Source organism: Mucilaginibacter calamicampi (genome assembly GCF_042676765.1).
Lineage (GTDB): Bacteria > Bacteroidota > Bacteroidia > Sphingobacteriales > Sphingobacteriaceae > Mucilaginibacter > Mucilaginibacter calamicampi.
The window spans coordinates 1-57,671 of record NZ_JBHTHU010000010.1; the positions used below are offsets into that span (position 1 = coordinate 1).

Below are 57,671 nucleotides of genomic sequence, written 5' to 3' on the forward strand. Positions count from 1 at the left end.
CCTATCGATATGGTAACCCTAAACAACCAAAAATAAACCGCTATTCTGTCATCGAATTACTAAACCCTTACAGCAATGACAAAAAAACCTTTCGGATAAAAAAAATGCAGATGCTAATCAAAACATCTGCACATTTTCTCATCTGCATATTTGCACATTAAACCTATTTTTTCAATCCTATTTCCCTCAACCGCTCATCCAGGTATTCACCAGCTGTCATATCGCTATAGGCTTTAGGGTTTTCGGCATCAATGGTTGATGGCAGCGAGGTAAGGTCCATATCTGCTTTTGGGTGCAGGAAGAACGGCACCGAAAAGCGCGAAAACTTCATCAGCTCGCGCGGCGGGTTAACTACCCTGTGTGTGGTTGATTTTAGTTTGTTATTAGTTAACCGTTGCAGCATATCGCCCACGTTAACTACAAGGTCCTCGCCGTGTGCCTTTACAGGGTACCACGCGCCGGTGCGGGTTAATACTTCCAAACCGTCGGCACTGGCGCCTATCAGCAGGGTTATCAGGTTAATATCTTCGTGAGCACCTGCACGTACCGCGTCGGCAGGCACCGCGTCAGGGTTTTCTATCGGGAAGTAGTGCAATGTGCGTAAAATGGAATTGCCATTGTGCACTTTATCATCAAAATAATGCTCATCCAATCCTAAATAAACAGATATGGCGCGCAGCAGGTTGATGCCTATGCTTTCCAGTTTTTTGTAGATCTCTAATGTAACCTCGTTAAACTTCGGCAGCTCATTAACAACCAGGTTGTCCGGATAATCGTCTTTACTAACACCGCCATCCGTTACCGTTTGCCCTATCTGCCAAAACTCCTTCATATCCGGTGTTTTAAAGCCTTTGGCCGTCTCCTTATTTTTACCTGTATAACCACGCTGACCAGCCAGTTCAGGAATCTCGTAGCTTGATTTTACCGCGTCAGGCAAAGCAAACAAAGCTTTAACCTGCGTGTAAAGCTCATCAATCAGCTCCTTGCTCAATCCATGATTGGTAACAGTAACAAAGCCTGTATCGTTAAAGGCTTTTCCTATCTCGTCAGAAAATTGCTTGCGTTGGGCGGCGTCGCCATTAAGGTAGTTATTCAGATCCAGCAAAGGGATGTTTACGATTTCCATAGCAGTTAATGTTTTATTAGCAGTAAAATTATCATTTTAAATACAATTACATAGCGTGATTGTGTGATGGGCTTTTCCCTGGCAACGGATTTTAAAAAAGCGTTGGATTGTGCGATTCCCTCCCTTGGGAGGGTGCAGGGAGGGGTTAAACCGCGGATCAACCCCTTCCCGCCAACACACAATCAACCGCACCCTTCCCAAGGGAAGGAGTTCTAAATGCTTCGGACATCCATCACTAAGTAAAAAGCCCTATTTTCATTACCCTTATTTAACACTTTTTCCCTTCTAATTACCTATTTTTGCAACCTCTAAAAATTGAGGTAGCTATTTTGATGTACAAGGAATACAAGCAGTTAAATTTATCGCAGACCGGAAAAGACGTACTCAGCTTTTGGCAAAAGAATAACATCTTCCAAAAAAGTATTGACAGTCGCCCTGCCGGCAACCCATACACTTTTTACGAAGGTCCGCCATCGGCAAATGGCATGCCCGGCATTCACCACGTAATGGCGCGTGCTATTAAAGATATTTTCTGCCGGTACAAAACCTTAAAAGGCTACCGCGTTGAGCGTAAAGGCGGCTGGGATACCCATGGCTTGCCTATTGAGCTGGCGGTTGAAAAATCGTTAGGTATTACTAAAGAAGATATAGGCAAAAAGATAAGTGTACAGGAGTATAATGATGCCTGCCGCAAAGAGGTAATGCGTTATACCGATGTATGGAACGACCTTACCGAAAAAATGGGCTATTGGGTTGATCTTGCAGACCCTTACATCACCTACAAAAACGACTACATAGAAAGCCTTTGGTGGATACTAAAGCAATTATATAATAAGGACCTTTTATATAAAGGATACACCATTCAGCCCTATTCGCCAAAATCGGGTACCGGATTAAGCTCGCACGAGCTGAACCAGCCTGGTACTTACAAAATGGTGAAGGATACAACCATTACCGCGCAGTTTAAAGTGAAGCGGGATGGCGATTCAGAATTTTTGTTTGAGGGTGTTGATACCGATGTATTCATTTTAGCCTGGACCACCACCCCATGGACTTTGCCGTCAAACAGCGCTTTGGCCGTTGGTGAAAAAATAACTTACGCTAAAATAGCCACCTTTAACCCGTATACTTTTGAGCCGATAACGGTTGTTTTGGCGCAAGACCTGGTAGGTAAACATTTTAAAGCTGATGCGGAGAATGCTTCATTCGAGGATTACAAATCGGGCGATAAGCTGATTCCATGGGCAGTAAGGTCAACTCATAAAGGAGCAGAGCTTGTTGGCATCCATTATGAGCAATTGCTGCCTTATGTAACCAATGCCGATCTGGAGCAAAATGGTTTCCGCGTTATAGCAGGCGATTTTGTTACCACGGCTGATGGTACCGGTATAGTACACATTGCCCCAACCTTTGGCGCGGACGACTTTAGAGTTGCCCGCGAAGCAGGTGTGCCTGCCGTTATGGTAAAAGATGAATTGGGCAAAGATGTTCCGCTGGTTAACAAGCAAGGTAAGTTTGTTGACGAGGTGAGCGATTTCCCGGGCTTTTATGTAAAAGAAGAATACTACACTGCCGAAGAGCGCGCTGCCGAAGGTTTTAAACCTACGGATGTGCTGATCTCGATCAAACTAAAAACCGAGAACAAAGCCTTCGACGTAAAGAAATACGAACACAGCTACCCACACTCGTGGCGTACGGATGAGCCTATATTATACTACCCGCTGGATAGCTGGTTTATCCGCACTACTGTTTTAAAAGACAAAATGGTGGAGCTGAACAAAACCATCAACTGGAAACCGGAATCAACCGGTACGGGTCGCTTTGGCAACTGGCTGGAGAATCTGGTGGATTGGAATTTGTCGCGCTCCAGGTATTGGGGTACCCCATTGCCTATCTGGCGCGAAGAGGATGGCAAAGAAGAAAAATGCATTGGTTCTGTTGAAGATCTTAAGGCCGAAATAGCAAAATCAGTTGCCGCCGGTTTTATGCCTGCTGATTTTGATCTGAGCGACCTGCACCGTCCTTATGTTGATGACATTATATTAGTATCTGCAAACGGCAGCAAAATGTTCCGCGAGCCCGATCTGATAGACGTTTGGTTTGACAGCGGCGCCATGCCTTACGCGCAATGGCATTTCCCGTTTGAAAATAAGGATAAATTTAAAAATGCCTACCCGGCCGATTTTATTGCCGAAGGTGTTGACCAAACCCGTGGTTGGTTCTTTACCTTGCACGCCATAGCGGTTATGCTAAGCGAGGCCAGTGATGAAGTAAAAGCTATTAATGCCGAGATAGGCAATAAGGGCATCGCCTTTAAAAACGTAATCTCAAACGGCCTGGTGCTGGACAAGAACGGCAACAAAATGTCTAAACGTTTGGGTAACGCTGCCGATCCGTTTGATACCATTGAACAATATGGTGCCGATGCCGCCCGCTGGTACATGATCAGCAATGCATCGCCGTGGGATAACCTTAAGTTTAATACCGACGGTATTGACGAGGTGCGCCGCAAGTTTTTTGGCACCTTATATAATACGTATAACTTTTTCGCGCTGTATGCCAATATTGACGGCTTCAATTACAGCGAGGCCGAAGTTGATTTAGCGCAACGCCCGGAGATAGACCAATGGATCATCTCCTTATTAAATACTTTAACTAAAGAGGTTGACGGTTACTACGCCGACTTTGAACCGACCAAAGCCACCCGCGCCATACAGGATTTTGTTGACGCCCACCTGAGCAACTGGTACGTAAGGCTAAGTCGCCGCCGTTTCTGGAAATCAGAAGACTCTGCTGATAAGCTTTCGGCTTACCAAACGCTTTATACCTGTTTAATTACTATTAGCAAGCTAATGTCGCCGGTTGCTCCGTTTTTTGCAGAGCGGTTGTACAGCGATTTGAACACGGTAACTGGCAAAGAAGAATTTGAGTCAGTTCACCTGGCTTTCTTCCCGCAGTATAAAGCCGGGTTGGTTAACGCCGGTTTAGAAGAGCGTATGCAAATGGCGCAGGATATATCTTCGCTGGTATTATCACTACGCAAAAAGGTGAGCATTAACGTTCGTCAGCCGCTGAGCAAGATCTTGCTGCCGATATTGGATAAGAACTTTAAGCAGCAGGTGGAACAGGTAAAGGAGTTGATCCTGTCTGAAACGAATATTAAGGATATAGAATATATAACCGATACGGCCGGCATCATCACCAAAAAAATAAAACCCAACTTTAAAGCATTAGGCGCCAAAGTAGGTAAGGATATGAAGACGGTAGCAGCAGCTATAAATGAGTTGAGCCAAGCAGACATCGCTTTACTTGAAAGCAATGGAAGCCTTACACTTACAACCCACAACTCACAACTCGCCACTGACTACTCGTTACTCGCCACTGACGTAGAAATCATAGCCGAAGACGTTCCGGGCTGGCAAGTTGCAAGTTTAGGAAAACTAACTGTGGCCTTAGATGTTACCCTAACCAACGATTTGAAGGAGGAAGGTATATCGCGCGAATTTGTTAACCGCGTACAAAATTTACGTAAAGCCAAAGGGTTTGAAGTTACCGACAGGATAAACGTGCAGGTAAACGGCCCGCAAGATATTTGGGCTTCTGTGCAAAATAATTTAACCTATATTTGCGCCGAAATTTTAGCCGATACTATACTATCTGAGAATCAACTATCTGAGGGGGAAAAGACCGAGATAGACGGAAATGAAATAATTATCGCCATAAATAAAATCTAAATGAAACCAGAAAACGAAAAAACAAGATATAGCGACGCAGAACTGAAAGAGTTTAAAGACTTGCTGTTAGACAAATTATCAAGCGCCAAAGAAGAATTGAATGCGCTGGCAACTTCATTAAGCTCGCCAAATGCTAATGGTACTGATGATACCGCAGGCACTTATAAAACATTAGAGGATGGATCAGCCACGTTAGAGAAAGAGCAGATCAATCAACTGGCTGCCCGTCAGAAAAAATTTATTGACCAGTTAGAGGCCGCTTTGGTACGTATTGAAAATAAAACCTACGGCATTTGCCGCGAAACAGGCAAATTAATACCTAAAGAGCGTTTACGTGCAGTGCCGCACACCACTTTAACCATGGAAGCTAAATTAAAGCAATAAATGAAGGCTGCTTATACTAAACCCTTTATTGCCGCTACTTTAATTATAATTGCCGACCAGCTTATTAAGGTATGGGTAAAAGGCAACATGTACCAGGGCGAAGAGATAAAGTTTTTGGGAGAGCGGGGCATGCTTCACTTTACCGAGAACAATGGGATGGCCTTTGGCATGGAGCTGGGCTTTGAATGGGGTAAGCTTGCCCTTACACTGTTCCGCATAATTGCTGTTTGCGGTATTGGGTATGGTATGGTGTATTTGATAAAGCATAAATATCACCGCGGATTGATAATGAACGTAGCCCTGATTTTTGCCGGCGCTATGGGTAATATAATCGACTCTACTTTTTACGGCATTATTTATAAATATGCTCCGCTTTTTCACGGCAGGGTGGTTGATATGTTCTACTTCCCGCTGATATCCGGAAATTTTCCGAAATGGGTACCACTATGGGGCGGCGAAGAGTTTATTTTCTTCCGGCCGGTGTTTAATTTGGCCGATGCCTCTATCTCTGTAGGCGTTATTTTGATCCTTATTTTCCAAAAACACTATTTTAAGCAAGAAATACCAGAGGAGGAAGCTCCAAACAGCGAAATGGCAGAAGATTAGCCATAATATTATATCATAAACAGAAAAAGCCTCGAAATTCGAGGCTTTTTCTGTTTATATGAATTTTTTTAAGCCATATCGCCAATTATGTCTAATATAATCAACCAACGATTTTAACATTTTAGTGTTTTCTTATTTTCTATTAATAAATTAAGATAATTGAACTTAAATATTATCGATTTTAGCTTTTTTAACAATTATTTCAGAAAATATTTCATTTTTATTATACATTTAATAAAAAAATACTAATTTTAGACATGCAAATGAGAGTATACAAACAATTTTATATGATTTTTGTGTTAATGCGCGCATGTTTATGGACAGTGAGCGACTCATTTGCAAGTGAAGGCAATACAGGTGCGCAGGCAGATCATATAACAAGGGACGAAGACGCCGATGGAGACATAATTTCATTGGCAGACCGCAGGTTATTATATCTACCTAACCACAATGCCACACACCAGGAAGATTTTTCAGGAACACAGACAAGCCATGTTACCGCCTTGCCGGTGTTCCATCGGGACAAAGTTTATAACAGGAAAAATTTAAGCGGTGAGCGTGCCCGTTTTTTAAGGCTGCTGCTTTACCCCAACCATGCTTTTGGATGAAATTAAAACCCCTTAAAACTACTATTGAATAACACCGGGCGTAGCCCCAAAACTGAACTTATTGTATAACACCCTAACAACAAATTTAAAAATGAAAAAAATCGTACCTTTTGGCATTCTTGTAATTGTGGTTATCCTGGCACTAATGTACCCGGGTAACAGTGCAGCAACACCAGCCCCAACCACCTATGTAGGAGCAGATATAGCATGGCTATTGATCTCTACAGCGCTTGTATTATTAATGACCCCCGGTTTGGCATTCTTTTACGGCGGTATGGTTAGAAAGAAAAACGTTATCTCTACCATGCTACAAAGCTTTGTGTGTATGGGCCTTATTACCATTATCTGGGTAGTATTCGGCTTCAGCATGGCTTTTGGCGAGGACGTAGGTGGTTTAGGACTTATTGGTAATCCTAAATCATTCTTTATGATGCAAAACACGCTTGGCGTAGCATGGGGCACTATTCCGGTAGTTTTATTCGCTATGTTCCAGTTAAAATTCGCGGTTATTACACCTGCGTTAATCACCGGTGCATTTGCAGAGCGTATCCGCTTTAACTCTTACCTTATTTTCATCACCCTATTCATCGTTATTATTTACATCCCGCTTGCTCACGCAACATGGCACCCAGAAGGCATTTTCTTCAAATATGGTGTGTTAGACTTTGCAGGTGGTACCGTAGTACACATGTCTGCAGGCTGGGCAGCTTTGGCATCAGCGCTGTATCTTAAAAAACGTAACGAAGTTTCTGAATCGCATGTGCCTGCACGTATCAGCTACGTAATATTAGGCACAGGTTTACTTTGGTTCGGTTGGTTCGGTTTCAACGCGGGTTCTGCTTTAGGTGCAGGCGAATTAGCTGCTACCGCCTTAGCTACCACAACTACTGCATCTGCTGCCGCTGCCATGTCATGGATATTCTTTGATATGCTGCGTGGTAAAAAACCATCAGCTGTTGGCGCTTGTATTGGCGCTGTTGTAGGCTTGGTTGCTGTTACACCTGCTGCAGGTTTCATTACTGTATCAAGCTCATTAGTTGTAGGCATAGTTGCTGCTGTAGTTAGTAACCTGGTAGTTATCTGGAGAAGCAAAACTAACATTGATGATACCCTTGACGTATTCCCTTGCCATGGTGTAGGTGGTATGGTTGGTATGTTGATGACCGGTATATTTGCTACCAAAAGCGTTAACGGTTTAGGTGCAGAAGGTTTGGCATACGGCGAAACTGAATTATTTGTTAAACACGTTGTTGCCTTAGTTTCTGTTTCAGCCTTCGCGTTTGTTGGTTCATTTATTCTATTGAAAGTAACTGACCTGATAAGCCCGCTGCGTGTAACTGCAGAAGAAGAGTTAGCCGGTTTGGATGCCAGCCAGCACGACGAAGAGTTGTAATTCAACCTAACATTTAAACATAAAGCAAAAGCGCCGCTATATAGGGGCGCTTTTGTTTTAAAAGGATATCTGGTATTGCTATACCACGTAAAACTATTCTGCCGACACCAGCTTTAGAACCGTTGGTGCCGCAATACTAATGGCATTGTTCTGCGCCACTAAAGCTCCGTTGCCTTTATCTATTTTATAGATCTGAACCAGGTTGCCTTTTTGGGCAGCCAATATTAAAAACCTACCTCCCGGTTCTATAACAAAATTGCGGGGCTCAGTTGGAGTTGGATAACGTTGAAGATAAGTTAACTTACCACTCACTGGGTCAACAGCATAGGCCAAAAGCTCATTTGCTGTGCCCCGGTTGCTGGCATAAAGAAATCTCCCATCGGGTGTTAAATGAATATCTGCCCCTGCATTACCGGTAAATTCCGGAGCAGACATGTTTAAACTATCTACAAGGTTTAATTTGCCTTTGCTATAGCTATAAGCGTTTATAGTGCCCCCTAACTCATTAACCAGATATAAAAATTTTCCGTTGGGCGAAAACTCCATATGGCGCGGACCCGAACCTGGCTTTACTTTTTCAACAACTTCATCTTCTGGCGATATCGCAGGCACTTTATTGGCTTTATATTTGGCGATGGTTATCTTATCGGCCCCTAGATCAGCATAAAGCGCATATTTCTCATCGGGCGAAAAAGTTAGCGAATGGATATGCGGGCCGGTTTGGCGCTGAGGGTGCGCGCCCTTACCTTCACCTTTAATAGTTTGGCTGGCCGGCCCCAAAGAGCCGTCTTTATTTACCGGCAAAACCGACATTGTACCCCCATAATTTGATGCCACAACATTCTTCGCATCCTTATCTATTGTAACATGCACCGGATTTGCGCCTGCCGTAAGTTGCTTGTTTATAAACTTAAGACTCCCTGAAACATAGTCGAAGCTAAAAGCACTTACAGACCCTTCCCTGGTTTCGCTGCTTGCGTATACAAATTTACCATCAGGCGAAACGGTTAAATAGGTAGGATTCTGGGCCTCTATCTCGCCCAGGTACGCCGTTCGCCCCGTTTCGGCATAAAAGCGATAAACGGTTATACCTTTGCCCCCCTGGGCGTTGGTATAACCACCAATAATAAGGTTGTAAACTTTGGGTGCCGGTTTTTCTTTCTTTTGCCCAATGGCAAGCACAGGCAATAAAATTGCCAGCGCAAGGAATAATTTATTCATGGTAAAGGATTTAAAGTTGGTTATTGCAAATTACACAAAACCCTTCATCACAAAAAGCTGATTATTTAATTAGCCTTTAATAGATAATTTACTCTGCCGATACCAGCTTTAAAACTGTGGGGGTTGGAATGCTGATCATACTATTTATGGGTATTAAAATGCCCGTTAACTTGTCTATTTTATAGATCTGCACTGAGTCTGATAGCTGGGATGCCAGCATTAAAAAATTACCGCTGGGGTCGATAACAAAGTTACGCGGCTCTTTGCCTGTTGGGTAACGTATAACGTTAGTTAATTTACCTGTTGCCTGATCTACTGAGTAAACCACCAGCTCATTTGCCGTACCGCGGTTAGTTGCGTACAAAAACCTACCATCGGGCGTTAAATGTACATCAGCAGCGCTACTGCTACCGGTAAAGCCCGGCGATGCCAAACCCACGCTGTCAATAAATTTTATTTTACCTTTCTCATAGCTATAGCAGTTAACCGTAGCTCCCATTTCATTTATAAGGTATAAAAACCTTCCATCAGGCGAAAAATCAAAAATTCGTGGCCCGCTGCCCGGTTTAACCTTTTCAACGGCCACATCTTCGGGCGTTAATGCAGGCACTTTACCTGCTTTATATTTAGCAATGGATATTTTATCGGTGCCGAGATCGGCGTAAAGCACATGTTTTTCATCAGGCGAAAAAATTGCCGAATGGATATGTGGGCCCGCCTGGCGTTGCGGGTTTATACTGGTGCCTTCGCCAATAATGGTTTGCGTAGCCGGTGCCAGCGACCCATCTTTATTTATGGGCAAAACAGATAATGTGCCGTTGCCATAATTAGATACAATAACGTTTTTTGCTTCCTTGTCTATTGTAATATGTGCAGGATTACGACCAACTGACGGTTGCTTGTTGATGAACTTAAGTAACCCGGTATTATAGTCGAAAGAGAAAGCGCTAACACTACCATCCGGTATAGCGTTAACTGAATAAACAAATTTACGGTCAGGCGAAACACAAATAAAAGTTGGGCTTGCCGTCTTTACCTCGCTTAAAAAGGATGTGCGCCCAGTTTCAGCATAAAAACGATAAACGGATATACCTACATTCCCGTCGGGATTGGTATAACCACCTATCAAAAGGTCGTAAACTTTGGGTGTAGCCAATTTGTCTTTTTTTTGTGCCATAACAACTGCCGGTAGCAATAGTATAGACAGGGAGATGAATAATTTGTTCATAGTGAACCCAAATTAAGTTTGTATTGCAAATTACATAAAAACGCAAAACATAGATAACAAAAAACCCCGGCCATTGCCGGCCGGGGTTGTATACTAATAATTGAATTACTTTATCAGATGCTTTAACTGAATGATCTCTTTTTCATCCAGAAAACGCCAGCGGCCACGCGGCAGGTCTTTTTTGGTTAAATTGGCATATACCACCCTATCCAGTTTTACCACCTCGTAACCCAGGCTTTCAAAAATACGGCGCACAATACGGTTTTTACCACTGTGTATCTGTATCCCTATCTCGCGTTTTGAGCCACCTGCAACGTAGGATACAGAATCAGGCTTAATAACACCGTCTTCCAGTTCAACGCCAAAACCAATTTTATTCAGATCGCCCTGGCTAACACTTTTGCTTAGCTCAACATGATACAACTTGCTTATGTTGCTTCGCGGATGCGATAGCTTATCGGCAAGGTCGCCATCATTGGTCATTAACAATAAACCGGTAGTGTTGCGGTCCAGTCGCCCTATAGGATAGATGCGCTCGCGGCTGGCTTTTTCAACCAAGTGCATAACTGTGCGGCGTTCCTGCGGATCATCTGTTGTAGTTATATAATCTTTAGGTTTATTTAAAAGCACGTAAACCATCTTTTCGCGTTTCAGCATTTCGCCGTTATAGCGAATCTCGTCTTTAAACGGATCAACTTTAAAGCCCAGTTCAGATATCACTTCACCGTTAACAGATACAACGCCTGCTTCTATCAGCTCATCAGCTTTACGCCTTGAGCAGATGCCCGCGTTGGCAATGTAACGGTTAAGCCTTATCAGGCCACTTTCTTTAGGCTCGGAAGCTTTTTTGCTGCGCATGGTTCTAACCGGCGCATCAAAATCTTCGCCCTCAGGCCTTGGTTTGCGGAACGGCTTATCACCATCGCGCTTAAACCCTCCCGGTTTTGAACCATTATCAAACTTTTTACCACCGCGCGATTCAAAACCTGCCCTTTTGGGTTTGTCAGTGCTTCCGCCTGCGCGTTCCGGTTTTTTCTCGTATGATGTTTCAAAACGTTTTGGAGCGCGCTCATCGCTAAAATTTCTTTTAGGTCTGTCTTCAGAACCACCGGTTGAGCGGCTGCCGTAAGGTTTCCTGTCAGATTCTGCACCTCTTCCTTCACTCCTGTCGCCGCTAAAGTTTCTTTTAGGCCTGTCTTCTGAGCTACCGGTTGAGCGGCTGCCGTAAGGTTTCCTGTCAGAATTAAAGCTTTTGCCTTCGCCGCCAAAGTTTCTTTTAGGGCGATCATCGTTGCTATCCGCAGAGCGGCCCGAGTATGGTTTTTTGCGGGGTTCAAAACTTTTACCTTCACTTCTATCTCTTTTAGGCGCGTCACCATCGCCGGTTGGCCTGCCAGAGTAAGGTTTACGCGGCCCGTAGCTTTTCTTTTCGCCCGGCGAAGAGAAAGAACTGCGCTCAGCAGCGGGGCCGCTTGAATATCTTTTCTTAGAATCGTTGTTGCTTGATTTGTCCGTGCTTTTTGAGAAGCTACCACGGTTTGACGAAGATGGTCTTTTTGAATTGTCATCACCCTTAGTGTTGCGGTTTGATGACTTGCCGTTTCTGTCGTCGCGGCTGTTTGTTGGTCGTTTAAATACCATATGTTTTTTGATTGCGCTTTCGCAGCGTGAAGCGGCAAAGATAGCCTTTTTTGGCCCGAAAAGGCCGCGTTTTTCAATTTTTTTTCCCGGTTCAAAAACAGCGTTTAAACTACTTTAAACACCGTTTTTTAGCTTATTTTAAATTTCTCAAAACACTAAGCACAGGTTAAGTGTTTGACAATGTGCTTAATATACGATACCTTTGCAACAGCATTTACCAAATAGTTCATTAAAAAACGAAGAAAAAATGATGAAAAAACACTTAGTTACGTGCTCCGTAATAGTGGTGCTGCTAATCATTTTAAAGCTTAACACTGCAAGCTCAGTAATAACAAAACCCGCGCCAAAAATAGTAACGCCGGTAACGTACGTGGTACCCAATTTGGTTACTAACACCAACACTACTGAAGCTACAAATGATTACAGCTTTGCTAACGAAGCATTGCCTGTTAACGCATCTGTTTACAGAAAACTACAGACCTCACTTAAAAAACACAATTACAAAAACATACAGTCTAATATACTGCATGCTAAGGCTTTAAAATTGTTTCCTATTATTGAGCCTATTTTAAAAGCTTACGGCATACCAGAGGATTTTAAATATCTTCCGCTGGTAGAGTCGGGCCTGCATGAGGGCACATCGCCAAAAGGAGCCGCGGGGCTATGGCAATTTATGCCTGGTACAGCACGTAATTACGGCTTAAAGGTTAACCATAAGGTTGATGAGCGCAAGAACATTGAGAAATCAACCATTGCAGCTTGCAGGTATATTAATGATCTGTATGATGAGTTTAACAGCTGGACATTGGCAGCAGCCGCTTACAATAACGGTTCTGTTAAACTGGAAAGAGCAATAAACAGCCAAAGCGAGGACAATTACTTTATGATGAAGCTGAACCGCGAGACGGGCAACTACGTTTACAGTATCCTGGCCATGAAAGAAATTATTGTTAAACCAAGAAAATATGGCTATTCGGAATATTACACATATGTGAAGTTCCAGCCTAAAAATTTTATCGCGTATAATTAACCCGATTTACGGAGCACAAAAAGCCCGGCTGCCAATGGCAAGCCGGGCTTTTTATTGTATCAGGTTTGGTTACTTAAGCTTTACAAAGTAAATACGGTTACGATCAACACTGCCCGTAGCCGGTAATGTTTTAGCTGTAAAAGTATTTGATCCGTTATCTACTACGCCAAAGTCATCATCATTTGATATGGCTAATATGTTGCCGGGCAGCAGGGTAATACCTTCGGCTTTATCATGCGGGTAAACGCCTGGCAGATCTTTTAACAAGTCTAAAGCTAAAACTTTGGTAACCGGTGTTATGCCTGCGCCTGTTAAACCAGTCAGGTCATTCAGTTCTTCTACCGTTTTACCACCATATAGCTTTCCTGATGCCGCGTTGGTAGCGTCAGAAATATCGGTAGCGCCTGAGATATCAATTTTAAATATCTTTTTAAACGTAGCCGGATTGGTTGCCGCGCCACCAAATAAACCATCGCGCTCAATGGTTAAAAAGGTAGTGGCATTTATCGCTAATATCTCGCTGCAGCCTGTAAGCGTGGTATTATCCATTAAGTAAGCGTATTGCTTGGTTGTCCCGGTGGCAATATCAAAAGTAAGTATGCGCAGCACCAACGAGTTGGCAACTGCATTTTTGTTAGGATTGTACATAGGCGATTGCATTAAGCCTACCAGTGTTTTACCGTCAGGGGTAATAGTAAGGCCTTCCATACCGCGGTTGGCTCTTCTGCGTGCAAACACCAAAGGTATTTTACGGCCGCCTGTACCGCTGCCAAATGGGTTAATGCGCTCAATGGTTTTACCTGCCGCGTCAAAATGTACAATGTGCGGGCCGTATTCATCACTCACCCAAAAAGAACCGTCGCTGGCACGGACCAAACCTTCAGAGTCAATACCATCTTCGCTGGTTGTTAATACGTTTCCGTTTAGATCGTAAGGTATTTCGCCGGTGTTGCCCACGCCAACCGGGTTAGGCAGACCATTTAAATTAACGCCTGCCGCATTTTTTAAGTTGATAACCTGCTCTAATACCAGCTTACCATCTTTTAACCTGAATTTACCAATAGCAGGGGTAAAATCAGGCTTACCTAACAAAATGGAACCGGCAACAGTGGTACCGGCAACATTGGGGCCGCGGTCTGTCATCAGGTAAAAAGCGGTAGGATCATTCGGATCAGCCGCGATTGCCGAGCCGTAACCACCGTTATAGACTTTAACACCCGCAGCGGTTGTCATCAGCAAGGTTGGGTCGCTGGCCTCGGCCATAGCCGGGTAAGTAACTGTATCAGACTGTTCATTTTTATTCTTTTTGCATGCTGCAAGAGAAATAACGGCAATTGCCAATACGCCAAGTAAAGGTTTTCTCATTCTTTATTTATTTTAATTATCGGCGCAAATAAACGGTTGGCATATAACCGCATTGTTAACAGAAAAACAAATTGTATTCCGTTTGTTAAAAGTAAAGGGCAGGCCGGCAAGGCATCTATTTTTGATTATATTTGCTTAAAATTTTAGCATTTCTACCGGCAACGGTTTTACATATAATATGGACGAAAAACACATTGACCTGGGCGAGCAGAGTGAGGTAGAAGTATACGGGGCGCGGGTACATAATTTAAAAAATATAGACGTTTCTTTTCCGCGCAATAAGCTGGTTGTTATTACCGGCCTTAGCGGCAGCGGCAAGTCATCCCTGGCATTTGATACTATTTATGCCGAGGGCCAGCGCCGGTACATGGAAACATTTTCGGCTTACTCGCGCCAGTTTATGGGCGGCATGGAGCGGCCGGATGTGGATAAGGTTTCGGGCCTGAGCCCGGTTATTGCCATTGAGCAGAAAACCACCAGTAAAAACCCGCGTTCAACCGTTGGCACCATTACAGAGATCTATGATTTTATGCGATTGCTTTACGCCCGCACCGGAGTGGCTTACTCCTACATAAGCGGCGAGAAGATGGAGCGCATGAGCGAGGACCAGATCTTTAAAACCATTTTAGAACGCTTTGACGGGCAACCGGTAAATGTTATGGCACCTGTAGTAAAGGCCCGCAAAGGCCATTACCGCGAGTTGTTTGAGCAGATACGCAAGCAGGGTTACCTTAAGGTTTATATTGATGGGGCAATTGCCGATGTTGAACCGAAAATGCAGCTGGACCGCTATAAGATACACGACATTGATATTGTTGTAGACCGCCTGATGGTAAATGGGAACGACAGCAAGCGCCTTTATGATTCTATCCAATCAGCGTTGAAAACTGCCAAGGGTATTATCCGCATAGCGGATAAGGACAATAACGTTTACTACTTCAGCAAGTATTTGATGGACCCGGTATCGGGAATCTCTTATGACGAACCGCAGCCCAATACTTTCTCGTTCAACTCGCCTTATGGTGCCTGCGATAAATGTAATGGCCTTGGCTATATTTTTGAGGTGGATGAGGCTTCTGTTATTCCTAACCCCAAGCTGAGTATTACTAATGGCGGCCTTGCGCCCTTGGGCGAATACCGCGAAACATGGATCTTCCAGGTGTTGAAAGCACTGGCTAAGAAATATGAATTCTCGCTATCAGTTCCCATTGAAAAACTGGAGAGGGAAAAACTGGACCTTATTTTAAATGGCACCCAGGAGTTGTTGACCGTAGCCGTTGAGTACAACAAGTGGAACGTACAAAGCTACCAGATAACATTTGAAGGCATAATAAGGATGCTGGAAGAGCAGCAGGAGCGCCGCAATGATGAAGGCATGGACGATATGGAAAACTATCGTGTACTAAAAACCTGCCCTACCTGTGAGGGTGCGCGTTTGAAAAAAGAGTCGCTGCATTTTAAGGTGGATCATAAGAACATTTTTGAACTATCAAGCATGGATATTGTTACCCTGCGCGATTGGTTCAATGGTTTGGAAGACAGGTTGGATGACCGTCAGAACGTTATTGCCAAAGAGATATTGAAAGAGATCCGCGCACGAATAGGCTTTTTGCTGGATGTTGGCTTGAGTTACTTAACGCTTGACCGTACTGCCAAAACCCTGTCTGGCGGCGAGGCGCAGCGCATAAGGCTGGCTACGCAAATAGGTTCGCAGCTAATGAATGTAATGTACATTTTAGATGAGCCGAGTATTGGACTGCACCAGCGCGATAACGAGCGACTGATAAACGCCCTTAAAAACCTGCGCGACCTGGGTAATACCGTTTTAGTTGTTGAGCATGATAAGGATATGATACTGGAAGCAGACCATGTTATTGACATGGGCCCGGCGGCAGGTGTGCATGGCGGCGAAATAGTTGCGCAAGGCACTCCTGCACAACTAATGGCCGAGCACACGCTTACTACATCATACATTAATGGCGAGCGCGAAATAGCCACACCAGAAAAACGGCGTGAGGGCAATGGTAAAACTCTTTCGCTTAAAAAAGCAACCGGGCATAACTTAAAAAAGGTGAGTGTTGAAATACCTTTGGGTAAGCTGATAGGCATCACGGGCGTATCGGGCAGTGGCAAATCAAGTTTGATTACAGAAACTTTGTATCCCATCCTCAATCATCACTTCTTCAGAGCTAAAAAGCACCCACTGCCTTTCGGCACCATTGAGGGATTGGAGCATATTGATAAGGTAATTGAGATAGATCAAACTCCTATTGGCCGCACACCGCGCTCTAATCCGGCTACTTATACGGGTGTTTTCTCTGATATCCGTAATTTGTTTGTGGCGCTGCCGGAGTCGCGGATACGGGGCTATAAACCGGGGCGTTTTTCCTTCAACGTAAAAGGCGGGCGCTGCGAAACCTGCCAGGGCGCGGGGATGAAGGTTATTGAGATGAACTTTTTGCCCGATGTGCAGGTACCCTGCGAAGAGTGCAACGGCCGGCGCTACAACCGCGAAACATTGGAAGTGCGTTACAAAGGCAAATCAATTAGTGATGTGCTGGACATGAGCATTGAGGATGCCGTTCCGTTTTTTGAACATATTCCGTCTATATACCGCAAAGTAAAAACACTGCTGGATGTTGGTTTGGGTTATATCCGTTTGGGGCAGGCATCAACCACCCTATCAGGCGGCGAAGCGCAACGGGTAAAACTGGCAACTGAACTTTCTAAAAAAGACACCGGCAACACCTTTTATATTTTAGATGAACCAACCACCGGCCTGCATTTTGAAGATATAAATGTGCTGTTAGGTGTATTGCAGCAATTAGTTGATAAGGGAAATACCGTGTTGGTTATTGAGCATAACCTTGATGTTATTAAAGTGGTGGACCATGTTATAGACCTTGGACCGGAAGGAGGATCGGGAGGCGGTACCATATTATTTTCGGGTACTCCCGAGGGCTTGTGTAAGGTAAAAAACAGTTTTACAGGCAAGTTTTTGAAGAAAGAGATGGGGTTATAGCATTTTGTTGTACAAAATTTTGTACAACAAAATACATGCCTTATCTTTACTTTATTTTAAATGAAATACCAATGATTACCACTTATTCAGATTTTCGTCAACAATTAAAGTCATGGTTAGACAAAGTAAGAAATGATCATGCACCATTATTTGTTACCAATGCAAAAGGCGAGGATGTTGTGGTGCTTTCTAAATCTGATTATGAGAGCATGGAAGAAACTTTCTATCTTCTTAAAAACCCGAACAACGCTGCAAGATTACTTAAAGGAATTTCCGATTACAATCAGGGACTGGCGCATGAAAGAAAACTGATTGAAGAATGAAGATCGTTTTCTTAAATGAGGCGTGGGATGATTACTTATATTGGCAAAGCACTGATAAAACGGTTCTGAAAAAAATAAACGCCTTAATTAAAGAAATTGAACGCCAACCTTTTGAAGGAAGCGGTAAAGCTGAACTACTGCGTCATAATCTCTCTGGATGGTGGTCGCGCAGAATTAATCTGGAACACAGATTGGTTTATAAAATAGACAACAATGCGATTGTAATTCTACAATGCAGGTACCATTATTGAAAAGCTATAAGATTCGTTCTTCCCCGGCTTTAAAACAATTTACCCGTTTAAATTGTACCTTCCCCAAACATTTCTAAATTGACCGCTACTACCAAAAGGTTTATCTCTTATGCGTTAAAAGCCACCATACTTGGTTTGGCGTGTTATTTTATCATCCATCAATACACCAACAAAGGCGATAATTTAAAACAGTTTGAGTTGCTGGTTAGCCGGATTCCGCAGGGGCATGTTATTACAATAATGTCGGTGGTTGTATTATTAATGGTAGCTAACTGGAGTTTGGAATCCTTAAAATGGAAGTATCTTACCCGCAATCTGGCGCAAATAACCGTTTGGCAAGCTATAGAGGGGGTATTTTGCGGATTAACCTGGGCGGTAATTACCCCCAATCGTTTTGGCGAGTACGGGGGGCGTGTTATGTACCTGCCACCACGAAAGCGTATTCATGGGGTTTTTGCGATGGCAGTAGGCGCGTTTGGGCAAAATGTTGTTACCAACGTGCTTGGCTTTATTGCAATGGCCTGGTTTTCCTTTACCTTTCTAAACCTGAATACGCTTATGCAAACGGGCGCGTTTGTATTAACCTGCACTTCTATCGCGTTTTTCCTGATCCTTTATTTTAATATTAAGTGGGCGGTATGGATACTGGATCATATACCCTTTCTCAGCAAATTCCATCGCTTTTTCGAGATAATGGGCAGATACCAGTTTGCAGAGCTGCTTACCATTATGTACTTCTGTCTGGGGCGTTTTTTTATCTTCTCCTTTCAATACTATCTGGTTATCCACTTGCTGGTGCCGCAACTGCCCATGTACGAAGTGCTGCTCATGGTATTCATCGTTTTCTTTATACAATCGGCCTTACCTTCACTTGATATTTTTGACATTGCAGTACGCAGCGCGGTTGCTACCAAGGTTTTTAACTACGCAACCGATCAGAGCATGGCTATCATTGCAGCTTTTGCTTCAATCTGGTTAATAAACCTTATTTTTCCGGCCATTATCGGCATCATATTTACCTTAAAAATCAGATTCTTTGATCGCAGCAATTAGTACGGCATTTTTATTACTTACAGGCTTATATCTGCTGGTACTTTTATATCTGATAAATGGATGGGCCGCTTTGAAAACACCCACTATAAATTTATCCGGTTTTACTACACGGGTTACTGTATTAATAGCGGCGCGCAACGAAGAAGAAAGCATCCATTTAACTATTGAGGATATTTTAGCGCAGAACTATCCAAAACATCTTACAGAAATTATAATTGTTGACGACCACTCAACCGACAGCACCGCAAATATTATACGCAGCTATGCCGACCGTGGCGTAAAGCTGCTGCAGCTTAATGAAGACAAACCGCTTAACTCCTATAAAAAGAAAGCCATAAGCGAAGCCATTGCCCTATCAACCGGCGAATTGATGGTAGCTACTGATGCGGATTGCCGTATGGGTGACAAATGGCTGTCTACCATTGTTGGTTATTTTGAGGCAGAGCAACCTGTAATGATCTCGTCGCCGGTAGGTTATTTTGAAGAACGCTCTCTGTTTGAGCGCATGCAGTCGCTTGAGTTTTCTTACCTGATAGGTGTTGGTGCCGCTTTTATAGGCAATGGCCGGGCCTCAACGTGTAATGGCGCCAACCTGGCCTATCGTAAGGATGTTTTTTATGAGGTTGGTGGGTTTAAAGGTATTGATGATCTGGCATCGGGCGATGATGAGTTGTTGTTGCAGAAAGTAGCTCTGCGGTTTCCCGGGCGCATAGGCTTTACTAAACTAAAAAACGCGGTGGTATATACACATGCCAAACATAACTTAGCCGGTTTTTTACAGCAACGCAGGCGCTGGGCATCCAAATCAACCCGGTATAAGGATAAAAAAATAGTGGCATTGGCGGTGGGCATCTGGCTATTTAACATCTCGCTGTTGATAAGCGCCGCGCTCAGTTTTTTTAGTTATGATATTTTCATGCTTTTTTTACTCCAGTTCGCGCTTAAAATTACTTTCGAAGCATGGTTCCTGCTGCCGGTTATGCTTTTTTTTAAACGGCCGGGCATGGTATGGTTAATTATGCTTGTATCGCCTTTGCATGTTATCTATCTGGTTTACATCGGTCTTATCAGTAATAACAGCACCTACCTGTGGAAGGGGAGAATGGTTAAATAGCACTTTAGGGCTGTTTGTTATCCCCTGAAATTTTATAAGACCGATTTGCCAATAGCTGTTTATTAAACGATATTTAGCCAAACAACAAACACTTGGCCGAGTTAACCCCTGCGCAGCGCACCTGGAAAGCATTTAAGCGAAATAAATTCGCGGTGACAGGATTGGCATTTATTGTTATCATATCCGTTATGGCCACGTTGGGTTATTTAATAATGCCTGATGACACCCCGCTTGCCAACAACCAATCCATACAACTAAGCCTTAAAAAACCCGGTAGCGCCTTTACTATGCTTCGCATTAAAAAGCCGGAGTACGTTGACACGGTATCTTTTTTTACCAAAATAGCGCACGGTCAGCCCGCCGTTTTTACAGATGTGCCCATAGTTAGTTACCAATTGGTTAAAGACTCGGTACTTGTACAGCAATACATTGGCGATGAGGACAAGCCCGAAACCCGTGGTTACAATATTTACGAAGTGGTAAACGGTGCAAAGCAGGACAAACCGGGCCACACCTTAACGCCTTCCGCATTTTATGATGAAATAAGATCGCATAATATTATTAAAAAAACATTTTGGCTGGGAACAGATATTTATGGGCGCGATATTTTAAGCCGGCTAATATTAGGTGCGCGCATATCCCTCTCGGTAGGTTTAATGGCCGTTATCATCAGCTTGCTCATCGGCGTTACCATTGGCGCATTAGCCGGTTATTTTGGTGGATGGATAGATGGCGCTTTAAGCTGGCTGATGAATATTTTATGGTCGCTGCCGGCGCTGCTGCTGGTACTTGCCATATCCTTCGCATTGGGCAAGGGGCTATGGCAAATTTACGTAGCGGTAGGTTTATCCATGTGGGTTGAAGTGGCCAGATTGGTACGCGGGCAGGTTATCAGCATAAAACAAACCGAATATATAGAAGCTGCACGGGCGCTTGGCTATGGCAATGCCCGCATTATTACGCGGCACATATTACCCAATATAACAGGCCCAATTTTAGTTATGGCTTCTTCCAATTTTGCGTCGGCCATACTGTTAGAGGCGGGCTTAAGCTTCCTTGGCTTTGGTGCCCAGCCCCCCACGCCTACCTGGGGCGGTATGATACGGGAACATTATGGTTATATTATAATGGATGCCGCCTACCTATCCATCATTCCGGGCCTTGCTATTATGCTGACTGTATATGCCTTTAACATTGTAACAGTAGCGTTACGTGATGCATTCGACATAAAAGCGCAAAACACACGTATATAAGTTTTTTTGTCTATTTTAGTAAGCCCCCAGCAAAAACCAATGCAGGATATAAACCGCCCCTCGGGTGAAGACGAACTGATACAATTGCTGTTAAAAAGGCAATCAGAACTGAACTCGTTACTTGAGGTAACTAACGCAATTAATAAAAACACATCCACAACTGTACTGATACAGATGCTGGAGGTAATTTTGCAAAATCATTTACATGTTGGGCGATTCCGGTTTTTAATAGAAAAAGATAATACCTACGCGTGCGTATCTAAATACGGTGGCGAAATGGAGCCTTCGGGCGCACTCAATAAAGCCTGTACTACTTTAAGCAAGATCAGATCTCCGCACCCTTTGGCTAAAAGTGCCAATCCGGTTTTAAATAAATACGATTATTTTATCCCTATATATCATAAAAGCAAGGCGCTTGCCTACGCGCTGATAGGCGATTTTACAACCTCGGGCGAAATGCTTAATAACGACCTTAACGTTATACAAACCCTTGTAAACGTTGTGGTGGTTGCTTTAGAGAATAAAAAACTTTTTAAAGAAAGATTACAGGCAGAACGCTTACAGCGCGAGATGGAACTGGCCGCCGAAGTTCAAAATATGCTGATCCCGCTAAGGGTTCATAAAGAAACCGCGGTAGAAATAGGTGCCCGGTATTTGCCGCACCAAAATGTTGGCGGCGATTATTTTGACTTTATACGCCTTAATGATGCTGAGTTTTTATGGTGTATTGCTGATGTATCCGGTAAGGGTGTTTCGGCGGCTTTATTAATGGCAAGTTTCCAGGCCACGCTGCATGCATGGACGGCTGTTGAAGATGACCTGACCAATATTGTAGAGCGCGTTAATCAAAAAGTTATAGACAATACAAAAGGCGAACGGTTTATTACTTTGTTTATAGCCAAATACAACCAGCAAACCCGCAAGCTTAATTATGTAAACGCCGGTCATAATCCACCCATACTTTATAGCGGGGGCGAGGCGGTAACACTAAAATTAGGCACCACCATGATAGGCGCTTTTGAACAGCTTCCGTTTTTAAACCAGGGTGAAATTGATGTGGAACCGGGCAGCCTTTTGTTTAACTATACCGATGGCTTACTTGATTTTGAACCTTATGGGGATAAAGAATGGAACGAGGAGCAGTTACTTGATTTTATTCTTGCCAGGGGAGATGAGACCCCCGATAATTTTAACCAGGCACTTTTAGATCATTTAAACTTTAGCATAAAAGGTAAACCCATTGATGATATTACCATGCTTACCCTTCGGATATTTTAGTGTTGTTTAAAATGTGTTAAAAACATTTGTTGCAACGTTAAAGCAAAAACCGTCTTTTTGTATTGTGTTATTATCCAGATTTCAGCATGAACTAATTGAAGCCGGTTGCGACGAAGCGGGCCGTGGCTGCCTGGCCGGGCCGGTGTTTGCTGCCGCGGTAATATTACCACCCGATTTTGAACATGAATTACTGAATGATTCAAAACAACTATCTGAAGAAACCAGGTACGCCTTACGCGCCGAAATTGAACAGAATGCCATTGCATTTGCTGTAGCATCTGTAGATAATATTGAAATAGACGAGATCAACATACTTAACGCGTCTTTCCTGGCCATGCACAGGGCTATTGCAAAACTGCACCTGCAGCCCCAGCTACTGCTTATTGATGGAAACCGTTTTAACAAGCATCAAACCATACCGCACCAGTGCATAGTTGGCGGCGATGGTAAATACTTCAGCATTGCTGCTGCTTCTATTTTAGCCAAAACTTATCGTGATGATTATATGAAGCAGATAGCATTGCATCATCCGGAATATGAATGGCACAGTAATAAAGGCTACCCAACCATTAAACACCGCAAAACCATCTTACAGATCGGTTATACCCCCTACCACCGGCGGACGTTCAGGGTAACCTCTTTGGATACAGAGCAGGAAGTTGTAGCTGTTTAAATTCCCTAAAAATTTACTTCTTTATGGCAACGTGGCTTGCTATATGCTTGTTTCTGTGAGGCTTTTAAGCTATTTTTGGTTTTAACCCTAAATTTAGTTTTGAGAATCCTCTTATTGTCTCACCGTGTACCCTTTCCGCAAAATGGCGGATATTCTATTGTGGTGTGCAACACCATACGGGGCTTATTACGCATGGGGCATGAGGTATCAGTTTTAGCGCTTAACGCAAAACCCGGTTTTGATGATTGCCTGCCTGATGACGATCTTCTGGGCAAAATAAGCTACAGGTCACATCGCATAAATACCGCTGTAACCGTGTTACAGGTGGCAACCAACCTGCTGCAAAAAACATCCTTTAATATTGACAGGTATTATGACGAAGGTTTTGAGCAATTGGTAATAAACGAGGTAAAAACAAACCGGTTTGACATAATTCAATTTGAGGGCTTGCTTACCACGCTGTATTATGACGCTGCACGAAAGAACTCAAACGCACAGCTGATCTACCGGGCGCACAATATTGAGAACCAGTTGTGGGAACGCCTTTCACAACAGAAAATAGATCCTTTTAAAAGATCATACCTAAAGATGCATGCCCGGCGCATAAAAAACTACGAGCTGCATCAGCTTAACCAGTTTGATGCCTTGCTGGTGTTTACCAACGAAGATAAAAACACACTTGTTGGCGACGGCATCAAGGTTAAAATACAAGTATTGCCCATAGGTATCAGGCTTGATCAATATAAGCCGGACCGCAGTTTAACAGAGTTCCCGAGTTTATTCTTCCTGGGATCATTAGACTGGCTGCCTAACCGCGAAGGCATGGAATGGTTCCTTCAAAACTTTCATAACGTTATTGCCAACGGCGAATTAATGACCAGACTGTATGTTGCCGGCAATGACATACCCGATGCTTTTGATGATTACGAGGCGCTTGGAAAAATATTTATTCAGGGCGAGGTTGATAACGCTTTGGAGTTTGTAAACAGCAAAGCCATAATGATAGTGCCCCTGTTAACCAGCGGCGGTATGCGTGTAAAAATAGTTGAGGGCATGGCTATGCAAAAGTGTATTATCTCCACATCATTAGGTGCCGAGGGCATTAACTATGTAAATGGCCGCGATATATTGATAGCTAATACCGCCGAAGAATTTTACAAAGCTATAAAACGCTGCATTAGCGACGAAGAATTTTGCCATCAGGTAGGGGCCAATGCACGCAAACTCATAGAGGCAGAATACGATATAACCCTGATAACCCAAAAGTTGGTTGATTTTTACCATAAGTGCCTGCAGTCTTAATATAAAGTTTAACCTTCCATTCATCGGCTAAGCTGCCCAATTTTGTTACTTTTGCCACGGTTTAGTTTATTAATATGAAGAACACCGCGTTAACTGATATCCATATAAAATCAGGGGCCAAAATGGTACCCTTTGCAGGCTATAACATGCCCGTGCAATATGCAGGCATTAATGCTGAGCATGAAACCGTGCGCAAAGCCGTAGGCGTTTTTGATGTAAGCCACATGGGCGAGTTTATATTAAAAGGCGATGGAGCGCTTGACCTGATACAGCGCGTTAGCAGTAACGATGCATCAAAATTATATGATGGCAAAGTGCAATACTCCTGCCTGCCCAATGAAGATGGCGGCATTGTTGATGACCTGCTGGTTTACCGCATTGATGAGAAAACTTATATGCTGGTGGTCAACGCATCAAACATTGATAAGGATTGGGATTGGATAAGCAAATTCAATACGGCTGGGGTTGATATGAAAAACATATCAGACCGCACCTCGCTGTTAGCCGTACAGGGCCCAAAAGCTGCCGAGGCCCTGCAAAGCCTTACCGACATTGACCTGGGGACCATGGAGTACTATACCTTTAAAACGGGGAAATTCGCCGGCATAGATAACGTGATTGTATCTGCAACGGGCTACACGGGTGCGGGCGGCTTTGAGCTATATTTTGATAACGCTAATGCAGAATACATCTGGAACGAGGTGTTTAAGGCAGGCGAGCCATTTGGTATAAAACCAATTGGCTTAGGTGCCAGAGATACTTTGCGACTGGAAATGGGTTTTTGCTTATATGGTAATGATATAGATGATACCACCTCGCCACTGGAGGCGGGTCTGGGCTGGGTAACTAAATTCAGCAAGGACTTTACCAACGCCAAACAACTGGAGCAGCAAAAACAAGCAGGCGTAACCAACAAACTGGTAGGCTTTGAAATGATTGAACGCGGCATACCACGGCATGATTATGAGATAACTGACGCCGACGGCAATACCATCGGGCGGGTTACTTCGGGTACACAATCGCCATCCTTACAAAAGGCTATTGGCATGGGATATGTGCCAACTGCTTTTGCTAAAGAAGGTACCGAGATCTATATTAAAATAAGAGATAACAAAATTAAGGCTGTGGTAAAAAAACCACCGTTTGCCTAGCCCCCTAACCCCCTGAAGGGGGAACAATAAGTTCATTAAATGGAATTACAAACCAACAACACTCCCCCTTTAGGGGGCCGGGGGGCTTCAGGGCCTAAATTACATGCTTGCCTTACGCCGGCGCTTATTCCATTATATAAGGTGGAGGACTACATTGTAGTTATCATAGACGTATTCAGGGCTACAACTTCTATTTGTTACGGCATTGAAAACGGCGCCGAGGCGATTATCCCGGTATCAAAAGTAGAGGAATGCAGCGCTTATATTGAAAAAGGATTTGACTACCTTTTAGCCGCGGAGCGTGATGGGGAAGTGGTATCGGGCTTTGATTTTGGCAATTCGCCATTCTCATACACTGCCGAAAAAGTAAGCGGTAAAACCGTAGTGTTAACCACTACCAATGGCACCCATGCTTTACATCTGTCGCGCAGGGCAAAAAAAATTGTTATCGGTTCCTTTTTAAATCTTACCGCGCTTTGCAACTGGCTAAAATTGCAGCAAGACAATACCTTGCTGGTTTGCTCGGGCTGGAAAAACAACTTTAACCTGGAAGACACGCTGTTTGCAGGTGCTGTTGTTGAGCAGCTTAAAGAGCATGGGTTTAGGGTAGACGACCCCGCTATTGCCGCTAATGACATGTACAGCCTTGCTAAAGACGACCTAAACGGCTACCTTAAAAAAACATCGCATAGCGCGCGCCTTAAAGCGCTGGGCATTGAAAAAGATATTGAATTTTGCCTTAAAGTTGATGTAACCACCGCCATACCTGTTTTGGATGGCGAGCGGTTGGTTAAGTTGAAATAAAAGATAAGGCATATATTGTCATTCTGAACGTAGTGAAGAATCTTATGCGTTTTGCTAGCCGGGCGCTTGGTTAGACGCTTTTACAGGATTCTTCACTGCGTTCAGAATGACAACTTTTTATAGCGTTCAACAGACTTAACCATCATCGCCTTTTATCTAATTATTTCTTCATCTCTTAGCCCATCTTCTTAAAAAAACAATTCCGCCAAGAAGCACCAGCCAGATTGGCCACCACGCTACAAAGCCGAAAAACAGACTGCCTAATATTTGCCATCCGCTTAACACCGCTGTTTTTATTTTATAGCCAAAAGATTGCCCGTTATCCTGAGCTGTTTGCTTTGAGTAAAAAGTAATATCTAACGAGCTAAATTCAACTTGTTTAGACAGGTAGTTTAGCTGGCCCTGGGTTGATTCTATATCACTGCGGATCTCCGTAAGTTTATTCTCTATCTCTAACAGATCAGATATTTTGCTGCCCTTTTTAAGCAGCTCCAGGTAACGCTCCTCCAGTTTCTTTTTATTAGCCAGTTGCGTGGTAACATCAATAAAGCGGGTTGTTACATCTTGTATACGGATGTTTTTTGAATCAATGCTTTCGGCATTAGCAGAGACATTAGTAAGAAAGGCATCAAAATTTTTAGCCGGGATACGGGTTTGCAGTGTGATTTCCTTTTGGCCACTTTCGCTATCGTTATTCTCGCTTTCTTCTGCAACGTAACCGCCCAACTTCTTTAAAGATGCATAGAGGGTTTTACGGGTTTCGTTAATATCGCCTGTTTTAAAATGGATATCGCCCTCCTTGATGATCTTTTTTTCTATTTTGACGCCGACGGGTGTAGAATAACGATTGCTATAACCTTTTGGACCAGGGGCCGCTGCTTTAAGTTCATATTCACTGGGAGGATCTGTTGCCGCGCTGTTACCTACCGACTCATCAATAGCTATATCGGCCATCGCCATTTTATCAACCTCCGGTTTACCAGGACCTTTACACCCCAATGCAGCAAATACTATGGTTGCTGCCACAATTAAAATCTTTTTCATAATAAGTAAATTAGGTTTACATGATAAAACTAAGACTTTAATTTTATAAATGCAACAATATTGCATTTATTTTTTGATGCAGATATTAGACTATTCGAAAAATCTAAAAAGCGGTGTAATGTGCTTTACTTCCCCGGGCAAGGAGTTTTTACGCCATAAAATGTTTACAAACCTTTAATTAGATGAGGGGAGTGATCAAATGAGCTTACTTCAACTTCTCATTATTCTTGTGCCGTTCGGCATCGCGGATGCTTTTTTTCTCCAGGTTTTTCTGCAGGGCTTCGGTAAGGTCAATACCCGTTTGGTTGGCCAGGCATATCAGCACAAATAGAACATCGGCCATTTCATCAGCAAGGTTTACTTCGGTATCAGACTTTTTGAAGGATTGCTCACCATATTGCCTTGCCATTATCCGGGCCACCTCGCCTACTTCTTCCATTAAAATGGCGGTATTGGTCAATTCGTTAAAATAACGGATGCCGGTGGTTTTGATCCAATTATCTACCAGTTTTTGAGCCTCTGAAAGTTCCATATACTTAGTGATTATCTTTGTCTTTTGTGTTCATTACAATGGTGACGGGTCCGTCATTCACTAAACTTATCTTCATATCAGCACCAAAAATACCGGTAGCTACTTTTTGTCCTGTTAGCTCTTCCAGTGTGATAATCATTTTCTCATAAAGCGGGATAGCTTTATCCGGTCGTGCGGCACGGATAAAAGAGGGCCGGTTACCCTTTTTAGTTTGTGCGAAAAGGGTAAATTGAGATATCAGCAGAATATTGCCGCCAACATCAGCCAAAGCCTTGTTCATCAAACCGTTCTCATCACTAAAAATGCGGAGACTGCAGATCTTCTGCGCCAGCCATTGCAGGTCATCATCTGTGTCGGCATCTTCAATACCTAAAAGCACGAGTAAACCAATACCAATCTCGCCGGTAATTTCTCCCTCAACTTTACAAGCCGCTTCTGATACCCTTTGTATAACTGCTCTCATATCAGCAGGCAAGATAATTAAACGCTGCTAATTTATCTTAATGGCTATTGAAGGCGTTCGGTCGCTTTCATTTTTAAGCCTGTCTATAGCTGTTACCACATACAGATAGGTTTTGCCGGGCTGCACAGTAGTATCATTAAAAACCGTACCTGTGTTATAATTTATCCGCAAAATGTTTTTGGGGTCATCTAAATTGATCTTCTCATCACCCTCAAAACGGTAAATTACATAGCCATACACGGGCTCCTTATCGCGGGCAAGCAGCGGTGTTTCCCACTTAAGCTGTACAGTACGCGGCGCTGTTTTAGTTACCGATAAAACGCGCGGCACATTAGGCGCAACAGAATCAAGCCAGAGCATAGGCGGTGGCAAAGCCGGGTATCTGTAAAAATTTTGCTTCAACGAGTCTGTAAAACCGTAGAGGTTTTTAGTTAGCGAGTTGGTGTTAAAAAAAACACTGCCTTGCACACGGGGGTTACCACGAAGATATCTTATCTGGTTAGGCAGTTCCGCCGGGTTATGAAAAGCTATTGAAGCCCGCTCGGCCATGCGATAGGGAGCCTGTCCAATGTAAACATGATGATTGTTAGCCTGGTTGCTCCACCAGTCAACCAGTACGTCAAACGCGGCAAGGCGGTAGCCAATTTGCCAATACAATTGCGGATTAATGTAATCAACCCAGCCCTCCTTTATCCACTTGCGCGAATCGGCAAATTGCTCATAATAAGCGTCGCCGCCGCGGGTTTCAGAACCCTCAGGGTTTTGTGATTTGTTGGCCCATATACCCCGCGGACTAATACCAAATTTTATACGCGGATTATGCTTGTGCACGCTGTCTGCCAATTCTTTTATCAGCATATCTACGTTATTACGGCGCCAGTCGCGGATATCCTGGTATTCGCCGCCGTATTTGGCAAAGGCCGCTGCATCGTTTATTCTTTGCCCTGATATTTGGTAGGGATAAAAATAATCGTCCATATGCACGCCATCTATGTCGTAATTATCAATAACGTTTAACACTACCTTAATAATGTATTCGCGCACTTCGGGCAGGCCGGGGTTAAACAGCTTTTCTTCGCCATAAACAAAAAACCACTCCGGTTTTAAATTAGTAATATGGTCGGGGCTTAAAAGGTTAAACCTTTTGTCTTTAGTTGCCCTATAAGGGTTAAACCAGGCATGCAGCTCAATGCCGCGCTTATGTGCCTCTGTAATGGCAAATTGCAATGGGTCGTAAAACGGTACTGGTGGCTGCCCCTGCTTACCATTAAGCCAGCGTGCCCAGGGCTCGGTGCCTTTTGCATAATACGCATCGGCAGCTGGGCGTATCTGAAACATCACCGCGTTTAAGCCGGTTTGCTGGTGTGCATTTAGTATATCAACCAATTGCTTCTGCTGTTGATCTGCGGGCAAGCCCGGCCTGGTTGGCCAATCTATATTTTCAACAGTAGCTATCCAGGCAGCCCTGAATTCGCGTTTGGGCTCATACTTAATTTTAGGTAATGTATCTATTTGGCTTTGTGCTGTTGCAATAAAAGGCAGCAATAGCAGTAAAAATATATGTCGGTATAAATGCATTAAACAGGTTTTTTGGGGAAGTGCAAAGATATAAACTCCATTGCATGCCTGTTTATTATGGCCTGTTTTAATTACATTTAATTAGGCCGCGCTACTAATTAGCCCCTTTGAGAAGGCAAAATTTTGTTACGTTTTAAAAACATTATCAGTTTTTTTTCATTTTTACCTATATTAAATATTAAAATAGTAATAAATGCCGGTAAAATATCCTTTATTTTGGAGCGTTAAGGTTATAATAAGAACAACAAATATGCAGACTGCTTATTTGGGTTAGCGCTGCCAATTTATTTAATCATCAAAATTTTATGGAAAATAAACAGGAACAAACCCCTAAAAAGAACTCCAATGTTATTTACTTTTTAATATTAGTAATTGTAGCATTATTAGGTACTGATGTATACTTGTACTTGAAGAAAACTAAATCTGACGAGAAGGTAGTATATCAAAACGATGAGAAAACACGCCTGCAAACCGAGTTGGATAGCCTTGAGGCGCAAATTACACAAGTAAACGCCGGCCGCACCCGCATGACGGCAGAAATGCAGGCTAAAAACGATTCGTTGCAGGCAAAGATCAAAGTTTTACGTGCTGATCTGGCTAAGGGCAAACTTACAGTGGCAGAATTATCTAAGGCGCAGGAAGACGTTAAACAGCTGCGTTATTTTGTAACCAAATACACTGCAGATATTGAGGAACTGAAAAAACAAAACAGTGATCTGACCACCGAGCGCGATACCCTTCGCACCAACCTCACCTCCGTTTCTGCAAAAGCTTCTGACCTGGAAAAACAAAATCAGGATCTGAACACTAAGGTTCAAGTGGCGTCAGCTTTAAAATTAGGCGGAATTACCGTTACCGGGCATAAGGTAAAAAGCAATGGCAAAGTAAGCGATGAGACAAAAGCCAAAAACGTTAATAAATTAAAAATAGGCTTTACTGTTGCAGGCAACCAGGTTGCGGCTAAAGGCACGCATGATATCTTCTTCAGAATTATTGACCCTACCGGCAATTTGATAACTGCTACCGATGGCGGAACATTCAACGCGGATGGTTCGGAATTACAAGCGAGCTACAGAACATCAATTGATTTTAATGATGATGGCAAAACTTATATAGTTGACTGGATGAGCCAGCAACCTTTTCAAAAAGGTACCTACACCATAATAATGTATGCCGATGGCTATACAATGGGCAGAGGAAGCATTTTTCTTAAATAAAGCATACGGCGCAAAGCATGAAAAACCCGGTCTCTTTTCAGGACCGGGTTTTTTGTTTTTTTATTCCGATAGCGTGCACGTTGGTCGTACTTTTTGGCAAGACACCTATTAAATGTTCTAATATAGCGCGTAGAAGGGCATTGCCTTACATACTGCGGTTGGGTTTCCCTGTAGGCGAACGCAAGGACAAAGCAATTACAAATAAAAACAGGCAGCAAAGCATTACTATACCTGCATAAGTATTTCTGTCAGTATTATTGTCCATAAAAGTAAGCGCGGCTAAAACAAGCACTATTACACTTAGTGTAGTTAATGTAGTGCTTAAGGTAATTTTTGATCTCATATAAAAAAATTTACGTACGCTGATGATAAAACAAATTGTACGCCAAGGCCTAAAACGGCCTCTATAAGCCCAAAAAAGGGCATAATAAAAGTTAGCGTGGGGAAAATTTTTGATAAAGTGGGGAAGTGAGATGTTTTGTAGAGATGAACAATTACTTTAGAAAATTTCCAAAATTTGGAAACCTTTATCTATTTTAGTTTTTTTACCAAGACCATTACCACTAACCTATGGATGCATACCATATATTTATTGTAGAGGATGATGTATGGTACAGCGAACTGCTTAACTACCAGCTTTCTTTAAATCCTGATTATGTGGTTACGCGCTTCGCTACTGCCAACGATTGCATTAAAAGCCTGCATAAAAAGCCTGATCTGATCACGATAGACTATTCGTTACCGGATATGACCGGGGCCGAGCTTTTTAAAAAGATAAGGGCTGCCAATCCCACTGTTCCGGTAATAGTTATAAGCGGGCAAAATGATGTGCATACGGCGGTTGATCTGCTAAAAACGGGCGTTAGCGACTACCTGGTTAAAAACGATAATATTAAAGAGCTGCTTTGGAACGCCGTTATTCGCGCGCGCGAAAATCAATCACTTAAAAAAGAAGTGGAGCATTTACGCGAAGAGCTGGGCCACAAATACGAGATCGGCAACATTATTAAGGGCGCGTCGCCTGCCATAAAAAAAATATTCGGCTTAATTGAAAAGGCAGCTAAAGCCAATATCAATGTATCTATAACCGGCGAAACGGGTACGGGTAAGGAATTAGTGGCCAAAGCCATCCACTACAACTCAGACCGCGCTAAAAAACCGTTTGTGGCGCTCAATATGTCGGCTATCCCTGCCGAGTTGTTAGAAAGCGAATTATTTGGTTACGAAAAAGGTGCTTTTACCGGCGCCGCGGGCCGAAAAACCGGCAAGTTTGAAGAGGCCAACAAAGGCACCCTGTTTTTAGATGAAATAGGCGAGCTGGACCCTGCCATGCAGAGCAAGCTTTTAAGGGTATTGCAGGAGCGCGAACTAACCCGGCTGGGCGGCCACGAAAAAACCAAGCTGGACGTAAGGCTGATTGTAGCCACCCATAAAAATTTAGCCGACCTGGTAAAAAAAGGCAGTTTCCGCGAGGATTTTTATTACCGCATTATGGGCCTGCCTGTTGAGCTTCCACCCCTGCGAGACCGTGGTACGGATATTTTATTATTAGCCAAAGGGTTTTTAGATGATTTTGTTAAAGAGAACCACATGGGGCCAAAAAGTTTAGGTAACGAGGCCAAAAACAAACTGATGAGTTACCAATTTCCGGGTAACGTGCGCGAACTGCGGTCGGCAATTGAATTAGCCGCGGTGATGTGCGACGGTAAGGAAATATCGGCTGATGATATTGGTTTTCATACCCCCGGCAAAGACAACTTTGCTGTAACAGGCGATAAAACTATGGAAGAATATACCGTGGATATTATTAAAACCTACCTGGACAAGTATGATAATAACGTTTTAAAGGTTGCCCAAAAGCTGGATATAGGCAAATCTACCATCTACAAAATGCTGCAGGACAAAAAACTGTAATGCCTTTAAACAAAAAACCGTTCGCCTTTTGCAAAGCGAACGGCCTAAGAACCAATATTATAAACTATTTTAAGTATAAACCCGGTAGTGCACGATACCCCGCACCTGTATTATAGTACCAATCTGTAAATAAGGTACCGTTTGAGCCGGCCCACTCAGCAAAATGCAAATAGGCATCGGTTATTTTAACTTGTTCTGCCGGGTAAGTAAAACTATCATTAAAACTAATTGCCCATGGCCAGTTCTCTTTTGATAGATAGTAGTATTTAGTTCCGTCTTTCTTCCCCTTATCATCGGCTGTTCCTAATAAGTTCAGGTCTGCTTTTTTTGAGGGGGTGCTGTTTGGTAAATGAACCTCATAACCTCGCTGCCCGTTTCTTATCAAAAACGGATTTATATATAATGCATAAGCCACAGGCACCGGATTTGCGAATGTTACTGATACCGTTGAGGTAGAGGGAGTAACTTTATTTTTCTCGGCCTTTGTATTAACAAAATAAGAATCGTCGAAGTTTTTAAGTACAGCGTCTGTATTGTCAAAAGGTATCACTACCAAATCAGTTTGCCCTTCTTCAACTCCATTTGCACCTAACTTAATATAATTACTTATCAGTTTTTGCCCGGTTACTGATTTGACGTCACTGGCAGGTATTGCGAACTTTATACCAAATCCATTTTTAAATGATGCCCCTACAGCTAACGCGTTAACATCAACTGCCATAAAAACCACTTCATTCTTAGCATTTAATTGCATGGAAAGACGGTATTTAACCACCAGGTCATTCATATCATAATCTCCTTTAGAAGGCCAATTGTCTTCAAAAGCTACATTGGTAAAACCATCTTTAAAAGGATAATAATAATTGTAAGCCCTGCTTGCATCATTAGGGTAGTCATCAAAAGCATCCAGTACACCATCGCCGTCGGTATCACCCCCTTTATCAATAACCGGGATGTTATCTTTTGAGATACCGGTAATGGGGTTTGATGTAGCATAAAACACCAGGTCATTAAAGTCATTATCTGAGCCTGTCTCCCTGTTTACATCTTCAAATCCTATTAACGTAAGTTTGTTAACATCGTCATAAAGTACAACAGAGTGCTTTTTAAGTTCAGCCTTTGTTTCCGGGTTAAGTTTGGCATCAGAGTAATATTTTGCATTGCCAGTGTTAATACCTTTGCCTGTCCACGCGTTGCCAATCAATATAAACCCAATTGAGGTTCCGGCCTCAAAAGTGCCTAATTTAACCTTATTCCCCGGCTTTAATCCGCCACCAGAGCCATAAGCCGATGAGTTGGGAAACACAATTGTAGCGTTAGTAATGTCTGCTTCGCTTGCAGGCGGCGTTCCGGTTTTGTAGGTATAATAAGCCAGTGTATTTAAATTAGCGGCCCCGTCAGCAACAAAAGTTACCCAAACATCAGACTTAGCAGTAACCTTAAGCGTTGACACAGCGCTGCTTGACAGATACTCGGGATGGGTAGTTGCTAATGGCTTTTCGGGTAATGATGCATTTACAAAAGTTAATAACGACGCGCTTATAACATCATTGGCGGGTAACAAATATTTTGGAACACCGTAGCTTAAAGGCTGTTCGGTAATGTTTAATACCGCATCGGTGGTTGAAGTATAGGGAGATGGGTACGCAAAAGCGATGCCACCCGCAGCCAACACGGTTTGGCCGGAAGACGAACCAGATTGATCTGCAATCGGCTCGGCAACTATATCGCCGCTAAACAACGCAGAACCGCCAATAACAGCAGTAACTGATGTGCCGTTTATGTTTGCTTTTGCATAGCGCATTAAACCTACATAAGCGGGGTCTATAACAATTTGCTTAATACCGGCCGGAGCTGTTACCTGTGCAACCAAATTTCCATTATTATCAGTAACGCCTTTATAAATGGCCGCGCCCTCTGCAGTATTAGCCGGGCTGTAAATACTTACAACTACGCCGCGCAATGCATCGCCATTTGGGGCTTTAAGCGCAAGCGAAAGGTTTATATTTTGAGTAGTTGCAAAATTGAATCCGTCCGGTGCAATTTTGGTTAAGTTATCAGAGCCGTCTTTATCCGGGTTAACGCTGTTTTTTTTACATGCAGTTAATACGGTAAGTACAACTAACATAGGTATAGTAAATCTCTTCATCTTTATCCGCAGCGCTATAGGCCGCCAATCAAATTTTTAGTTAAAAGTAAAGCCAATTTTTAGTGGCTATAGTTTGGATTTTTCTACAGGTTACTTAAGTAAACAGTTAAAAATTATCAAAGTTTTTATAAATAAAAAACCGCCCGCGATTTTATCGCGGGCGGTCAGAACAATCGCTATACTACTTTAAGTACAAACTTGGTAGTGCACGGTAACCTGCTCCTGTATTGGTATACCAATCAGTGAACGACGTGCCGCCTGAGCTGGCCCAATCAGCAAAATGCAGGTACGCGTCGGTTATTTTAACTTGTTCTATGGGGTATGTAAAATTGTCGGCGAAGCTAATAGCCCACGGCCAGTTTTCTTTTGATAAGTAATATCTTGATGATGCAGGTTTTGTTGTATCATCATCTGTGCCGAATAATTTGGTCTCAGCCTTATCAGTTGGCAAATAGCCTGGCAAGTGTACCTCATAACCTCTGCGCGAGTTGCTTATAAGGAACGGATTGATAGTGGCTTGTGTTATAGTTGATAAAGCAACCGGGGTTGAAAGCGTCATTACTACTGATGCGGTAGCGCCGTTGGTAACTTTTTCTTTGTTTGTTAATACGTTTACAAAGTAGGCGTTATCAGGGTTGTTCAACATCATATCAGTATTGTCAAACGGAATGATAACTGCTTTGCTTTGGCCGGCTTCAACACCGTTTGCAGCGCGGGTTATATAATTATCTTTAAATTTTTGGCCGGTTACAGATTGTACAGCTGATGCAGCGAACGGAAACTGAACACCAAAGCCGTTTTTGTAAGAAGCACCTACAGCAGTTACGTTATAATCTCCCTGTAAAGTAACTACTTCGTTTTTAGCGTTGCTTACAAAGGTGTAACGGTATTTAACAACTACGTCGTTAAGGTCATAATCACCTTTTTTAGGCCAGTTATCTTCAAAAGCTATGTTAGCAAAACCACTTGCAGATGGATAGTAGCTTATAAAAGCTTTAGATGCATCGTTAGGGAAAGCGTCTAATTCGTCTATCACGCCATCGCCGTCGCTATCGCCACCTTTATCAACAACCGGAACACCATCTGTCGAAATAGCAGTATAAGGGTTAGATGAAGCGTAGAAAACAAGATCGTTAAAGTCATCGTCTGAGCTACCATCTCTGTCAAGGTCTTCAAAACCAACAAGTGTTACCTTGTTTACGTCGTCATAAAGCAATACAGTATGTTTTCTTTTCTCAGCAGTTTTCTCAGGGTTTAATTTAGCGTCAGCATAATATCTGGTGTTGCCGGTATTGATACCTTTGCCTGTCCATGCATCAGCAATAAGGATAAAGCCAATAGAAGTACCAGCTTCAAAAACGCCAAGCTTAACTTTGTTACCTGCTTTTAAGCCCCCGCCAGATCCGTTTGCAGATGTATTAGGCAATACTATTGTAGCATTTTTAATGTCTGATTCTTTATCTGGCGCGTTACCGGTTTTATAGGTATAATAGGCAAGTGTATTTAAGTAACCTGCTCCTTCGGCAACAAAAGTTACCCAAACATCTGATTTTGCAGTGATGTTAAGTGTTGAAGTAGCAGTGCTTGCCAAATATTCCGGATGCGATTTTGTTAAAGGTTGAGACTCAGGCAATGAAGCATTAACGTGCGATAATAATGACGCAGAAATAACATCATCTGTAGATAGTAAATATTTAGGCACGCCTACGCTTAACGGTGAAGCGGGTGTATTTAATATAGCATCATCTGTAGAAGTATAAGGAGATGGGTATGCAAAATTTGGCCCTTCTCCTGCTAATACTGTAAGACCCGAAGTTGAACCTGATCTTACAACAATTTCCTCAGGCACTATATCACCACTATAGCCTGCTGCACCACCAATACCGGCGCTAACAGATGATCCATTAATGTTAGCTTTTGCATAACGCAATAAACCAACATAAGCAGGGTCTATAACAAGTTGTTTAAGTCCTGCCGGAACAGATAAAGTAGTAACTAAATTACCGCTGGCATCTGTTACTCCTTTAAATATAGAAGCGTTATCTGCTGTGTTGGCAGGGTTGTAAAGGCTAACTACCACTCCGCGTAATGCATCACCGTTAGGGGCCTTAAGCGAAAGCGAGAAGTTAATATTTTTGGTTGTAGCAAAATTGAACCCATCAGGAGCAATTTTAGTTACATTGGTGTTATCAGTGCCTGGTTGATCAGGAGTAACACTGCTTTTTTTACAAGCTGCTAATAATGTAAGTGCAGCTAACATTAAAGGAGTAAATTTTTTCATTTATTTTTGGACTTTGTTTGTACGTGCCAGTATTTACAAATGGTGTTCCAATATTAAAAAACGCCTTTTAAACGCTAAAAAAGCAGTTTTTACTAAATCAAAGGTTTCCATATTTTGGAATGCGCTCCACATTGTGGATAAAAACTTCCCCGCTATGGTGGCTAATACAACCCGGTTGCTGCTAAACATTTTACAGGTTGGGTTGTTAAATACCCTTAGCATGCTCATTCACGGGTTTGTTATATTCCCCGGCCGATGCCTTTTGTTATAGATCGTTCCATTTACCAAAATCATATAATTAGCCATAATTTTATATATATCGCTAATTATCGAGGCCATTTTGAGCAATAATTATAATTAATTATCAAAAAAAATGTAATTATTTCAAAATAAATTCCATTTTTATAAAAAAACTTCATATATTCCCTTTTTAATGAACAAATTGTGTAACCATAAACTTAAAGGCGCTATTTTAAATGCACGAATCAGCCTATTTTAATAAATATAGCCCCATTGACGGCGTATGGGATGAAATGTATGGCGAGGATTCAACTGTGCGCGATCATTACAGCAAGGTAATAGCCTATATTTCGGGCGAATCTGTTGATGATCTGAACAAAAAAGAAGAACTGGCAAAGCGTCTGTTCATGAGCCAGGGTATTACCTTTACTGTGTATAATAATAACGAGGGCATTGAGAAGATCTTTCCCTTTGATATCATCCCGCGCATTATTACCGCCGCCGAATGGGCTTTTGTTGAAAAGGGCATAAAACAACGGCTTACCGCGCTTAACCATTTTTTAAAGGATATTTATCATAATCAGTTCATTATAAAAGACGGGATAGTCCCGGTTGATATAATTTATTCGTGCCCGCATTTTCTGCGCGAAATGTATCAGCTGAATGTTCCCTACGATATATATATCCACATATCGGGTATTGACCTTATCCGTGATAGCGACGGCACCTTTTATGTACTGGAAGACAACCTGCGTACACCATCCGGCGTAAGCTATATGCTGGAGAACCGCGAGATAACCAAACGCCTTTTCCCCGATCTGTTACCACAATGCGGCGTGCGTAGTGTTACTGAGTACCCGGCCATACTATACCGTAACCTGATGGCACTTTCGCCAAGGCAGATAGCTAATCCAACCATTGTGTTGCTTAGTCCGGGTATTTACAACTCTGCTTATTTTGAACATACCACGCTTGCCCGTTTAATGGGTGTAGAGCTGGTTGAGGGCCGCGACCTTGTTGTTAAGGACCATAAAGTGTATATGAAGACCACAGTAGGCCTGCAACAGGTTGATGTAATATACCGCCGGGTTGACGATGACTATCTTGACCCGCTGGTGTTTAACCCCCAAAGCATGTTGGGCGTGGCGGGCATTTTAGGTGCTTACCGCAAAGGGAATGTAGCCATTGTAAACGCCATTGGCAATGGCGTAGCCGATGATAAGGCTATTTACACCTATGTGCCGCAAATGATAAAATACTACCTAAACGAGGAGCCTATTTTAAAGAACGTACCAACGCATCAACTGGGCAACCGCGACGAGATGGATTATGTATTTAAAAACCTGAACAAGATGGTGGTTAAGCGCACCAACGGCAGCGGCGGATATGGTATGCTGATGGGCCATGCGGCATCTGACGAAGAAATAGAGGATTACAAAAAAGAAATATTGAAAGAGCCGCGCAATTTTATAGCGCAGCCAACCATCAGTCTTTCAGCAGCGCCATGTTATATGCAAGGTGAGCTAAAACCCCGGCGCATAGACCTTAGGCCATACGCCCTGTTCGGGCCTGATGGTATAGAGATAGTGCCGGGTGGTTTAACCCGCGTAGCTTTAAAAGAAGGGTCGCTGGTGGTAAACAGCTCACAGGGTGGCGGCAGTAAGGATACTTGGGTGTTAGCCCCCTAACCCCCTAAAGGGGGAACACTAAAATTTATATATGATAACCTTAATTAACAAAACTATTCACAATAACTCCCCCTTTAGGGGGTCGGGGGGCAGCCTATGTTAAGCAGGGTAGCAGCAAGCTTTTTTTGGATGAGCAGGTATATTGAACGCAGCGACGGTTTATTACGCATGCTGAAGATCAACTATGCATCATCGCAGGATACTATTGAAGAGTTTACCTGGGAACCTGTTATTGCCATGTATGCCGGGCTAAGCGATGATGGCGCCGCCGGACTTGAAAACGACAGCCGGGCCGTATTGAAATATATGGTTACAGGCAAAGGCAACTCCAACTCGGTTGTAAATATTATAACGCTTGCGCGGGAGAATGCCCGCAGCGTGCAGGAACATATTACCAAAGATCTTTGGCAGTATCTTAACGAGTATTATCACGCGGTAAAAGACCCTAAACTGGAGCGGACATTGCAGCGGGAAGACCCTATAAGCGTATTGGATGTATTGATAAGGCAGGTTATGCTTTATTACGGTACAGTTGAGATAACGATGGAGCGTGGCGAAGGGCGCAGCTTTATGAATATTGGTAAATACCTGGAACGAGCCATACAATCTGTTGATATTCTGGACACCAAATTCGGGTCTATCTCTGAAAATCCCGACTTGCTTACTGACACTACTTACTGGAAACACTTGCTTTTATCATTAGGAGGATACGAGCTTTACCTTAAAACCTACCGCGAAGGCTTTGAAGCCGAAAACGTTTTGGAACAGGTGGTGCTTAATAACGATTTTCCGCGCTCAGTTATTTATTCGGTAGATAACATACAGCGTTATTTTGAACGCTTAAAAAAGGACAGCAATCAGGACAATTTCAGGGAAATGTCTTTCAGGATTGGCAGACTGCAAAGCCGGATCAAATACAGTTCTGTAAGAAGCATAAAACAAGAGGGCCTGCATACCTTTTTGGCCCAGATAAGAGGGGAGCTTTACGGAATAAGCGATGCTTTAAACCAATATTATTTTGCTCATTCGTAATCAGCGAATTGATCAGTGACAAATAAATACAGATAAGATGCCTGAGTTTCAGATACAACATATAACCACTTACGTTTATGACAGCCCTGTTCGCGACAGCGCTAACCAGATCATACTGTTCCCGATAAAGGACGACTACCAGGATGTTATTAAACATGATGTGCTGGTTACCGGGAGCCCCATGGTTGACACCTTTACCGATTATTACGGCAACGAGGTGGGAACCTTTACCTACAGCCAATCGCATACAATAATGGTTATTACCTCAAAAATGCTGGTAACTACCAAACATCGCCCGTTGCCCATAAATGATATTTTCCCGGCCCAGCAATGGGATGACCTGAAACCTTTAAGGCACATGGTGCCCTACATAGATTTTTTAAGGCAGGAGTACTTTGAGGGATTGTCTGACCTTCAACAGGTAGTAGACAAGGAGTGGTCAAAAGACGATACCCCTTACCAGGTGGCGTTGCGCTTTTGCCAGTATGTTTACGATAACTTTGACTATATAAAAGGGGTAACCACAGTTGAAACCAAGCTGGACGAAATATGGAAACTTAAGGCCGGCGTTTGCCAGGATTTTGCCCATATCTTAACCGAAATGTTGCGCCTGGTAAAAATACCTGCACGTTACGTAAGCGGCTATATCTGCACCTACAAAAACGGTATGCGCGGCGAAGGCGCTACCCACGCATGGGCCGAAGCTTATATTCCGGATTATGGCTGGCTGGGTATTGACCCTACCAATAATTGCATAGCTAATGAAACCCATGTGCGTTTAGCCGTAGGCCGCAATTTTAGCGATTGCTCCCCTGTTAAGGGTGTTTACAAAGGCGCTTCGGGCCACCGCCTGGAGGTATCAGTAACTGTGGATGACGACATTACCAATCCAACCAGCATTGAGACATCAACGGTTGAGATCATATCTGCCCCTACACCTGCTGATGCCAATGTGGTTACCAAAAACAGCTATCAGCGGTATATGGAAATGGTGCAGCAGCAACAACAACAGCAGCAGCAGTAGCCTTTAAATAATGTCATCTCGAACGTAGTGAGAGATCTATACACAAGCCCGTCCTGTGGCTTAACATGTGTATTGCCCGAAGTGACAGGAGATTACTTCTTTATACTTCATCATTCAAAAATTGCCATGTAGGATTTAGCGTAGCGATCAAATCCATTTTCTTCTTCCTACTCCATTTCTTAATCTCTTTCTCTCGTTCTATGGCATATTCTATATGAGTAAAATGCTCAAAGTAAATAAGATTATGACAATAATATTTTCCAGCAAAGGAGTTTTTATTTCCTTTGTTTTCAGTGTGTTCGTACAAGCGCCTTGCCAGGTCATTAGTAACACCAACATACAAAACTGTTTTCACAGGATTAGTGGTGATATAAACATAGAAATTATAGTTCCACATTATTCAAATATATCAATTTGTCATCCCGAACGCAGTGAGGGATCTATTCATTAGCCTGTCTTGTGGCTCAGCGCGTGCATAGATTTCTCGCTATTGCTCGAAATGACAAGTAATTGACCAGCTAAATATCCCATTGTCATCCCGAACGTAGTGAGGGATCTATTCATTAGCTTGTCCTGTGGCTCAGCGCGTGCATAGATTTCTCGCTATTGCTCGAAATGACAATGATTTAAAGAGCAAAATATTCCGTTGTCATCTCGAACGTAGTGAGAGATCTATTCATTAGCCTCTCCTGTGGCTCGGCGCGTGCATAGATTTCTCGCTATTGCTCGAAATGACAATGACTTAAAGAGCAAAATATATCAATTTGTCATCTCGAACGCAGTGAGGGATCTATTCATTAACCTGTCCGGTGGCTCAGCGCGTGCATAGATTTCTCGCTATTGCTCGAAATGACAATGAGTTAAAGAGCAAAATATCCCGTTGTCATCTCGAACGTAGTGAGAGATCTATTCATTAGCCTGTCCGGTGGCTCAGCGCGTGCATAGATTTCTCGCTATTGCTCGAAATGACACACGGTGTTCTAACCGATAGCATACGGCCGCGAAACTACTGTAAGTGCTTGCCGCGCTTTAACCTGTTTGGTGTTTTCTAAAACCCAAACGGCCACGCTTACCACCTCTCCTGCTGAATTTTTGACCGGCGCATACACAAAGGTTACAAAGATGTTCTCCTCGCGCCCATGGCGCACCAGCATCATTTCAACTTCGTTGGCGTAATAAGGCACCCCAGTTACCGCCACCTGGGTCAGTGCCGTTTCGTAATAGGCCTTAACCTCGGCAAAAGACTCCCAATGCCATTTACCTAAGATAGCCTCGCGGGGCTTTCCTGCTATCTCCAGAAATTTATCATTAACAAGCTCGGCTTTAAAGGTAATTGCGTTGAGGATACAAATACCGATAGGTGCGCTAAGCACGGTCTGGCGTAAGTTTTCACCTTCGGTAAATTGCATTATAATAGAATTGTTGAATGGCAAATTAACAAATTACTGTTGTATTTGTTTAAAAAGCGCTGTTTATCCGCGAGAGCGTGCTGACGCTAATTCTAACTTTAAATCCCCCCGCTCAGGTCAATGACGAAAATATCCGGACCGTTGTAAAAATAACTTGATCATTATCATTTGTCATCTCGAACGATAGTGAGAGATCTATACAAAGATAATCCTGTGGCTCAAACGGTATTAAGCTTTTTCGTATCGACCTGTTTAGGTATAAATACACTTATCACCTGGTTGCTTAGCGCGTGTATAGATCTCTCACTATCGTTCGAGATGACATACGTATTAGTTTTACAGCGCTTTTTTAACCGCAGCAACCAGATCGTCTATTTTAGGCTCTTTGCTAAAAGCTTTGGTTTGTTTTCCCTGGCGGTTGTATATGGCTATGTAAGGCGTGGTTTGAACGTTGTAATACCTTTGCACCGGATAAAAACCGTATTTCAGAAAATCGGGATACTCTGTGCCCATGGTAATATTAGGATATTTAGCCAGCTCAAAATCCCTGTGAAAGTTTTTGATCATCCCCATCCATGGAGATTCTGTTTTAGAAAAGGTCACCATTATTATCTGGATGTTCTTTAAAACATTCATTTTCTGCTTCATCTCCATGGTTATCTTCTGGCAATGCGGGCAATCTGTACCAAAATAGATCAGCATTGCCGGCTGCCCCTTTTTCAGGTCCTTCCACGAAGTAAATGTGCTATCGGGCTTTAATATCCGGTAGTGAGCAATGGTGCCATTGTCTTTAGTTTGCGCGTTTGTACAGCCTGCTGCAATTACCAGGCTTAAAAAAAATACTAATCTCTTTATCATAGTTAAAATCATTCAAGCATCTCCATTTGCCATGTAACGTGCTCCTCGGTTATAGGATATAACGCGTTTTCGCGTATAGCATGATATATGGCGTAAAATATATTATTGTAGTCGCCTTTAGGCGCGGTTATAAATTCTATACTCTTTTCTTCATCAATACCAATGGTAACCAGTTTACCTTCGCAGCCTAAAGGCTCTACGCCATAAGCAGGGTCATTAGGCAATACAGGTATATTTAACTGCGGCTCCTGTACATCGCAGCGGTGTTTGCTAAAGGTGCCCAGCGTGCCGTGCACAACAAATGCCGGTAACTGGTCCGGAATAAGCAATGCCGCTACCAGCGTAACAATAAAACCGCCCGGATAAACCATGCGCAGGTTCATGTAATCAAAATTTTCTGATCTGTCGCGCTGTATGGCATCAACACGATCAAACGACAAAGGCTTTCCAAATAAATGTATGGCCTGGTCTACTATATGCGCACCCAGATCATACCGCACCCCTGCCGCAGGTATATCTGCCCCCTCTTTAAAAGGTTTAACAGCTAATTCGGGCTTATACCTGTCATACCGTATGTGCATTTCGGTAAGCCTGCCTAGTCTTCCGCTTTCTATCACTTCCTTTACCGACAGGAAATCACTATCCCAGCGGCGGTTTTGGTACACCATAACCTTGCGGTTAAACTTTCTGCCCAGATCAAAAACCTCTTTAACTTGGGCTGCATTTGCAGATACGGGTTTTTCAATTAAAACATGTCTACCGGCCGTAAGCACCCTTTTGGCAAAATCAACATGTGTAAAGCTTGGCGTATTTACAATTATCAGTTCTATCTCGGGGTCGTTCAATAGCTCGTCAACCGAGTTGTAGCTAACAATATCGGGGTAGTCTGCCACCATCTTTTTCTGATTGCGCTCAACTACGGCTTTTAACTTAAACTGTGGGTTGGTGCTTAAAAATGGCGCATGAAATAATTTACCCGACATGCCATAGGCCAATAATCCGGTTACAATGGGTGACGACATATGTAAATTGTTGTATTTTGATTTACAGGTGCCAAATTATTGCTTTAAAAGGGCTAATGCAAAAATTTACGCGAATAAAGACTATAACGATTTTGTTAGTGCATGCTATCCTGTATAGAGAATATAGCTTCCAGATGCCTTTTAAAAACCAGGATGCCTTTACGGGCTGTTGCCTTGATCTCCTTGTCAAAGCAATTTTTTTGCGCCTGCTCAAAAATAGTGATGGCCCTTTTATGATCAAGCTCTATATATTCAATGTAAGCCCGGTCAAAATCCTTCCCGTTCATGTTATTTAGTCCGTCTATTTTCTGTTTGGCCTCATTGCTTAACGAGTCTGGCAGTGGTATTCTTTTGGTTTTTGATAGTTTATCCAATTTGGCCAAACCCTTAGTATAGTCTTTAACCATTATGCGCCCGAAATTTTTTATGCGTTTGTCGGTTCCCTTGGCCATTGCCAGCTTACCGGCCGCTATCTCTGCATTAACAATATCGTTTACCGTAACAATAAAATCCGCGTCAACCTTTTCAACCACCATTAGTGGCTTCTTAACAACCGGGGTGCTTTCCTCAGGAGTATCCTGGTTACAGCTTATTAAAATGCAAATGCCTATAAGGGCAAGCACACACTTTATTCTTCTCATAACGTTTATAGGTTCTTTTTTGTACAGCAGGGGCTATAGGGATGCTGCAAAAATTAAATGTAAGCTTTATACTTGAACTATTCCGCTTCTATAAAGTTTTCTTATTTTTGAGGACATTAAATTTACGAAGATGAACTTTCCGGCTGAATTAAAATACACCAAAGACCACGAGTGGGTAAGAGTTGAAGGTACCGATGCTTACATTGGCATTACTGAGTTTGCACAGCGTGAGTTAGGAGATATCGTTTACGTTGATATTCCCTCTGTTGGCAAAGAGGTTGCTGCTGAAGAAGTTTTTGGCACGGTAGAAGCGGTTAAAACTGTGTCTGACCTGTTTATGCCATTAACCGGCACCGTTAAAGAGGTAAATGCCGCGCTTGACAGCCAGCCCGAACTGGTAAACAGCGACCCATACGGCGAAGGCTGGATGGTGAAAGTTAGTTTAAATGATAGCGCTAACGTAGATAGCTTACTATCTGCCGACGCTTATAAAACGCTTATAGGCGAATAAAGCATGCGTGCAATAATAAAAAATCAGAGGCTCACCCTGTGGTGGGCCTTATTTGTTTTTATAATTTGTAATATTCAAATTGGCGCGGTTGGTAAATCAAGCCTGTTTTTTCCGGGTTTTGACAAGCTGGCGCATTGCGGCCTGTTCTTTGTATTTGTAGTATTTTGCACCAATGGATTTATACGGCAGAATTTAAATAAACGTTTAACGTATAAAAACGCGCTTTTTATTACGCTGATAGGTATAGGCTATGGCGGTTTGATAGAGTTGGTTCAACTTACCTTATTTTCATGGCGCACCGGAGATTGGGACGATCTGTTTGCAGATACAGTGGGCGCATGTATGGCTACATTTAGTATATTAATAACTATTAATGCTACAAACAATGGTAAAAAGTAGATTTATTATAGTGGGTTTAGTACTGCTGTTAAGCGTATCTGCATGCGGCATCTTTAAAAAGGATTGCGGCTGCCCGAAATTTGGAAAAGTGAAAACGCCTGTGTTAACCCCCGCGTAAATTTATTAAAGTAAACCTATTTCAGGACAATAGCGTGGGACAAAAAATTAACATTTTGCAATTGCTTAAATATCAAATCATTACTTAAAATTTACAGCTAATTTTCCTGACTTATAAGTTGTCTCACTTTGTCCCAGTCGTAAACCACAAACTGCTAATTTCCAACTGTTTACAGAAAAATCTGTCCCACCTTGTCCCACTTTGTCTCATACCCACATGGGACAAACTCAAGCTACCCACACCGCATCCATAAACCACTGTTTGCTGTCAAGCAACTCCTTAACCGGTGTAAAGCCGGCCTGGCGCGCCATCTGCTCTGTTTGGGCAATGGTAAACTTCTGCGAGATCTCCATATAAATGTATTCATCCTTAGCAAAGCTGATGCTCTCATCGCCTATGTGCACGGTCTGATCGCTTAGGCTTACCAAATAGCTCTTGCAGGCACCAGTCTCCGGGTCGTAGGTAGCGTAATGGTCAAACTGATCCAGATCAAAATCGCCGTTTAGTTCCCTGTTTATTCTTTCCAGCAAGTTCAGGTTAAATCTTTTTGTGATGCCTTCCTTATCGTTATAAGCAGCCAGTACTGTCTTAGGCGCTTTTTTAAGGTCTATGCCGATCAATAACAAATCTCCGGGCGACAAGTGGCTGTTAAGTTGCTTAATAAACCCTATAGCTTCGGTAACAGGCATGTTGCCCACATTAGAGCCCAGGAACATTACCACCTTGCGCCGCGTGGATAGCGTAGCCGCTTTTTTAAGCATATCAAAATACTCGCCGTTAAGGCCGGTTACATTAAGGCCGGGCAGGGTTAGCGGCAGGGTATTATTTAAATAAGCTATCACGTTTTCTGATATGTCGATCGGCAGGTAGTTGAAATCGGTATTTTGCTCTAACAGATACCGCAGCAAATAGGTTGATTTCATGGCATCGCCCGCGCCCAATTCTATCAGATCAAAAGGGCCGCCATCACCGGCAATTGCTTGCGCCAGCTCAGCGGTTTTTTGCGAAAAGATCTCCAGTTCGCAATTGGTTGGATAATACTCCTCGCAACTCATCAGTTCCTGAAAGATCTTATCGCCCTTAGCGTCATAAAAATATTTGGAGCTCAGCCGTTTGGGATGATTGGTAAGCCCGTTTATTACATCTGCATAAAACTGGCTGTTTTTTACGTTGGACACTTCAGCCATTATAGTATGTATAGATTGATCCATAGGTGTTACATTATTATTTGGCCAGGCGGATTCCCGTGAACTGCCAGCGTAGGTTAGTTTGAAAAAAGTTGCGATACGTAGCTCTGCTATGTCCCGGCGAGGTAACCTCGGATGCCCCGCGGAGTACCTTCTGGTTCACCATAAACTTGCCATTGTATTCGCCAATGGCCCCGGGCGCTTTGGCAAATCCGGGATAAGGCAGGTAGGAACTCTCGGTCCACTCCCAGCTTTTTCCCCATTTAAACTGATCAGCAGCAGCCTCCCATTCAAATTCAGTAGGCAGGCGCATCCCTTTCCACGCTGCATACGCGTAGGCCTCAAAAAAGCTGATGTGGCAAACGGGCTCTTTTATATTAAGCGGCTCTAACCCGCGGAAGGTATAATTATGCCATTCGCCATCAATTAAATGCCAGTACAGCGGGGCTTCAGTTTTATTGTTCTTTACCCAGTCCCAACCTTCGGCATGCCAGTGGCGAAAGTCGTGATACCCATCAGCATTAATAAATTCAAGGTATTCGGCATTAGATACCAGGTCAGGGCTTATCTGGTAGTTGCTTAGATATACTTTGTGGCGATTTAACTCATTATCAAAGCAAAAACCATCGCCGTTAAAACCTATCTCGTAAACATCCTCGGGCATGCTGATGAAATCACTGTTAACTTTTTCAGCTTTGGGTGATATATAGTTTTTGTTGTAAGCCGGAAACAGCGGATTATGCCCTAAAATGTATTTGATATCAGTATATAATAATTCCTGGTGCTGTTCCTCGTGGTTAAATCCAAGCGTAAGTAACTCCTTTACATCAGCAGATGGTTCATGGCAGAGGAAGTTAACCATAGCTTCGTCCACATATTCGCGGTAACGGTAAATGTCACTAACAGTAGGTCGGCTTAAATTACCTCTGTCTGTACGGATCACCCTGTTGCCAACAGTTTCATAATAGCTATTGAACACGTAATTAAACTCCGGGCTATACTCCTGGTACCCCATAAAATAAGGCTTCAGGATGAAAGTCTCAAAAAACCAGGTGGTATGGCCCAAATGCCATTTAGGCGGGCTTACATCACCTATCGGCTGCACCACATAGTCTTCGGTTTGCAGGTGACTGCAGATAGTTTCTGTTAGTTTACGTGTTTTAAGGTAGCGGTCTGTTAAGTTCATTATTTCTTGTCCAGATAATGTTTCAGATCTGATATTGTTTTAACGCCTAACTCTGTTGCTTGTTTTTGGCGCATCATTAAAGCATAGGCATTATTAAACCCGATAGGTTGTAACCACTTTATGTTATAACGTTTTGCAAATTCATTTTTTACATAAGTATATGTTTTATCCTTGTCGCCACCCAAACCATCAACTTGCGCTTTCGGTGCCTGTAAAATCGTTAAAAGACCCGTACCTGTATACTCGGGATAAAAGTCTATCTGGTTGTTGGTAAGCGCGTCAAAACATATTTTAGTGCCGCCCAGGCCCGTTTTTGTTGCAACGGAATAATCGGTGTATCCTTCTATCAACATAGCGTACATATTGGCTAAAATGTATTGCTCTCCAAATATTTTTGAGCCGATGCGAATCTGCCCCGCATTACCTTTCCGTGCCGGCCGCCATAATTTATGTTCAGTTAAAAAATCTTTTGCTACCCGCTCGGGGCTTTGGTGAAGATAGTCGGTACGGTAATTTAAATCCGTCATCAGGCTATCATTTATTTTGCCGGAGAGTAAATTTAATGTTTGCTCAAGGCCGGGAAATTGGGCTAACGCCTCCTGTCTTACAACCGGCGCTGCATAATATGGCGGAAATATTTTCTTGTCATCAACCAGCGTAACCAGATCAAATGCCTTCAAGCGGCCATCGGTTGAGTAGCCGCTTATTACATCCAGTTCTTTCTCAAAAGCTGCTTTGTACATTACAGCATCGCTTATAACAATGGTATTAATTGTTAACCCGTAACGGCTTTGCAAACCCAGATTACCATCCTGCCTGCCCATAAACTCAGGAGTAAAACCCGCGGTTAGTTTGCCGCCATAGGCTACGGGCAAAAAGTAAAACGATGACAATAAGAGCACCACAACCGGCGCAGCAACAGTTACCGCCTTAACTTTTTTTAAGTTGAAATTTTGCAGTAACGAAAGCAGCAGATCAAACACAATTGCCAATAAAGCTGCGGGAATTGCTCCCGCCAAAATCATGTTGGTATTGTTAAGCGATATGCCCCCAAATATAAATTCGCCCAAGCCCCCGGCTGCTATATAAGAAGCAAGTGTAGCAACACCTACATTAATTACCGTAGCAGTGCGGATACCTGCCAATATTACGGGCATAGCCAGCGGCAACTCAACCTTGGTTAATATCTGCGCTCTGCCCATACCCATGGCTACTGCCGCTTCGCGTACATCAGCATTTACACCTACTATTCCGGTATAGGAGTTACGGATTATAGGCAGCAGGGCGTATAAAAAAAGCGCGACTATTGCGGGTTTGGCGCCAATGCCCAACACCGGAATTAAAAATCCCAGCAAAGCAATACTTGGGATAGTTTGCATTACCCCTGCAAAGCCCAACACAGCACCCGCAAATTGCTTTTTCCGGCTGATGAAAATGCCCAAGGGTAAACCTATTACTATTGCTATGATGAGCGAAATAAACGTAAGGCCAATATGCTGCAGTGTTTGGGCCAGCAGCTTATCAGACTGCTCCTGCATAAATTGCCATAATGTTTGCCGGGCCTCATTCATGGCTGTAAGATTTTTTATGCTGGTAAAACACGCTCATCAAATCGTTAAATCCCAGTTTGCCAATCTCACTATGCTCCTTATCCAATATCGATATATATTCAGCATTTGTGTATTTCAACCGCTCCAGTAAAAACCATACATTCGCATCACTTGGCAAAGTAATACCGTCCAATTCAAAAGTTCCCCCTTCGGGATGCGGAGGGGGCTTAATTGCTTTAAACTCCAGCAATAAGCGTTGATCCTTTAAAAAAGTACTTGCAAATTCATTAACAGGTTTAAATAACAAATCGGCAGGAGAACCTAACTGCACTATCTTGCCTTTATCCATCAGGCAAACGCGGTCGCCCAGCTCAAAGGCTTCCTGCACATCATGGGTAACCATAATGATGGTTTTACGCTTTAATTCATCAAGCGCTTTAAACTCCGCCTGTATTTTTGATCTTGTTACGGTATCTAACGCACCAAAAGGCTCATCCATTAACAACACAGGCGGATCAGCAACCAAAGCACGGGCCAGTCCAACTCTTTGCTGCTGCCCGCCACTCAATTCATTTGGATATGCGTTTAAGTATTTTTTGTCCAGGTGGAGCTTTGCCAATAATTCACGCGTGCGGTTCTCTGTCTTCTTCTTATCCGATTTAAGCAGTTGTGGTACTATAGCGATGTTTTGCGCTACGGTATAATGCGGAAATAAGCCCGTATTTTGTAATACGTAACCTATTCCCCTTCGTAACTCCTCAGGTTTTCTATTCAGGATGTTTTGGCTATTTATAAATATGTTGCCGGAAGTTGGCTCAATAAGGCGGTTAATCATTTTAAGAAGCGTGGTTTTGCCACAGCCACTGGTACCTAACAGCACAAGTGTTTCCTGTTCCTTTACTTCAAAAGATATATTATCAACGGCTTTTACTTTGCTGAACGACTTACTTAAATTTTCAATTTTTATCACAGCAGTTTACTCCGGTATGGTCATAAACAAATTATTCAGCGACTCCGAATACAGCGGATGCGCGAACACACAGTATCTGATCCTGTCGTATGTGATATTGCCCTCCATGGCCATTTGCAGTACCGACATGATCTCGCCACCTTCCTGGCCCAACACCGCTGCACCCAATATTTTTTTTGTTTTAGCGTCTACCACGGCTTTCATAAATCCGCGTGTATCGCCAACTTCGGCTGCACGCGCCACGCGCGACATAGGCAGTCGAGCTATTATCACATCCAGCGCCTGTTTTTTAGCGTCCGCTTCGCTGATACCTATCCGGCCTAATTGAGGATCTGTAAACATGCAATAAGGCAGCGGTCTGTCTTTAGTAGTATACTTAGTTCCTTCAATAAGATTACGGTACACAATGGTATAATCGTTGTAAGCGATATGCGTAAACGCACCGCCGCCATTCACATCACCTAAAGCGTAAATACCCGGCACGTTGGTTTCTAATTTAGCATTTACAGTTACATATCCTTTTTCATCTACCTTAACGCCGGTTTTTTCCAGGCCGAGCGATTGCGTTCTGGGAACACGGCCAACTGCCAGCAAAACATCAGAACATTTTACTTTCTTTTCTACTTCGGCATTTTTAACTGTAGCTGCTATTTTCCCGCCAACCTTCTGCTTAAACTTTATAATTTCTGATCCGGTTTGGATGTCAATATTCTCCAACCTAAGTATTTTCTGCATCTCTAACGAAATATCCTCGTCTTCTTTGCTCAGCAAGCGCTGCGATCTTTCAATCACCGTTACCTTGCTCCCAAATCGCCTAAACATTTGCGCAAACTCCAACCCAATATAGTTGCCGCCAAGTACCAGCAAATGCTCCGGTACTTTATCCAATTCCAGTATGCTTGTTGATGTAAGGTAATTAATATTAGATAAACCTTCAATGTGAGGAATAAAGGTTTCTGTACCGGTATTAATAAATATCCAATCGCCTTTAATATGCTTAACACCCAGGCCATTTAATTTAACAGAGATTGTTTTATGCCCTGTAAAAACGGCTTCGCCATGCAAAAGATCCAACCCCTGCGTTGCTGTCAAGCCTTTCTCAATTCCTTTACGCGCATTAAGCACTATATCGTCCTTACGTTTCTTTATAAGCGAAAAATCAACCTTGTAAGTTTTTATTTTAACGCCCAAATGCGCGCTATTAGCAGCAACCCATGCCGCTTTGGCTGATGCTACCCAGGTTTTAGTAGGTGTGCAGCCATCGTTTACACAGGTGCCGCCAACCCAGCGTTTTTCAATCAACGCTACTTTTTTGCCTGCTTTGGCCAACTTTTTAGCCAGTGGCACACCTGCTTGCCCGGCACCAATAATTATAGCATCATAGTGTTTAAGCTTCATAAATACGATTGATAAGATATTGTATTAAAGGTAGTTTATACTTTGATAGGTTTATAATGCCTGAACGATGATTTTGTTTTACAAAGGCTGCTTATTGGCTTGCCGAAAAAAACTAAATATTTTTTTAAAAGAATATTTTAAAATTATGGATAAAGGTATATCTTTGCAATCCCAAAATAAGGGAAATACCTTTTAAAAAAGGCCCGTTCGTCTAGGGGTTAGGACATCAGATTTTCATTCTGGCAACAGGGGTTCGATTCCCCTACGGGCTACTAGGTAAAAAAAGGCCTTTCAGAGATTCTGAAAGGCCTTTTTTGATTCGACATTCGCGCCCTCCGTTACTAAAGCGGGACAAGTCTTAAATGTCGAATTGTCTCAGTGAGGTACAATACTTTAAAGTATTTGTTTTTGCTGTTTCTGATTGCTGATCTACAAGCAGTAGTTTAATAACCCAAAGAAAATAAGTTAGTTCTTGACTGAGTGGAAGATCATTGGTATGATCAAATTATATCAATGTGATCTTCCATACGTCTCTTAATGCCCTTTTAGCAGCATTGTAGCCGCACATGCCATGTACCCCGCCTCCGGGCGGGGTGGATGATGAGCAGATATACAACCCTTTTGCCGACGTTCTATAGGGGGACAACCTCAGTGCCGGTCGCGTAAATAATTGACCGATATCAATAATACCGCCGTTAATATCGCCACCAATGTAATTGGGATTATGTTCCTGCAGTTGCGCAGTATTAAAGGTGTGCTTTGCAAGAATGCGCTCTTTAAAGCCGGGGGCGAAACGCTCTATTTGGTTCTCAATGATGGCCGTCATGTCTTTCATCGAGCCGTTTGGCACGTGGCAATACGCCCAGGCCACATGCTTACCTGCCGGAGCGCGGCTATAATCAAATAAGCTTTGCTGTGCTAAAAGCACGTAAGGTTTATCCGAGTGTTTTCCACTTGCAGATGCCTGTTCTCCCGCTTTTATTTCTTCCAGTGTGCCGCCAATATGTACAGTTCCGGCTTTGCGGCAGGTTTCGGCCGTAAAGGGAATAGGGGCATCCAATGCCCAATCCACCTTAAATACACCATCGCCGTACCGATAACGCTCCAGTTGCCATTTATATATGGATGAGAATTTATGCCCAGCAATTTGCAGCAGTTGTTTGGGTGTTATATCAAACATTACCACGCGAGCGGATGGCAACTGCCGCAAGGCGCTTATATAGGTGCCGGTTTGTATGTGCCCGCCCAGAGATTTAAAATAACCACCTAAAGCGTCCGCAATACTTTGCGAGCCCCCTTTCGGTATTACCCAGCCCTCCAGATGAGCGTTAGCCATTAGCACCAGTGCTATAGCCGATGTGGCTACGTTGGTAAGTGGTTGTATAGCATGCGCCGCCATACCCGCAAATAGCGCGCGCGCCGCAGTAGTTTTAAATTTTTTAGCCAGCAGTGTAGATGGCTGTATGGCGGATAAGCCAAAAGAAGCCAGCTTAAATGGATGTTTTGGAAATGTTAATGGCCCTAAAACATCAGGTGCGAGTAGAGGCCAATCTCTAACAATGGGTTTTATCAAATCGATATACGCAGGCCCGTCAATACCCAACGACTTTGCTGTTTGCTCAACTGAACGCGTGAGAATGGCGGCTGTACCATCGTCTAACGGGTGGGCAGCATCCACTTCGGGTTGCAGCCATTCCAATCCATAGCGATGAAGGGGGAGCGTTTTAAAAAAAGGCGAGCACGCAGCCATTGGGTGTATGGCCGAACATATATCATGCTTAAATCCGGGTAATGTTAGTTCGGCGGTGCGCATGCCGCCTCCTATTACATCTTTACCTTCAATAAGCAAAACCTGTAGCCCTTGCTGCTGCAACAGGATAGCCGCTGCCAGGCCGTTGGGCCCGGAGCCAACAACCACTGCATCATAATCGTGCTGTTCTCGATGCATTATTTAAAAAGAACGTAGGCTATAGCCAATGTTACCAGGATATTGAATCCCTGCGCGGTTAAAAAAGCGTAGATAGGTCGGCGGCTGTCTTTATTGACTAGATCGCGGAAGTTTGTTTCCAGTCCTATGCTCGTAAAGGCCAGCGCAAACCACAGACCCTGCAGGTTTTTAAGCGGACCCTTTACGGCTGTCGAAGCATTAGCAGATGTAAAGAAGGAAAACAACAGCGACGCGGCAACAAACCCGATAACAAACTTTGGAAAACGCTCCCAAATCACCTTCAAAGTAGGCTTTGTATCGGCGTCTTTGGCTGATGGATGTTTGGTATAGGTCCAGTAAACAGAGATGGCAAAAGCCGCTACCCCTAATAAAACGTTCTGCGAAAATTTAACGATAGAGCTGATTTTCAGTGCGGTTTCACCAACTAAACTACCTGATGCAACTACAGCGCCGGTAGTATCAATGCTACCTCCCAACCATGCGCCTGTAACCTCCTGCGACAAACCCAGCAGTTTAGCTATGTAAGGCATAAACACCATCATAGGCACGGCGGTTATCAGCACCAATGATATAACAAGCGACAGCTTTTTAGAATCGCCTTTGATAGCGCCCGATGTAGCAATAGCCGCCGATACGCCGCAGATAGAAACCGCGCTTGAGAGCATCATGGATAACTCCGGGTCAATTTTAAGTTTACGGCACAGCCAAAACGAAAAATACCATACCGATAATACCACCACCAGCGCCTGTATCAAACCCAGCGAACCCGCTTTTAAAATGTCGGCAAATATGATGGAGGTGCCTAATAGCACTAAACCTATTTTTACATAAAACTCCGACGCCAATGCTTCTTTAAACCAGGTTGGCAGCTTAAAGAAATTGCCGATGAGCAAACCTATCCCAAGACTGAAGATAACCGCTTCAAGGTTCAATGCTTTCATTTGGCTGCTGCCTGCAATTATGAGTGCTATGATTGTAAGGATGTAAACCGCCGGGAACGCCTTTACAACACCGGCTACAGATTTACCTGTTAAAAGAGCGCCCAGTACAGCAATAATAACTACATAAGCGAACTGAAAAACTATTTTAAGCAGGTTATCTGCTGTTAATACCTTGCCTGTCAGATCGGCTGTTGAGGACCACCCATACTCGGGCGCAGCCAGTAAGAAGCCCCCTAATGAAACGCCTATAATGATGAAACCTAATATAACAACTACCCAATCTTCGGGTAATAAACTTTTGCTCATGGCTTAATGGTTAATAAGTAAATATAATGTTTTAAGGGATGTAGCTGATTTGCTTATCGCGACCTTCTTTAAGCGGATAATGCTGATGTGCACGATCTAAAACTACGTAAATAGAATCTTTAAACTCGTTGGTGCCCCAAAGTATAACACGGTCCTTCGTTGGCCGGGAGTAGTGCAGCACCTGTTTTTCATCGCGGTTTGACCTGTTTTTGTTTTGCAGATTTAAAATATGATTTACAGTATCAGCCTTGTAGTAATAATATTGCCTGCCGCCTAAACCCGAGAGCTCCCAGGTAATGTTAAGATCGCGCGGGTTCTTTTTACGGTTCTTCCGTTTTTTAGTATCGCCAAAACGGCGCACGTCGCCTCTGATATCAAAATACCACTTACCATCGTACACCTCATCGTTACGCGGATAACTGCCTGCGGCAAACATCTCTATCTGTTGCGGACGGTCATAAACTTTAAAACTCAATGACGACCATTCTTCAAAAGCCGCATCTTGCCAGCGCTTTTTATCAAAAGGCGAATAGGGTATTACTTTGCCGTTCAATTTAAATTCGGTTACCTTATAATAACCTTTTGATCCTGCCAGTCCCGGTGTGTTTGGCAGTTTGTAGAAATCGTTATGGGTATAACCGTAAACCTCAAGGGCGAAGAAAAGTATCACATATATAAAGTTGAAGGTCCATTTTACGGCTAAGCGCGCGTATTTCTGCCAGCGTATTTTAAACTGCGGGTAATAGTGAACAATGCGGGTATTGGTTTGATTCACTATCAAATTCCAGACGCCCGGAACGTCATACCATAAAACAAATACCGAAAGCAGCGCCAAACCTGCACTTGGCACCTGTTCACCAATATCATAGGCGTGGTTGGCAATAGCGATATTACCAAAAACTATAAAAGTTATAACAGCGCCCAAAGCAGTAGTCCTGCGGAACAACAATAAAAAGCCGCCTATAAACTCGGCGAAGCCTAAAAAAAACTCATACTTAGTTGCTACACCTATGGCTTCCCAGTAAAGGCGTTTGGCAAAAAAATCAATGAACTCCGTGTTATACAGCCCCTCGTTACCTGCCGGCATCTGCATTATAAATATCTTTTTATAGCCCCATGCTATAGCGGCATATGCCACACGGTACTTTACTATTGTGCGCACCCAATAATAGAGTTTGTTATAATCGCGTGCCCTCTTGTCTAATGCCGCCCATATGGCTGCGCCTACCAGGGCGATCAGCAATATAAACGGCCAGTTCACATAGCTTTCGTAGCCAAAGAAACCTCCTTCGGAGAAAATATTGATGAACTGCGGATTAAAAAATGCTACGGATTCATTGATCTCACGATAGGTTAGGTTCGGGTAGTCAATGTTCCATATGTATTGGTAGAATCCAAGATCAAGTGGTATAGCGAACAATCCAAAAAATATGCACGCTATGCGAAAGGACATTTTTTCAATGTTGGTCCATTCGTTAAATTCGTAAGTAGCCGGAGAAACTTGC

The 57,671-nt window shown here is 43.1% G+C and carries 49 protein-coding genes and 1 tRNA gene (1 of these 50 running past the window's edge); 25 read left to right on the plus strand and 25 right to left on the minus strand.

Going from position 1 to position 57,671, the window contains the following annotated elements:
• Positions 1-163: 163 nt before the first annotated feature.
• Positions 164-1,126 (minus strand): isopenicillin N synthase family dioxygenase, encoded by a 963-nt coding sequence (locus ACFQZS_RS12930; protein ID WP_377100866.1) that lies wholly within the window; start codon positions 1,124-1,126, stop codon positions 164-166.
• A gap of 332 nt (positions 1,127-1,458) precedes the next feature.
• Between ACFQZS_RS12930 and ileS the strand changes: the two genes are divergently transcribed.
• The 5 genes from ileS to amt all read left to right on the plus strand — a co-directional run bounded on the left by ileS (position 1,459) and on the right by amt (position 7,851).
• Positions 1,459-4,860 carry an isoleucine--tRNA ligase gene (gene ileS / locus ACFQZS_RS12935; protein ID WP_377100994.1) on the plus strand — a complete coding sequence of 1,134 codons (3,402 nt, stop codon included), beginning with the start codon at positions 1,459-1,461 and terminating at the stop codon, positions 4,858-4,860.
• Entirely contained in the window at positions 4,861-5,244 is a 384-nt protein-coding gene (locus ACFQZS_RS12940) for a TraR/DksA family transcriptional regulator (protein ID WP_377100868.1), read from the plus strand.
• A complete protein-coding gene (locus ACFQZS_RS12945) occupies positions 5,245-5,850 on the plus strand; it encodes a lipoprotein signal peptidase (protein WP_377100870.1) in 606 nt (201 codons plus the stop codon).
• A gap of 287 nt (positions 5,851-6,137) precedes the next feature.
• Positions 6,138-6,458 (plus strand): hypothetical protein, encoded by a 321-nt coding sequence (locus ACFQZS_RS12950; RefSeq protein ID WP_377100872.1) that lies wholly within the window; start codon positions 6,138-6,140, stop codon positions 6,456-6,458.
• 91 nt (positions 6,459-6,549) lie between these two features.
• Positions 6,550-7,851 (plus strand): ammonium transporter, encoded by a 1,302-nt coding sequence (amt, locus tag ACFQZS_RS12955; protein WP_377100874.1) that lies wholly within the window; start codon positions 6,550-6,552, stop codon positions 7,849-7,851.
• 93 nt (positions 7,852-7,944) lie between these two features.
• On the opposite strand, the gene ACFQZS_RS12960 is transcribed toward amt, so the two are convergent.
• From ACFQZS_RS12960 to ACFQZS_RS12970, 3 genes are all read right to left on the minus strand, one after another.
• Positions 7,945-9,072 carry a lactonase family protein gene (locus tag ACFQZS_RS12960; RefSeq protein ID WP_377100876.1) on the minus strand — a complete coding sequence of 376 codons (1,128 nt, stop codon included), beginning with the start codon at positions 9,070-9,072 and terminating at the stop codon, positions 7,945-7,947.
• An 88-nt stretch (positions 9,073-9,160) separates the two neighbouring features.
• On the minus strand, positions 9,161-10,300 hold the full coding sequence (locus ACFQZS_RS12965; RefSeq protein ID WP_377100878.1) for a lactonase family protein: 1,140 nt from the start codon (positions 10,298-10,300) through the stop codon (positions 9,161-9,163).
• Between the two features lie 105 nt (positions 10,301-10,405).
• A complete protein-coding gene (locus ACFQZS_RS12970) occupies positions 10,406-11,941 on the minus strand; it encodes a pseudouridine synthase (RefSeq protein ID WP_377100880.1) in 1,536 nt (511 codons plus the stop codon).
• Between the two features lie 247 nt (positions 11,942-12,188).
• Between ACFQZS_RS12970 and ACFQZS_RS12975 the strand changes: the two genes are divergently transcribed.
• Positions 12,189-12,971, plus strand: coding sequence for a lytic transglycosylase domain-containing protein (locus ACFQZS_RS12975; protein WP_377100882.1), 783 nt, complete (start codon positions 12,189-12,191; stop codon positions 12,969-12,971).
• 69 nt (positions 12,972-13,040) lie between these two features.
• Here the strand turns inward: ACFQZS_RS12975 and ACFQZS_RS12980 are convergent, their stop codons facing one another.
• Positions 13,041-14,336 carry an esterase-like activity of phytase family protein gene (locus ACFQZS_RS12980; RefSeq protein ID WP_377100884.1) on the minus strand — a complete coding sequence of 432 codons (1,296 nt, stop codon included), beginning with the start codon at positions 14,334-14,336 and terminating at the stop codon, positions 13,041-13,043.
• Positions 14,337-14,514: 178 nt separating this feature from the next.
• Here ACFQZS_RS12980 and uvrA point away from each other — a divergent pair, with 178 nt between their 5' ends.
• The 11 genes from uvrA (at position 14,515) to ACFQZS_RS13035 (ending at position 26,560) form a co-directional block, all read left to right on the plus strand.
• On the plus strand, positions 14,515-17,358 hold the full coding sequence (gene uvrA, locus ACFQZS_RS12985; protein ID WP_377100886.1) for an excinuclease ABC subunit UvrA: 2,844 nt from the start codon (positions 14,515-14,517) through the stop codon (positions 17,356-17,358).
• A 35-nt stretch (positions 17,359-17,393) separates the two neighbouring features.
• Positions 17,394-17,681, plus strand: coding sequence for a type II toxin-antitoxin system Phd/YefM family antitoxin (locus tag ACFQZS_RS12990; protein WP_377100888.1), 288 nt, complete (start codon positions 17,394-17,396; stop codon positions 17,679-17,681).
• The gene (locus ACFQZS_RS12995) at positions 17,678-17,932 is read left to right on the plus strand and encodes a Txe/YoeB family addiction module toxin (RefSeq protein ID WP_377100890.1); all 255 of its coding nucleotides are present in this window, start codon (positions 17,678-17,680) and stop codon (positions 17,930-17,932) included. The genes ACFQZS_RS12990 and ACFQZS_RS12995 overlap by 4 nt, the downstream gene beginning before the upstream one ends.
• Positions 17,933-18,010: 78 nt before the next feature.
• Positions 18,011-18,985, plus strand: a complete 975-nt coding sequence (locus tag ACFQZS_RS13000) for a hypothetical protein (RefSeq protein WP_377100892.1) — start codon at positions 18,011-18,013, stop codon at positions 18,983-18,985.
• Positions 18,969-20,099: a glycosyltransferase gene (locus tag ACFQZS_RS13005; RefSeq protein ID WP_377100894.1), complete on the plus strand. Its 1,131-nt coding sequence runs from the start codon at positions 18,969-18,971 to the stop codon at positions 20,097-20,099. The genes ACFQZS_RS13000 and ACFQZS_RS13005 overlap by 17 nt, the downstream gene beginning before the upstream one ends.
• Positions 20,100-20,191: 92 nt before the next feature.
• Positions 20,192-21,352 (plus strand): ABC transporter permease, encoded by a 1,161-nt coding sequence (locus tag ACFQZS_RS13010; RefSeq protein WP_377100896.1) that lies wholly within the window; start codon positions 20,192-20,194, stop codon positions 21,350-21,352.
• A 39-nt stretch (positions 21,353-21,391) separates the two neighbouring features.
• Positions 21,392-22,630 (plus strand): PP2C family protein-serine/threonine phosphatase, encoded by a 1,239-nt coding sequence (locus ACFQZS_RS13015; protein WP_377100898.1) that lies wholly within the window; start codon positions 21,392-21,394, stop codon positions 22,628-22,630.
• Between the two features lie 64 nt (positions 22,631-22,694).
• Positions 22,695-23,303: a ribonuclease HII gene (locus ACFQZS_RS13020; protein WP_377100900.1), complete on the plus strand. Its 609-nt coding sequence runs from the start codon at positions 22,695-22,697 to the stop codon at positions 23,301-23,303.
• A gap of 99 nt (positions 23,304-23,402) precedes the next feature.
• Entirely contained in the window at positions 23,403-24,605 is a 1,203-nt protein-coding gene (locus ACFQZS_RS13025) for a glycosyltransferase family 4 protein (RefSeq protein ID WP_377100902.1), read from the plus strand.
• Between the two features lie 74 nt (positions 24,606-24,679).
• Positions 24,680-25,756 (plus strand): glycine cleavage system aminomethyltransferase GcvT, encoded by a 1,077-nt coding sequence (gene gcvT / locus ACFQZS_RS13030; protein ID WP_377100904.1) that lies wholly within the window; start codon positions 24,680-24,682, stop codon positions 25,754-25,756.
• Positions 25,757-25,795: 39 nt separating this feature from the next.
• Entirely contained in the window at positions 25,796-26,560 is a 765-nt protein-coding gene (locus tag ACFQZS_RS13035; protein WP_377100906.1) for a 2-phosphosulfolactate phosphatase, read from the plus strand.
• Between the two features lie 168 nt (positions 26,561-26,728).
• Here ACFQZS_RS13035 and ACFQZS_RS13040 read toward each other — a convergent pair whose 3' ends face one another.
• From ACFQZS_RS13040 to ACFQZS_RS13055, 4 genes are all read right to left on the minus strand, one after another.
• Positions 26,729-27,604, minus strand: a complete 876-nt coding sequence (locus ACFQZS_RS13040) for a DUF4349 domain-containing protein (protein ID WP_377100908.1) — start codon at positions 27,602-27,604, stop codon at positions 26,729-26,731.
• Between the two features lie 205 nt (positions 27,605-27,809).
• Positions 27,810-28,136, minus strand: coding sequence for a nucleotide pyrophosphohydrolase (locus ACFQZS_RS13045; protein WP_377100910.1), 327 nt, complete (start codon positions 28,134-28,136; stop codon positions 27,810-27,812).
• Between the two features lie 4 nt (positions 28,137-28,140).
• Positions 28,141-28,599: a D-aminoacyl-tRNA deacylase gene (gene dtd, locus ACFQZS_RS13050; protein ID WP_377100912.1), complete on the minus strand. Its 459-nt coding sequence runs from the start codon at positions 28,597-28,599 to the stop codon at positions 28,141-28,143.
• 27 nt (positions 28,600-28,626) lie between these two features.
• Positions 28,627-30,177 (minus strand): glycoside hydrolase family 10 protein, encoded by a 1,551-nt coding sequence (locus ACFQZS_RS13055; protein ID WP_377100914.1) that lies wholly within the window; start codon positions 30,175-30,177, stop codon positions 28,627-28,629.
• A gap of 305 nt (positions 30,178-30,482) precedes the next feature.
• On the opposite strand from ACFQZS_RS13055, the gene ACFQZS_RS13060 reads away from it, so the two are divergent.
• Positions 30,483-31,394: a hypothetical protein gene (locus ACFQZS_RS13060; protein WP_377100916.1), complete on the plus strand. Its 912-nt coding sequence runs from the start codon at positions 30,483-30,485 to the stop codon at positions 31,392-31,394.
• A 145-nt stretch (positions 31,395-31,539) separates the two neighbouring features.
• Here ACFQZS_RS13060 and ACFQZS_RS13065 read toward each other — a convergent pair whose 3' ends face one another.
• Positions 31,540-31,737, minus strand: coding sequence for a hypothetical protein (locus ACFQZS_RS13065; RefSeq protein ID WP_377100918.1), 198 nt, complete (start codon positions 31,735-31,737; stop codon positions 31,540-31,542).
• 227 nt (positions 31,738-31,964) lie between these two features.
• Between ACFQZS_RS13065 and ACFQZS_RS13070 the strand changes: the two genes are divergently transcribed.
• Positions 31,965-33,308 carry a sigma-54-dependent transcriptional regulator gene (locus ACFQZS_RS13070; protein ID WP_377100920.1) on the plus strand — a complete coding sequence of 448 codons (1,344 nt, stop codon included), beginning with the start codon at positions 31,965-31,967 and terminating at the stop codon, positions 33,306-33,308.
• 64 nt (positions 33,309-33,372) lie between these two features.
• Here the strand turns inward: ACFQZS_RS13070 and ACFQZS_RS13075 are convergent, their stop codons facing one another.
• Positions 33,373-35,457 carry an LruC domain-containing protein gene (locus ACFQZS_RS13075; protein ID WP_377100922.1) on the minus strand — a complete coding sequence of 695 codons (2,085 nt, stop codon included), beginning with the start codon at positions 35,455-35,457 and terminating at the stop codon, positions 33,373-33,375.
• A gap of 181 nt (positions 35,458-35,638) precedes the next feature.
• Positions 35,639-37,738, minus strand: a complete 2,100-nt coding sequence (locus tag ACFQZS_RS13080; protein ID WP_377100924.1) for an LruC domain-containing protein — start codon at positions 37,736-37,738, stop codon at positions 35,639-35,641.
• Positions 37,739-38,214: 476 nt separating this feature from the next.
• On the opposite strand from ACFQZS_RS13080, the gene ACFQZS_RS13085 reads away from it, so the two are divergent.
• From ACFQZS_RS13085 to ACFQZS_RS13095, 3 genes are all read left to right on the plus strand, one after another.
• On the plus strand, positions 38,215-39,666 hold the full coding sequence (locus ACFQZS_RS13085; RefSeq protein ID WP_377100926.1) for a circularly permuted type 2 ATP-grasp protein: 1,452 nt from the start codon (positions 38,215-38,217) through the stop codon (positions 39,664-39,666).
• Between the two features lie 96 nt (positions 39,667-39,762).
• A complete protein-coding gene (locus ACFQZS_RS13090) occupies positions 39,763-40,698 on the plus strand; it encodes an alpha-E domain-containing protein (protein ID WP_377100928.1) in 936 nt (311 codons plus the stop codon).
• 37 nt (positions 40,699-40,735) lie between these two features.
• Positions 40,736-41,722, plus strand: a complete 987-nt coding sequence (locus ACFQZS_RS13095; RefSeq protein ID WP_377100930.1) for a transglutaminase family protein — start codon at positions 40,736-40,738, stop codon at positions 41,720-41,722.
• Between the two features lie 100 nt (positions 41,723-41,822).
• On the opposite strand, the gene ACFQZS_RS13100 is transcribed toward ACFQZS_RS13095, so the two are convergent.
• From ACFQZS_RS13100 to ACFQZS_RS13120, 5 genes are all read right to left on the minus strand, one after another.
• Positions 41,823-42,119 carry a GIY-YIG nuclease family protein gene (locus ACFQZS_RS13100; RefSeq protein ID WP_377100932.1) on the minus strand — a complete coding sequence of 99 codons (297 nt, stop codon included), beginning with the start codon at positions 42,117-42,119 and terminating at the stop codon, positions 41,823-41,825.
• A 583-nt stretch (positions 42,120-42,702) separates the two neighbouring features.
• The gene (locus ACFQZS_RS13105) at positions 42,703-43,131 is read right to left on the minus strand and encodes a PAS domain-containing protein (protein ID WP_377100934.1); all 429 of its coding nucleotides are present in this window, start codon (positions 43,129-43,131) and stop codon (positions 42,703-42,705) included.
• 336 nt (positions 43,132-43,467) lie between these two features.
• Positions 43,468-43,989, minus strand: a complete 522-nt coding sequence (locus ACFQZS_RS13110; RefSeq protein ID WP_377100936.1) for a TlpA family protein disulfide reductase — start codon at positions 43,987-43,989, stop codon at positions 43,468-43,470.
• A gap of 8 nt (positions 43,990-43,997) precedes the next feature.
• Entirely contained in the window at positions 43,998-45,011 is a 1,014-nt protein-coding gene (locus tag ACFQZS_RS13115; protein ID WP_377100937.1) for a Gfo/Idh/MocA family oxidoreductase, read from the minus strand.
• Positions 45,012-45,106: 95 nt separating this feature from the next.
• Positions 45,107-45,652: a DUF4142 domain-containing protein gene (locus ACFQZS_RS13120; protein ID WP_377100939.1), complete on the minus strand. Its 546-nt coding sequence runs from the start codon at positions 45,650-45,652 to the stop codon at positions 45,107-45,109.
• A gap of 130 nt (positions 45,653-45,782) precedes the next feature.
• Between ACFQZS_RS13120 and gcvH the strand changes: the two genes are divergently transcribed.
• Positions 45,783-46,163: a glycine cleavage system protein GcvH gene (gcvH, locus tag ACFQZS_RS13125; RefSeq protein WP_377100941.1), complete on the plus strand. Its 381-nt coding sequence runs from the start codon at positions 45,783-45,785 to the stop codon at positions 46,161-46,163.
• Between the two features lie 3 nt (positions 46,164-46,166).
• A complete protein-coding gene (locus tag ACFQZS_RS13130; RefSeq protein ID WP_377100943.1) occupies positions 46,167-46,562 on the plus strand; it encodes a VanZ family protein in 396 nt (131 codons plus the stop codon).
• Positions 46,563-46,907: 345 nt separating this feature from the next.
• Here ACFQZS_RS13130 and egtD read toward each other — a convergent pair whose 3' ends face one another.
• From egtD to ACFQZS_RS13155, 5 genes are read right to left on the minus strand one after another with little or no spacing between them, the layout of a single operon-like run.
• Positions 46,908-47,891, minus strand: coding sequence for an L-histidine N(alpha)-methyltransferase (gene egtD, locus ACFQZS_RS13135; RefSeq protein ID WP_377100945.1), 984 nt, complete (start codon positions 47,889-47,891; stop codon positions 46,908-46,910).
• A gap of 13 nt (positions 47,892-47,904) precedes the next feature.
• Entirely contained in the window at positions 47,905-49,053 is a 1,149-nt protein-coding gene (egtB, locus tag ACFQZS_RS13140) for an ergothioneine biosynthesis protein EgtB (RefSeq protein WP_377100947.1), read from the minus strand.
• Positions 49,053-50,624, minus strand: a complete 1,572-nt coding sequence (locus ACFQZS_RS13145) for an ABC transporter permease/substrate-binding protein (protein ID WP_377100949.1) — start codon at positions 50,622-50,624, stop codon at positions 49,053-49,055. Before ACFQZS_RS13145 ends, egtB begins: the two co-directional genes overlap by 1 nt.
• Positions 50,617-51,573, minus strand: a complete 957-nt coding sequence (locus ACFQZS_RS13150; protein WP_377100951.1) for an ABC transporter ATP-binding protein — start codon at positions 51,571-51,573, stop codon at positions 50,617-50,619. The genes ACFQZS_RS13145 and ACFQZS_RS13150 overlap by 8 nt, the downstream gene beginning before the upstream one ends.
• A gap of 6 nt (positions 51,574-51,579) precedes the next feature.
• Positions 51,580-52,971: a mercuric reductase gene (locus ACFQZS_RS13155; protein ID WP_377100953.1), complete on the minus strand. Its 1,392-nt coding sequence runs from the start codon at positions 52,969-52,971 to the stop codon at positions 51,580-51,582.
• Between the two features lie 200 nt (positions 52,972-53,171).
• Here ACFQZS_RS13155 and ACFQZS_RS13160 point away from each other — a divergent pair.
• A tRNA-Glu gene (locus ACFQZS_RS13160) sits at positions 53,172-53,243 on the plus strand.
• Between the two features lie 233 nt (positions 53,244-53,476).
• On the opposite strand, the gene ACFQZS_RS13165 is transcribed toward ACFQZS_RS13160, so the two are convergent.
• The 3 genes in view from ACFQZS_RS13165 to ACFQZS_RS13175 are tightly spaced (at most 31 nt apart) and all read right to left on the minus strand, a layout consistent with a single transcriptional unit that may run on beyond the window.
• Positions 53,477-54,919, minus strand: coding sequence for a phytoene desaturase family protein (locus tag ACFQZS_RS13165; RefSeq protein ID WP_377100955.1), 1,443 nt, complete (start codon positions 54,917-54,919; stop codon positions 53,477-53,479).
• Positions 54,919-56,166, minus strand: coding sequence for a YeiH family protein (locus ACFQZS_RS13170; RefSeq protein ID WP_377100957.1), 1,248 nt, complete (start codon positions 56,164-56,166; stop codon positions 54,919-54,921). The genes ACFQZS_RS13165 and ACFQZS_RS13170 overlap by 1 nt, the downstream gene beginning before the upstream one ends.
• Before the next feature lie 31 nt (positions 56,167-56,197).
• Positions 56,198-57,671 carry the 3' portion of a hypothetical protein gene (locus ACFQZS_RS13175; protein ID WP_377100958.1) on the minus strand. Its footprint extends 50 nt past the window's final position, so only the last 1,474 of its 1,524 coding nucleotides appear in the window; its start codon lies off the right edge, out of view; its stop codon occupies positions 56,198-56,200.

Excerpts from the sequence above, each read along its gene's own strand:
- ACFQZS_RS12930 (WP_377100866.1), bottom strand. The coding sequence starts at position 1,126 with ATGGAAATCGTAAACATCCCTTTGCTGGATCTGAATAACTACCTTAAT.
- ileS (WP_377100994.1), top strand. The coding sequence starts at position 1,459 with ATGTACAAGGAATACAAGCAGTTAAATTTATCGCAGACCGGAAAAGAC.
- ACFQZS_RS12940 (WP_377100868.1), top strand. The coding sequence starts at position 4,861 with ATGAAACCAGAAAACGAAAAAACAAGATATAGCGACGCAGAACTGAAA.
- ACFQZS_RS12945 (WP_377100870.1), top strand. The coding sequence starts at position 5,245 with ATGAAGGCTGCTTATACTAAACCCTTTATTGCCGCTACTTTAATTATA.
- ACFQZS_RS12950 (WP_377100872.1), top strand. The coding sequence starts at position 6,138 with ATGATTTTTGTGTTAATGCGCGCATGTTTATGGACAGTGAGCGACTCA.
- amt (WP_377100874.1), top strand. The coding sequence starts at position 6,550 with ATGAAAAAAATCGTACCTTTTGGCATTCTTGTAATTGTGGTTATCCTG.
- ACFQZS_RS12960 (WP_377100876.1), bottom strand. The coding sequence starts at position 9,072 with ATGAATAAATTATTCCTTGCGCTGGCAATTTTATTGCCTGTGCTTGCC.
- ACFQZS_RS12965 (WP_377100878.1), bottom strand. The coding sequence starts at position 10,300 with ATGAACAAATTATTCATCTCCCTGTCTATACTATTGCTACCGGCAGTT.
- ACFQZS_RS12970 (WP_377100880.1), bottom strand. The coding sequence starts at position 11,941 with ATGGTATTTAAACGACCAACAAACAGCCGCGACGACAGAAACGGCAAG.
- ACFQZS_RS12975 (WP_377100882.1), top strand. The coding sequence starts at position 12,189 with ATGATGAAAAAACACTTAGTTACGTGCTCCGTAATAGTGGTGCTGCTA.
- ACFQZS_RS12980 (WP_377100884.1), bottom strand. The coding sequence starts at position 14,336 with ATGAGAAAACCTTTACTTGGCGTATTGGCAATTGCCGTTATTTCTCTT.
- uvrA (WP_377100886.1), top strand. The coding sequence starts at position 14,515 with ATGGACGAAAAACACATTGACCTGGGCGAGCAGAGTGAGGTAGAAGTA.
- ACFQZS_RS12990 (WP_377100888.1), top strand. The coding sequence starts at position 17,394 with ATGCCTTATCTTTACTTTATTTTAAATGAAATACCAATGATTACCACT.
- ACFQZS_RS12995 (WP_377100890.1), top strand. The coding sequence starts at position 17,678 with ATGAAGATCGTTTTCTTAAATGAGGCGTGGGATGATTACTTATATTGG.
- ACFQZS_RS13015 (WP_377100898.1), top strand. The coding sequence starts at position 21,392 with ATGCAGGATATAAACCGCCCCTCGGGTGAAGACGAACTGATACAATTG.
- gcvT (WP_377100904.1), top strand. The coding sequence starts at position 24,680 with ATGAAGAACACCGCGTTAACTGATATCCATATAAAATCAGGGGCCAAA.
- ACFQZS_RS13035 (WP_377100906.1), top strand. The coding sequence starts at position 25,796 with ATGGAATTACAAACCAACAACACTCCCCCTTTAGGGGGCCGGGGGGCT.
- ACFQZS_RS13040 (WP_377100908.1), bottom strand. The coding sequence starts at position 27,604 with ATGAAAAAGATTTTAATTGTGGCAGCAACCATAGTATTTGCTGCATTG.
- ACFQZS_RS13045 (WP_377100910.1), bottom strand. The coding sequence starts at position 28,136 with ATGGAACTTTCAGAGGCTCAAAAACTGGTAGATAATTGGATCAAAACC.
- dtd (WP_377100912.1), bottom strand. The coding sequence starts at position 28,599 with ATGAGAGCAGTTATACAAAGGGTATCAGAAGCGGCTTGTAAAGTTGAG.
- ACFQZS_RS13055 (WP_377100914.1), bottom strand. The coding sequence starts at position 30,177 with ATGCATTTATACCGACATATATTTTTACTGCTATTGCTGCCTTTTATT.
- ACFQZS_RS13060 (WP_377100916.1), top strand. The coding sequence starts at position 30,483 with ATGGAAAATAAACAGGAACAAACCCCTAAAAAGAACTCCAATGTTATT.
- ACFQZS_RS13065 (WP_377100918.1), bottom strand. The coding sequence starts at position 31,737 with ATGAGATCAAAAATTACCTTAAGCACTACATTAACTACACTAAGTGTA.
- ACFQZS_RS13070 (WP_377100920.1), top strand. The coding sequence starts at position 31,965 with ATGGATGCATACCATATATTTATTGTAGAGGATGATGTATGGTACAGC.
- ACFQZS_RS13075 (WP_377100922.1), bottom strand. The coding sequence starts at position 35,457 with ATGAAGAGATTTACTATACCTATGTTAGTTGTACTTACCGTATTAACT.
- ACFQZS_RS13080 (WP_377100924.1), bottom strand. The coding sequence starts at position 37,738 with ATGAAAAAATTTACTCCTTTAATGTTAGCTGCACTTACATTATTAGCA.
- ACFQZS_RS13085 (WP_377100926.1), top strand. The coding sequence starts at position 38,215 with ATGCACGAATCAGCCTATTTTAATAAATATAGCCCCATTGACGGCGTA.
- ACFQZS_RS13090 (WP_377100928.1), top strand. The coding sequence starts at position 39,763 with ATGTTAAGCAGGGTAGCAGCAAGCTTTTTTTGGATGAGCAGGTATATT.
- ACFQZS_RS13095 (WP_377100930.1), top strand. The coding sequence starts at position 40,736 with ATGCCTGAGTTTCAGATACAACATATAACCACTTACGTTTATGACAGC.
- ACFQZS_RS13100 (WP_377100932.1), bottom strand. The coding sequence starts at position 42,119 with ATGTGGAACTATAATTTCTATGTTTATATCACCACTAATCCTGTGAAA.
- ACFQZS_RS13105 (WP_377100934.1), bottom strand. The coding sequence starts at position 43,131 with ATGCAATTTACCGAAGGTGAAAACTTACGCCAGACCGTGCTTAGCGCA.
- ACFQZS_RS13110 (WP_377100936.1), bottom strand. The coding sequence starts at position 43,989 with ATGATAAAGAGATTAGTATTTTTTTTAAGCCTGGTAATTGCAGCAGGC.
- ACFQZS_RS13115 (WP_377100937.1), bottom strand. The coding sequence starts at position 45,011 with ATGTCGTCACCCATTGTAACCGGATTATTGGCCTATGGCATGTCGGGT.
- ACFQZS_RS13120 (WP_377100939.1), bottom strand. The coding sequence starts at position 45,652 with ATGAGAAGAATAAAGTGTGTGCTTGCCCTTATAGGCATTTGCATTTTA.
- gcvH (WP_377100941.1), top strand. The coding sequence starts at position 45,783 with ATGAACTTTCCGGCTGAATTAAAATACACCAAAGACCACGAGTGGGTA.
- ACFQZS_RS13130 (WP_377100943.1), top strand. The coding sequence starts at position 46,167 with ATGCGTGCAATAATAAAAAATCAGAGGCTCACCCTGTGGTGGGCCTTA.
- egtD (WP_377100945.1), bottom strand. The coding sequence starts at position 47,891 with ATGGATCAATCTATACATACTATAATGGCTGAAGTGTCCAACGTAAAA.
- egtB (WP_377100947.1), bottom strand. The coding sequence starts at position 49,053 with ATGAACTTAACAGACCGCTACCTTAAAACACGTAAACTAACAGAAACT.
- ACFQZS_RS13145 (WP_377100949.1), bottom strand. The coding sequence starts at position 50,624 with ATGAATGAGGCCCGGCAAACATTATGGCAATTTATGCAGGAGCAGTCT.
- ACFQZS_RS13155 (WP_377100953.1), bottom strand. The coding sequence starts at position 52,971 with ATGAAGCTTAAACACTATGATGCTATAATTATTGGTGCCGGGCAAGCA.
- ACFQZS_RS13165 (WP_377100955.1), bottom strand. The coding sequence starts at position 54,919 with ATGCATCGAGAACAGCACGATTATGATGCAGTGGTTGTTGGCTCCGGG.
- ACFQZS_RS13170 (WP_377100957.1), bottom strand. The coding sequence starts at position 56,166 with ATGAGCAAAAGTTTATTACCCGAAGATTGGGTAGTTGTTATATTAGGT.